The sequence below is a fragment of the Niallia circulans NBRC 13626 genome (assembly GCF_001591585.1).
Classification (GTDB): Bacteria; Bacillota; Bacilli; order Bacillales; family Cytobacillaceae; genus Niallia; species Niallia circulans.
Genome location: NZ_BCVE01000004.1, coordinates 288358 through 346028, shown reverse-complemented (window position 1 = coordinate 346028; position 57671 = coordinate 288358). Strand labels below are relative to the sequence as shown.

Sequence of the window (57671 nt, the reverse complement as noted above, 5' to 3'; positions counted from 1 at the left end):
AAGAGCAGCGCCATTTTGTACTAATGTATGTCCAAGAGGAAAAACGATAAAGCTAGGGACTATAGCAATTGATCCAATGATTGTTGAATAAAGGATACCAAGTAAACCGGAATTTTCCCCAATAATTGAAGAAATAAGAGACGGTGTCAATAAAGATAGTACCAGCCCAACGAAAAGCATAATGGCTAATAAATCCGGTAAAACATTGCGAAACATTTTCCATGAGCTTAATAAGGCTGCCTTTGTTTTATATTGGTCTTTTATAAAAGACAGGCTCAGATAAATAGCAGCTATCGCATATAAAACAATTCCATTAACCATTATTTTCACAATTCCATTTTTTGTATTTTTCAAGAAAAAATGATAAATTTTTAATTTTTTCTTGAATATCAATTTGAAATTCTTCTAATTTTCTTTTTCCAAGTGTAGTGATTTTATACATCCTTACCGGTTTATCTTGACCAGAAACATCTAAATAAGAATCAATGGCACCTTCTTCCTCTAATTTTTTTAGTGTGCGATATAGTATGGCGCTATCAATTGGATTGATGGGAAGCTCTTCCTTACATTTTTGCAACAGTTTTCCCCCATAGTTATCTCCCTCCAGTAAAAACAGCAAAAGAAATGCACCAGTATGTCTCCCTGTATGTTTCATAAAAGATAGAACCCCCTAATTTTAATGTAATGAACTTTTTATCAATATGTTACTGTTATAAACAGTATAGTGTTATTGTCAGTTATGTGTCAATCTTTTTATAATGAAAATTAAATGTGAGGCTTACATTTTAACTAGACTTATATTTAGGTACGGAAGGTGCTACGGCATCTCTTTTTATTGAATTAAAGAGTGGGTTTGCTAAAAAAGGAAAATAAACGAAATCGGTAGAATAAGTATACTGGATATAAATCTTAACGTTTAAATATTAATAAGAGGATAATAACTATGGGGAACTCACGAAGTAAAAAGTTTAAACTAAAATAATTGAGAGGGTTGAAAAAAATGAAAAAATTGGGGACTCTATACTTTTTCTGTGGAAAAATGGGAGCTGGAAAATCAACTAAATCAAAGCAATTGGCGATAGATAAACATGCGGTACTGTTGTCTGAGGATGAATGGCTTTCATCTCTTTATCCCAATCAAATTGCATCATTTGAGGACTATCTAAAATTCTCAGCGCAGCTCAAGCCATTGGTGAAAAAGCATGTCCAAAACATATTAAGTGTTGGTACAGATGTAGTGATGGATTTTCCAGCTAACACTCAAAAACTGCGAAAGTGGTTTTTGGATATGGCGTCAGAGGTCAATGCAAACCATCAACTAATTTTCCTTAATCTAAATAACGAGCAATGCTTACGTCAAATCGCACAAAGGCGTAATGAACAACCAGAAAGATCAGCTTTTGACACGGAAGCGGTGTTTATTCATGTTACTAAATTTTTTGAAGCACCAGAGGCATCTGAGAGTTTAAATATTTTAGAGTATAGCGGAAAAGAATAACAAGGAGTTCAATGATTCGTGTGTGTAGAGTGCCTTTTTTTGGGGAGGTGCTCTATTTGATATAAAATGATATGTGGGTAAGAATAGTTTCACTGTATATATGTTAAAATCGGTTAACTTTGTGAAGTGGTACACTTAAATTAACGGGTGCTTTAGCGCAATAAGGAGGTGGTCAGTTTTTTTGCGGACTTTCAACTCTAAGTAAAAAATGTTCCTAATCGTCGTTATGGGAAATTTACTCAACTTTATTCCCAATCTTTAAATATCTATTGTGAAATTCATTATGATAATCTGATTATATAGTATACTGGAAATCTTATTACAATAATATACATAAGGAGTTTTGCAATGGAAAAGTGGGATTTATTTGATAAGCATCGTTATAAAATAGAGAAACAAATAACTCGTGGAGATGAAATGAAACCAGAAGAGTTTCATTTAGTAGTACACATATGTATATTTAATTCAAAAGGTGAAATGCTCATTCAGCAACGTCAATCCTTTAAGCAAGGATGGCCGAACCTTTGGGATATCACTTGTGGTGGTAGTGCGGTTGCAGGTGATACAAGTCAGCAGGCTGCTTCAAGAGAGCTATTCGAGGAGTTGGGGATTCAATATAACTTTGAAAAGATTCGTCCACAATTTACTATTAACTTTGAACGTGGCTTTGATGATTTTTATTTAATTGAATATGACTTTGATTTGAATGAATTGACATTACAGATTGAAGAGGTACAAGCAGCCAAATGGGCTTCTAAAGAGGAAATCTTGGAGCTAATCGAACTGAAAAAATTTATACCTTATTATGAGAGTATCATTGCTTTTCTTTTTGAGGGGCGACATCATTATGGCTCTGTTCGTCTTTAAATGAAACGTGCAAAGTATAAAACATATAAAGATCTGGTGAGAACACAAAAAGATGATGTGAAGTATGGTCCTTAAAGTAATGGGGGCATTAGTATAAGATCGTTTGGCTGCTTTGGCAGCCTATTGTTGTTGTACGAACGGGCAGGATTGTTTAAGTACATTTATTTACCACACTCTCTTTTCCGAACACGCTCCTAATTTTGCATTTTAAAGCCGTTGTATGATATTCGTACTAATCGGATATAACATAATATGTACGATGTAGAATTAGGATTATGCAAAAGTATGAGAGATGGAAAATGACGATTTGAAAATTACGGTTTAATTAGGGGGAAATACTAATGTACAAAGACATAACAGTTGAATTGATTATTGGTTTCTTAACTTTATTAATAGTCCTTAAATTACTTGGGAAGATTCAATTTTCACAAATAACTCCTTTTGATTTTATCACGGCCATGGTAATGGGAAACCTAGTAGGAGACGCAATTTTTGAAAGAAGAACAGGAATTTTGGAGATAGTATTTAGCATTGTTATATGGGGGTTACTAATTTATCTAGTAGAGTTTTTGACGCAAAAATCTCTAAAATTCCGGAGTTTTTTTGAAGGCAATCCCACAATCTTAATTGAAAAAGGAGAGATTATTTATAAGCAGCTAAAAAAAAATAATATGGATCTAAACCAATTACAGCAGCTTATGAGACAGCAGGGGTATTTTTCTATCTATGAAGCAGAATATGTAATTTTGGAAAGAGACGGGAAAATAAGTGTTGCACCAAAACATGCATTTAGTGTACCAACAGCGAAGGATTTAGCCATACCTCCTAAACAAGTAGAGATATCCTTTGCAATTATTATGGATGGGAAATTACAATCTCAAAATCTTCAAATGGCTGGGTTAACAGAAGAGTGGTTACATAGACAATTAAAGCAAGAAAAAATTAAAAAGTATAAGGAAGTGTTTTATGCAGAATGGCAAAAAGACCGAGGGCTGCTGATTACTAAATATACTTAATCACCGCTTTATTTCAAGGGACTTTGAGCTAGCTAAGATAGCATTCGTTGTGCATCTACAATGCTAATATCTTTTTGGTATTAATGATGTGGTTTTATTTGTTCATGGTTTTTCCTAAGAAGTAGAATATAGGAAAAAGGTTATCAGGCTCCAAGAAATATGGAGCGTAGTTCATTAGGGATGGATGCTTAGTTTCTCATAAAACTACGTATATAAGAAATTAAGTACTGTGAGAGAATGTGTGAGTGCCATTAAATAGGTATACCATAGAAGATATAAATTTCGAAAAAACATAGGCTTGTTTTACTAAAAAAATTTATTTTTGTAACCTTTTGAATATTGAAGTAAAATAATAGAAAAATAGATGGATGAGGTGAAAATGCTTGAGTTTACCAACATTATCAGTATTTTTCGGAGCAGGTGCAGAAATAGGTTATGGTTTGCCGTCAGGAGGGAAATTTGCATTAGAAATATTTAGAGTTTCAAATGAAGTAGATAAGGAAATATTTAGAAGCCAGATTCAAAGCCTAGACTCTAGGTCACAGATTGCTACTCAATGGCTTCCAGATAATTATGCGAGTAAGAGATTAAATGTTTTTGGAAAAGGAGAGTTTGAAGGCCTTATTGCCTCTAGTTTAGAAAATAGAAGAAGCAACATTTTGGATTATCTGGATCATTTTGATGAAAACGTTTCCGAGTTGTTAAATAAATGGAAGTTTAATGAAACAATAATACGTGATAAGTTTACAAACGAAACAGGCGAACAAATTGGTGATATGAGATATAATCAAGCAATTCGGTTAAATGAGAAGCTTGCTTCCAGTGTATTGCTGTTTGAATCTGACTATTTTTCAGCATACTTAAGATTATTAGAAAAATATCCAACAGATCGTTATTTGAAAAGAATTGTAAGGGCTTTTTTGGAATTATTGGTTGGAGCAATTGGTCAAAGTCTTGTTTCGCAGCTAAACGAAGAATTGTTTACTGCAGCACCTGATGAATTAAACGTATTTGATGATTTATCGGGGGTTTTTTCTTTGAATTATCAAGGTGTTGGACAAACTGGAATGGAAATTGTAATTGAAGAAACCTCGATTGATTTAAAGGAAGATACAGACGGACTTACAGTGTTTAGAGAACTTGGTAGAAGCATATTAGAAGAAATTTATTGTCAAGCAATGGATTACCAAGCTTTAATAGATAGTCATTTTAGATATCTGTATAATCCTAAAGCGCAATGGGCTAAATTTAGTCGAATTGCTATATTCCTTCATACTGTTCAAAGATATATTACTAATAAAGTCCATGTTGATGAAACAAGAATTTCAGATGGTCCCGGATATTATCACGACTTAATAAATTTAAGAAATTATTTTCATATTAAAGCTGTGGGAACTACCAATTATAACAATTTTGTACAACAGGTATTAGCAGGGACGGAAATCGCAGAAACACCTGTGTATCATTTAAATGGAAGTGTAAATGAATACTATGATCCATACAAAAATGAAATTTTAACAGAACCTTCTTCCGAGGAGAGACAAGGAATAATTCTTGTACCATTTATGTTTACTCAAAGTGGTGTTAAACCTTTGACTTCTGTCAGTATGTCAAGAAAGTATGTTGATCTTTATGATCATTTTGTTGAATCAGACATAGTATGTGTGATTGGTTATGGTTTTAACGGAGATGATGGCCATATAAATGGAATGTTCAGAAGCTTGGTAGAGAAAGAAAATAAAAGTTTAGTCATTTTACACTATAAAAGCGATAATCGTACGGAGCAGCAACTTTTAAGGTATTATCAACAAAAATTACGTTTAAGTTCTTCTGGAAACTTAAGAGTTGTTTTGGTAGATAATAACCGTATATTTAATGGAGATATTTGGTACAACGCCCTACTATAGAGGGTTTCTTTTGACCGAAAAGCTATTGCAATGTGTGTAATAAAGAAGTTGAACTTAAACGTTATAAAATAATAAAATCAGGCAATTGTTTAAAACAAGCTGGAGGAGTTCAGGCGAAAAATGTAAATAACGGTTCTAGTGTTAAGGAAAAGTAGGGGAGAAAGCTTCAAGTTTTACAAGATAATTAAATTTGCGGCGAAAAGCTATTAATAGCCTTTACCGGATAGCACAAGTATAAATCCCCTACTAAACACGACAGTAACTATGATTACGCACTTACTAACACAGAATTTTGTTAGGTTAAAAGTCTTTCAAAAAGTTTAAAGCTGTTAATCACGAAAAAATCAACAATATCTCTTTAGAAAAGGAAATGGTATTTCGTGTTCTTACTATCGATACTCCCCAAGAGAAGCAGCCCATATTTAAACCAAGATTATATAATAAATTTATGTAATGATGGAAAAGATTATATCTTTTAATTCAGCAGCAATTTCTGATGGAGCTGTGTTCAATTCATCTTCAGCTAACCACCATTCAATAGTTCCTAGAATAGTTGATATGATAGCCCTTCTTTTCAAAATACTAACAACGCGGAGATCAAATAAGTCTGAAGTTTCAATAAAGGAAGATATAGATGACTTGAGTTCGTGTTGGAATAGTTGATACCCTTCATTCCTCAATAAGGGTTCAATAAAATTGTAATTTTCCTTTAAGTAATTAAAAGCTAAAGTAAGTGAGTTAATAGTCATTTCTTGATTATGAAGACAGTATTGGTCCATTTGATTTATATAGGTTTTAATGGTTTTTTCCAGTAATTCATATTTATCCTGATAATGAAGGTAAAAAGTGCCTCTGTTAATATCAGCTAATATTGTAATTTGATTTACTGTGATTTTATCAAACGGTTTCTCATTAAGTAATAAGAAAAAAGTGTCTATTATCAGCTTTTGCGTTCTCCTTTTTCTTCTTTCCATCTCCACACCTCAACAATTTTAGTATCATGTTCATTAATCAACATATCTTGCCTTTTGATGATTGTTTCCTGTAATACAAATGATACTATTAAATCAACAACTGTTCAATGAACGAACTGGAGGGGGATTTAATGAATATCTTAGTTATTGGGCGTGGGGTGATTTCTACTCAATATGCTTGGATCTTTAAAGAAAATGGAAATAATATTGATTTTTATATTAGATCAGAATCAATAGATAAGTATACGCGAATGCTGAATTTGCAGCTAGACGATTGGAGGAAACGGAAGTCTAAAAAGATTAATGTATCGTGGGAAACTAACTTAATATATGAAATTCCCCAAAACCATAACTATGACTTGATTTTTGTGAGCGTCAATATTGAACAAATTAGTTCTGTTGTAAAAACATTGAATAATAAGGTGAATAAGGCCACTGTACTGTTTTTTAATAATTTTTGGGATCCAATCAAGCAGACAGAAATATTACCACAATCTCAACTTATATTCGGGTTTCCTGTTGCTGGCGGGGGAACAGTAGGGATAAACACAATTAATGGTGCGTTTTCTTCTATTATAATAATAGGTGATATAGGGATGGCTTCGAAAGAACGAGTACAGCAAGTATACACATTATTTGAGCAAGCAGAATTCAGCGTTAAAAGGCAGACTAACTTTAAAAAGTTCTTATTGAACCACTTCCTCTTAAATGTAGCAGTTGAAATAGAAGTTTTAAAAGAAGGGAGTTTTATAGGATTGATGGATTCTATCGATGCTTTAGGAAACATTTCCATCAATCTTAGACAGCTAAAGCCTATAATGAAGGAGCGAGGAATGAGTTATGATGCTTTAAATACTTTACTTTTCAACGATATCACCAAAAATTATAGGGATTATAATGTCCAAGTTTATCTTTAAAAGTGGAAGTACAGCACGATCTTTAATGGAAGGAAATAATACTATAACTGGACGCAGCGCCAAATTAATTCTTGATGAAGCAAGAAGAAAAAATATACATGTAAATACACTCGAAAATATTAGTAAACTCCTACCCTAATAATATAGCTTTTTTTTACTTATAATAGGAAAATGTTATAGGGCTGCAGTATTCTAATAAATATTACAGAGAAGAAAAATTTGAATGTCTATAAAAAGGTAATATCCAAGAAAAATACGCAGTCAAAAATAAAGTGAATATTCGTGTGAATATAATAGAATTAGACTTTTACTGTCTTAAACCATAATTTAGGTTAAGAAGGATTAACGCTTCTTTTTGTTAAAAAAAGGTATTTCTAATATCGCTATCAGGGCAGGATAATTGAATAACAAGAGAAAATTTAAGCAATGAAAATAGCCGAGTTTATCTCGACTAATTTTTAATAGTATCATCTGAAATAGTTTTTAATATATTGTTTTTCTCTTTTTGTAATTTTAGAAAATATATCAGATACACCAAACTATAAAGTTAAAATAATAATAAGAATCATCTAATCTAAAGTAGCTCCGTGTTTTTAGGTAATGCGGTATTACATTATGTAATTATATCTTGATAGTACGTTCAAGTATTCCTAAACCTTATTCTGAAGGTATTGATTAAGATGACTAATCCCTTTAGATCTCTATGAAATTATATTATCTTGATATGAAACTTGTTCTGGTTGTACAATTTCATATTCACCTTCTGCATACTCTTGCTCCGCATAATGGCTTCCCCATTGACAGAGCTCCTGCAAGATAGGTTTAAGAGATTCTCCAAGTTCAGTGGATGAATATTCAACCTTTGGTGGTACTTGATTATACATCTTTCTGCTCACAAGTCCACTGGCTTCAAGCTCTCTAAGTGTTTGAATAAGCATTTTCTGAGTTATATTTGGGATAATGCGCTTTAATTCACTCGTTCTCTTTGGTCCATTCATTAAAAAGTATAATACAAGGCCTTTCCATTTTCCGCCAATAACTTCCTTTGTCACTTCAAACCCACAACTAAATTTTTTCATGTCTAAAGCTCTCCATTCCACATTTATTACTTTTTAGTTACTATATCACAAAAAAGTGGGTACTTCCGATAATGTGCTTACTGAAGGATACTATATCTTGTAAGTTGTTCTTCAAGTACTTAAGGTACTAGACATAAAATAAAATTAATTCTAAAGGAGTGTTAAGTATGGGTAAATTTGAAGGTAAAATAGCGCTTGTAACGGGTGGAACTAGTGGGATTGGTCTTGCTACAGCGCAAAAATTTGTAAACGAAGGTGCATATGTTTATATCACGGGACGTAGACAAAACGAACTTGATAAAGCTGTTAACCAAATTGGCAAGAACGTAACCGGTGTTCAAGGTGATATTTCTAAGCTTGAAGACTTAGACAAACTATATGACATTATAAAGCAGGAAAAAGGTAAGTTGGACATTCTTTTTGCTAATGCAGGCATCGGCAACTTCCTTCCATTAGGTGAAATTACTGAAGAGCAGGTTGATAGAACGTTCGACATTAACGTTAAAGGAACCATCTTTACTGTTCAAAAAGCGTTATCACTATTCCCGGACAAAGTAGGTTCAATTATTGTAACAGGCTCTACTGCTGGATCAATTGGCAACCCAGCGTTTAGTGTATATGGAGCATCTAAAGCAGCATTAAGAGCACTAGTTCGCAACTGGATTCTTGACCTAAAAGGTACTGAAATCCGTGTAAATGTGGTTAGTCCAGGAGCTATTCTTACACCTGCATACGATGAGCTTTTTGGTGATGCACTTGAAGAAGTAATGGAAAATAGCAAAAATACTGTTCCAGCTGGAAAAGTTGGGACACCTGAAGAAGTAGCAAACGCTGTATCTTTCCTTGCTTCAGACGAAAGCAGTTACTTGACGGGTGTTGAATTGTTCGTAGATGGCGGGCTAGCACAGGTATAATTTCACTGTGCAGAGATTACAAATAGTCCCTAAAAAAGGTTAATGGGGATTTACTTGTAACAGCTGCTTTTGGTATGAAGGACCAAGATGGTACATATTATGATGCAGCTGCTATCCATAATATATCTCTAGCTACATTGCACGAAGAATTTGCCACAATACTTACAACAGATAAATTGCTAAACGAGTTTTTTTAATACGCTTATGGCACTAAGCGGCTTTCCTGTATTAAATAAAGAAATTCTTTTATCATAAACGTAGGAGAATAATTCAGTAAGATCAGTTACAGAGTAAAACTATCTTTTACTATTACCTCTACATAAAAAGTAAATTATTGTATAATATATTTTGGAATGAAAAAACACAATTCGGTTGGTAGTCCGAATGCATTAAAAAATTTAATGTCAGTAGCCTTCCCCTCCTCGGGATGTCCATCGTTCTAGTATAACTGGAGGAGGGACCTATAATGAAACTAACCATTTATTATGATGGTCAATTTTATATAGGGCTTATAGAAATTGTGTCTGAAAATAAACTTAAAGCCTGCCGATATATTTTCGGTAAAGAACCAAAAGATCAGGAAGTATTAGATTTTGTGAACAGAAAATTATTAAGGGTAATTGAATCTAATCAACAAATAGGGATACATATTTGTCAGAAATCACAAAAGAAAATTAATCCTAAAAGAATTCAAAGAAAAGTCTCAAAAGAATTAAAGCAATGCTCTGTTTCTTCTAAAGCACAAGAAGCCATCAAGGCTGAATATGAACAACGGAAGAAAGTAAAATCAGCTAAAAATAAACAGCTAAGAGAAGAAAAAAAGACGTATATTAGAAATTGCATGGTTCAAAAGGCTAAAAATAAACATAAAGGCAGGTAACATAATTTCTATTTTTTGCAGACAACTAATGTTGTCTGTTTTTATTTATCATCATTCACTTAAATAGAATTAATTGCTTTATCTTACTAAAAAACAAGGATGTTTTATCAAACTATCAGGGCATGGAACAGAAGAAGGAATATACAAGACTATATAGAATAAGTAAGTTATTGGAAAAGGAAGAGATAGAACTATTATTCCAAAGCAGGGGTGAATAAGATTAACCAATTTATAATGGTAAAAGAGAAGAAAATAGAACTTTTACATATAGGCAGTAAAGGAATTCCTATTGTTATACTTACAGGAATGGGTTGTTCGTTTTATGAGTGGTATCAAGTAACAAAATCATTAGCGAAATCAAACAGAGTCATTATGTTTCATAGACCAGGACTCGGGCTTAGTCCATTAAGTGAAGAGATACGTAATACGAACGCAGTTATAGATGAATTAAGTCAATTGTTGATCGGATTAAATATTTTTGAGCCCGTTATTTTAGTTGGACATTCTTATGGTGGTTTATGTGCACAGCATTATGCCAAGGTTTTTCCAGAAAAAATTGCCGGAATCGTATTGATTGATTCCACTTCTGTTGACTTAAAAGAATTAGATGAATTAGAGTTACAAGTGCTAGATGAGACTGGTACGGATGAGGTCTGGTTAGAGAAATGCCATTCTTACTCGCTAATGAAACCAGCTGAACTAAAAGAAATAGTAAAACCTACTCTTACGGATAAACAAAAAAATCTATCACTTCATCTCCAAGAGCATGTCCTTGACTTTCAGACAAGTCCTGCCTTATATAAAACGATGTACCTGGAAATGTGTAATTGGAAGAAGGATGGAGAACGAATAAAGAGGTTGGGGGTTTTTCCTAATTTGCCTCTAATAGTTATTGGACGAGATAAAGAATATAACATTCAATTGGGAATTGCGGAGGGACTGCCCGAGTGGGAGATGAGAAAATTAGAAGATAAGTGGGAAGAGCTTATTATGAAACAGGCTAGACTTAGTAAAGATAGTGAATTAATTTTTGCTGAGAATTCTAGTCATTCTATTTATCTTGATCGTCCAGACGTAGTAATAAAAGCAATTAAAAGTTTGAATAAAATTAGAAATGGATTATAAGGGGTTAAACAATGCAACTGTTTAAAATCAATATCAAGAAACAATACTGGCTAGGATCAACTGATTCAGAAGAGGATCTATGCTCTCATGGAGAAATATATTTAAAGGTTAATGACACCGTTATTACTCAATCCGGAATAGATGAAGAATGGGGGATTAGTGAATCGGCATTAGCTTTGTTACGAACATTAGATAATAATTATCTTTGTGCTCCCGAGGAGGATGAAGGGTTAATTCTCCATGGATGTGGTTTACTATTGATGACGAGTTGTCCTATTTCCATTCATTGGACAGTAAAACATTGTGGGGATGACGTATTTCTTTCAGATTTTGTTAAGTTTACTAGTACCGACAATCAATCAGGCAGCATCTACTATCCCGATTTAAAGGTTAAGCTTAGTAGAAACGAATATAAATTTCAAGTTTGTCAATTTGCGATAGAGGCAAGGGAATTCTTTCGTTCTTCAAAAGAGAAACGAATTTCTGATGACTTTGATAAAAACATGTATGATGAGTTTTGGAGTGAATATAATCAATTGTTAAATAGCAATTTACCAGACTAAACGTAAAACGATATTATTAACATCTATTAATAGTGATTTTGAAAATGAGATGTATTGGAGGAACTAAAAATGAATGGGATTGCTAAAACTCCTAAACTACCTTACTATGCGGTTATCTTTTCTTCCCAGCGAACGGAAGGTGACAAAGGCTACGGAAAAATGGCGGATAAAATGGTAGAGTTAGCTTCACAGCAGGAAGGTTTCTTAGGTGTAGAAAGTGCACGTGATGAGGGACTGGGCATTACTGTTTCCTATTGGGATTCCTTAGAGGCAATAAAGAATTGGAAGGAAAATTCCGTCCATCTTGCTGCGCAGAAATTAGGAAAAAAAGAGTGGTACCAGAGCTTTGCGCTAAGAGTGTGCAAAGTAGAAAGAGATAACTTCTTCGAAATGTAATAAAGCTAGTCTCTTTAGGCTAACCATAAAAGAAGAAGAGCATCTTTGCAGAAAATGATTCTTTGATTATAGGAAAAAATTTTGAAGATAAGTTTGAACTAAGCTATGGAAAAAATGCGGCAATTTTTTTCTTAGCAGCGTCTATTACCAGGATAAATGGTTTTGACGCTTTTTTTATTTGATTAAAGCTTTTTTAGTCAATATCCTACAAGAACAACTAATAAAAGTATGCTAAGCTATTTAAACAGAAGACAAGGGGGAACAGTATCAGATGAGAAGGGAAGAAAGAAAAATTTGTTTTGATGAAGATTTGCAAATTGAAGCCTATCGATTTCACGGGATTATGCAAAAGTTTCCTAATCACTTTCATGAATACTACGTTATTGGCTTTATCGAGAGTGGTCAAAGAAAATTGACATGTAGAAACAAAGATTATGTTATTAATAGTGGAGATCTTATCTTTTTTAATCCATTTGATAATCATGCTTGTGAACAAATGGATGATGAGCCCTTAGATTATCGTTGTTTAAATATTACACCAGAAGTAATGCGAAAAGTGGTAGAAGAAATCACTGGTAAAGACTATCTGCCTTCCTTTAAAGATCCAGTCGTCTTCCGTAGTGAACATGCAGAATTATTACAGCGACTGCATCAAATGATCATGGCTGAGTTAGGAGATCTGGAGAAAGAAGAAACTTTTTATTTCTTAATGGAACAATTGATTGAAGAATATAGTGCCATAGAGAAAAACATTAAATTGGATAAGATGACCAAGGAAATATCAAAGGTTTGTGAATTTATTGAAAGGCACTATGTTGATCCGATTTCTCTTGATGATTTGGTGGCGGTATGCAATATGAATAAATACACCTTATTACGTTCATTTGCGCGAATTCGCGGTATTACTCCTTATCGATATTTACAGACAGTGCGTATCAACAAAGCAAAGAAGCTATTAGAACAAGGGATGAAACCAACCGATGTAGCTGCTCAGACTGGTTTTGTGGATCAAAGCCATTTCAGTCATTATTTTATGGATTTTATTGGATTAACGCCTGGACAATACCGAAATATTTATATAGATAGTGTAAATTAAATTGTTTCAACTAGAAGGAAAGAGTGGCGAATAAGATGAATTTTGGACATATTTCAGCAATTATCACGATAATGATTTGGGGGACAACATACATATCTACAAAAATATTATTAACTGATTTTACTCCCATTGAGGTATTATTCTTTCGTTTTGTCATTGGAATTGTAGCCTTGAGCATCATTTATCCATATCGGCTAAAAATGAAAGATAGAAAGCATCATTATTTATTTTTACTTGCGGGGTTATGTGGGGTAACACTTTATTACCTCTTAGAAAATATTGCTTTGACCTTTACTACTGCTTCTAATGTAGGAGTAATAAGTGCGATGGTGCCATTTTTCACTGCTATTCTCACTTATTATTATTTGAAAAGTGAACCCTTGCGATTAAATTTCTTCATTGGTTTTATTCTAGCTTTAATAGGAATTTTTCTCATTAGTTTTAATGGCACTGCTAATTTTAAAGTAAATCCATTAGGTGATCTACTAGCTGTCGCAGCAACTCTAATATGGGCAATCTATTCCGTTATTACGAAGAAAATTAGTAGTTGAAGAAAATTAGTAGTTATGGATATAATACGATTCAAGCTACAAGGCGGATTTTTTTATACGGTATTTTATTTATGATCCCTGTTTTATATTTATTTGACTTTAAACTAGGAATCGAACGTTTTGCCCAACCGATCTACTTATTTAATATCATTTTTCTAGGATTAGGCGCATCTGCACTTTGTTTTGTTTCTTGGAATTTAGCCATTAAAAAATTAGGGGCAATTAAAGCAAGTGTATATATCTATCTTGTTCCTGTAATTACCGTTATCACGGCTATGATAGTCTTAAAAGAGCCTTTAACTTGGATGGCAGCTCTTGGTACATTGTTGACCCTGACTGGCCTTTTCGTTTCCGAATCTAAAATAATTACTAAGAAAAAAAAGGATTTGGTAAGTAGTTATTAGATGGAGGGATACTTATAGCAATGAGGGAGATTGCTTTTTTATAAGAGTGGTTCTTTATAAAATGAGACTGTTAAAATGATCTAATTTTTTCATGGAATGTAAAGTGTTGGCTAAGTGAAGGATATAGATAATATGCTTTTTGACAGATTGCTAGTTTGTATCTCAAGCTAGGAATGGCACATTCAACATTAAGGAAATAGTTCATATTGCTGTTCATATACACAGATTAATTTCATAATCAGCTTAAATGGTTTTATCTCCTGCCATATTGAATAGCTAGATTTAGGGTTTTATAAAGGACTCTTCCTTTTTTTAAAGCAGGGTCCTTTATTATGATATTACAAATGTAGATGTTATAAACTAGAGAGAACTGTAGATTATGGACGAATTCATTATAATGCAAATTATCTCTTTGTAACTTTTTAAGGTTATAATAAACATAAACATATTTTATTTTGTTAAATGATAACTAGTATCTAGTAAATTATAGATGTCAGCTTTAGGGTATGGGCTATCAAGTATGATAGAAATCCAGTGTTCCTTATTCATATGGTATGCTGTTAAGATTCCCTCTTCTTTCTGAAGTAGATTTTTTAATTCTGGTTCACATTTTACATTTAAGACATCTACTACTTCTTCTCCTGATAATCCTAATTTGTTTTTAGGAACATTCATCATTAAACCATACCATTTGCCCTGATTAACATGTCTTAACACAGCATAGTTTTGGAATTTTTTCCAAGGATACTCTGGATTTGTACCATACTTTTCTTTTGCATAAGAAAAAATTTCTTTTCTCGTTGTCATAAAGTTTCGTTCCTTTCTTTATCCTCTTTTATTAGTATGAACTGATTATGTCCTTGATTATATCACTATTATTTATTTATGTTTTTTTCCATGTTATTTGCCTATATTTAATAGAAGCTTTATTGTTAACTATATAGTATTTCTATGTACATAGGATTACTATATAATAGAAATAGGATTAATTATTAGGTAATTAAAATGGGGGAGAATTATGAAGGGATTAGCTTTATTTTTGATGCTTTTTTATTTCCTTGTTACCGGATTATGGATAGCAAATTCACCGTATTTATTTTCCGTTCAAGGAATGATTGTATGGCTGATATCGATTGTGCTAGGGTTTGTAACGTATAAGCAAATAATAGAAATAAACATTATAAAGTGACTTATGCTGTACTTCACCTTCTTTATGGCGTTTTTGCTTATAATGACAGGTTTGATACATTGGGCTGTCAATTCTATGTGATAATGTCGTTGTATGGCTGTTACAAAATTCAATCTTTATAACCGGTATGACACTGCCGATTGATGGAGGTTTCTCTTCGTATTCTGGAGTTTGATAGTCGTAAATATAATAAAAGCAGAGTCTAATTAGATTCTGCTTTTAGTTATTAGCTTAGTATCGTTTTGTGATTTGGAACTTTTACACAAGATTTCCGTTTCACTAATTCTGTATCTATAAATATTTTCATTTTATCTTCTTCGTTTTCATCTATTTCTCGAATAAGCTTCTCAACAGCTAGTGATGCAATCTTGTCTTTCTTGACATGAATAGTTGTGAGTTCTGGGCTGACAATTTGAGATTCAACAATATTATCAAATCCAATGATGGATATGTCTTCCGGTACATGGATATTTAATTCATGGAGTGATTTAATGATACTAATCGCCATGTAATCACATTCACAAAATATAGCGGATGGTAGGTTATCCTTTAACTCCATTATATTTTGTTTGAAATCCTCTTGCACAGAAAGATCGGTTGGAGACATTTTGAAAATATGTTCAGGTTTAATGGTTAATCCATTTTCACTCATTATTTTTTGAAATCCTTTTCTCCTCGAATCAAAATTATACATGCGTGAAACCGATTCTGCATATCCAATTACCTTATGACCTAACTCAATCAAATATTCCCCCGCTTGGTAAGCGCCAATGATATTATTCATCACAATGAAGTTAATATCCAAAGTTTCAAAACAAGTATCTAAAACAACTAAATTTGGCTGCAGCTTAGAAACGGTTTTAATCTGTTCTTCAGTCAGGTTGGTCCCTAACAGCAATATACCAGAAGACTGTTGCTGCATTTCAAGATTCGTTATTTCTTGCTCGAGCGAATCTATATTTATAGAGGAGATGATCAAGGAATATCCTTTTGATGAGATAGACTGGTCAATATTATTGATTAATTCCATAAAAAAAGACTGCGACTGATATTGTTCGGTAACGATACCGGTATGGGTACATGCTACAAAACGAAATATTTTAGTTGGAGAAGTATTTTTCCCTTTTGAAAAAGTTCTTGGGTTATAGCCATTTTCCTTTGCGATTTTTAATATTTTTTCTCTCGTTTCTTGACTAACACCGGGTTTTCCATTTAACGCCAAAGAAACAGCTGATTTGGATACCTCCGCTATTTGTGCAATATCATCTATCTTCATTTAAATCCTCCACCCTATATAAGTAAATAAAAATTTTCCAATGAGTACATATATTAGTTTAGTTAAAAAGTTTAGTTGTGTCAAACTAGCAAACTACTAAATGATTACTATAATGCTTATTTTATTAGGGTTTTTTACTCGATTTAACTAAACTTAACTAAAAATAACGTTTACAAAATGATAAAAAATAAATAAAGTTTATATAAAATTATTGACTTTAATTTAGTTTAGGTGTTAATCTAATACCGAGAAATAAATCAAAACTTATTATGTAATTGTATAGTTTATAACGGTTTAGAAAAGTTTAGGATAGTTTAGAAAGTTTAGTAGTGAATGTCAATTGGGGGAATATCATGGAAAAGTTTAAATTAGGTTTTGCTCCAACACGGAGATTCGTGTTTAGTAAAGAGGATGCTTACAAATATAAAGAACTAATAAAAGAGAAGATAAGAAGTTTCGGCTTGGATATGGAGATTGTGGATTTAGAAGGAATCAATGAAGAAGGATTACTATATAATCGTGCAGATGAACAGGCAATCATTCAACGATTTAAAAGGGAAGATGTTGATGCATTATTCTTTCCCCATTGTAATTTCGGTACCGAAGATCTTGTTGCTAAAATTGCTAAGGCTATCGATAAGCCTGTATTAATCTGGGGACCTAGAGATGAAGCTCCTTTGGAAAATGGAATGAGACTGCGGGATACGCAATGTGGAATTTTTGCGACAGGAAAAGTATTGCGCAGGTTTAAGGTCCAATTTACTTACATAACAAACAGTAGTGTTGACTCTGAAGTTTTTGAGAGGGGTTTTAAAAACTTTATAGGGGCTGCAAATGTTGTTAAGCATTTTAGGAAACTTCGAATCCTTCAAATCTCCACAAGACCTTCTGATTTTTGGTCGGTCATTTGTAATGAAGGAGAATTGTTAGAGAAATTCGGAATTCAAATATATCCGATTACCTTAGATCAAATTAAACAGAAAACACTTAAGATTGAAAAAGAGGGCGGCGCTGAACTTGAGCAAGCAGTAGCTTATATTAAAAAAACACTTGATTGGAGTACGGTTAAGGAAGAAGATGTTCGTCGGATTGCTGCACTAAAAGTTGGTATGAAGCAATACGCGGAAGAAACAGGCAGTTCTGCTATTGCTATTCAATGCTGGTCCACTTTGCAAGACATTATAGGAATTATGCCCTGCCTTGCAAATGCGATTTTGACAGATGAGCAAATACCTGTTACTTGTGAAACCGATATTCATGGCGCGATTACTTCAATCATGGTGCAAGCAGCAACACTAAATACATTGCCAACCTTTTTTGCGGACATTACGATTAGGCATCCCGAAAATCCAAATGGAGAACTGTTATTCCATTGTGGTAATTTCCCGGTTTCTTTAAGTGTCGAAGAAAAACCGCAATTGAATAAACACTTTTTATTTGATGACCATTCACCTGGTACACATGAAGGAGAGATAAAAGGCGGCGAAATGACCATTGCTCGTTTTGATGGTGATAATGGGGAATATTCCATCTTTTTAGGAAAGGCAAGAGGGATAGAAGGACCTTATTCAAGAGGCTCCTACGTGTGGGTTGAAGTAAATGATTGGCCGCTTTGGGAAGAAAAATTAGTGAAGGGACCATATATTCACCATTCTACAGGCATTCATGCCAATGTAATACCAATAATCTATGAAGCATGTCAGTATATTCCTGGATTGACTCCCGACCCAGTTGATCCAACTGAAGAGGAAATTCGCGCATGGCTGCGAGGCAGTGACATAAATTATTGATGCAATGGAGGAGATAATTATGATAGATATAAAAAAATTAGAACGAAAAGCCGCAGAAATTAGAATGGCAGTGATTGATATGGTTTATGAGGCTGGCACTGGCCACACCGGTTCATCCTTATCCAATACAGATATCTTAACCGTTCTTTTCTATGAGGTAATGAAGAATGATCCAGCTAATCCAAACTGGGAAGAACGAGATCGGTATATTCAGAGTAAAGGTCATGCTGTTGAATCCTATTGGGCTGTTTTAGCGGATAAAGGCTACTTTCCGAAAGAAGAATTAAAGACATTTTCTAAATTCAATACAAGACTTATCGGGCATCCAAACAATAAAGTTCCTGGCGTAGAAATGAATACCGGTGCATTAGGACATGGTTTATCCATATCAGTAGGAATGGCATTAGCGGCCAAAATGGATCATAAGGATTATCGAGTTTTTACATTAATGGGTGATGGAGAGCTCGCGGAAGGCTCTGTGTGGGAAGCCGCTATGGCAGCATCGCAATATAAGCTTGATAATTTAGTAGGAATAGTGGATCGAAATCGATTGCAGATTACGGGCAGTACAGATGATGTAATGAGCAATGAACCTCTTGATAAAAAGTGGGAGAGCTTTGGCTGGGACGTTATCGAAGTGGATGGCAATGATATAGCTGAATTAGTGCAAGTCTTTCATTCAATCCCGAAGACCGAAGGGAAGCCTACTATTATACTCGCAAATACAATTAAGGGAAAAGGAATTTCTTTCGCTGAAAATGAGGCTGGCTGGCATCATCATGTTCCATCTCAAGAAGAATATGAACTGGCAATAAAGGAACTTTCTAAGCGTTTGGAGGTATTAGCATGAATAACGTCATACTGAAAAAAAATACTGGCAATAAAATTGCAAACCGGACAGTGGTAAGCGATACTTTATTAGATTTAGCAATGGACAATAAGGACATTCTCGTTTTAACAAGTGATTCTAGAGGTTCGGCTTCGATGGTTCCTTTTGCAGATGCATTACCAGAACAGTTAGTGGAAGTAGGAATTGCTGAACAAAACTTGGTAGGGATTTCAGCGGGATTGGCTGCTTCTGGAAAAATACCATTTGTTGCTTCTCCAGCTTGTTTTCTCAGTATGCGTAGTATAGAGCAGGTTAAAGTGGACATCGCTTACTCAAGAACAAATGTGAAACTAATTGGAATCAGCGGTGGTATCAGCTATGGAGCGCTTGGAATGTCTCACCACTCTGTCCAAGATTTAGCGGTGACAAGAGCGATACCAGGCTTACATGTTATGATGCCGGCTGATCGTCATGAAACGAAAAAAATGATTGAAGCATTAGTGGATTATGATACACCTGTTTATATGAGAATTGGTAGAAATCCAGTAGAAGACTCTTATCAAAGTGATGAGTACGACTTTCAAATTGGCAAATCTGTTACGATGCATGAGGGCGGTGATTTAACGATTATTGCTTCTGGTGAGACGGTACGTGTTGCGCTTGATACTGCCTTTTTGCTAAAGGAAGCAGGGATTAGCTGCAGGGTCCTAAATATGCATACGATAAAACCACTAGATGAAGAAGCGATTATCAAGGCAGCTAAAGAAACGGGATACATCATTACAATCGAGGAACACAGCATATATGGCGGGCTTGGTTCTGCGGTTTCAGAAGTGACTTCCAATAAATGTCCTGTTCCCGTGAAAATAATAGGAATTCCAGATGAACCAGCAGTAGCTGGAACCACGAAAGAAGTATTTCAACATTATGGAATTAGTCCTGAGAATATTTCAAGTATCGCTAGAAAATTACTTGGTCAATAGGAGGAGACAGCGATGAGCGATAGTTACATCCTAGCAATAGATCAAAGTACTTCTGGCACAAAAGCATTACTTGTTGATGAAAAGGGTTCTATCATTGCAAAAGAAACGACAAGTCATAAGCAGCTATATCCTCAGTCGGGTTGGGTGGAACATGACCCGATTGAGATATATGATAATGTGAAGAAAGTAATAAATAGTATTGTTGATTCAAATCAATCTTTAATGAGAAAAATGAAGACCCTTACAATAACGAATCAGCGTGAGACTCTTGTTATTTGGGATAAATATACGAGTGAGCCGGTATATAACGCGATTGTGTGGCAGTGCAGAAGAACGACGTCTATGTGCTCTTCTTTGAAAGCAAAGGGCTGTGAAGAAAAGGTTCATGCGAAGACAGGACTTAAGATAGATCCATATTTCTCGGCAACGAAAGCAAAATGGATCTTAGAAAATGTCCCAGGTCTCAAAAAAAGAGCAGAAAAGGGAGAGATTCTACTTGGGACAATTGATAGCTGGTTAATTTGGAAATTGACAAATGGAAGGGTTCACGCCACAGATGTAACGAATGCAAGTAGAACACTTTTATTTAATATTCACTCTTTATGTTGGGATGATGAATTACTGAGGATTTTTGAAATACCAAAGGAAATGCTCCCTGAAGTAAATTTTTCTGATCGTATATTTGGAATGGTCGAGGACAGTGAACTATTAATACATAAGGTGCCGATAGCGGGAGTAATAGGCGATTCACAAGCAGCTTTATTTGCGCAGCGGTGTTTTAATAAGGGGATGGCAAAAGCTACTTTTGGCACAGGTACTTCTGTAATGGTGTATACAAATGAATATGTTCAAGCAAAAGAAGGGTTAGTTACTTCAATAGCTTGGGGATTCAATGGCAATGTTCACTATGCTTTAGAGGGGATTATTAATACAACAGGTGATATTATCCGCTGGATGAAAGAGGATCTTACTCTTTTCACAACTTTTGAAGAAGCCGAGATATTGGCAGAAACACTAGATAATAATGAAGGAGTATACTTAGTTCCTGCTTTTGTAGGACTAGGTGCACCGTATTGGAGTCCCAATACAAAGGCAGGAATTACTGGGATGAGCAGAAACACAAACAAGTCACATCTAGTAAGAGCAGGGTTAGAAAGTATCGTTTACCAAGTAAAAGATATTATTCAATTAATATATAAGGAAACAAACGTAGTGGTAAAAGAGTTAAGGGTGGATGGCGGTGCAACAGCTAACGAATTTCTAATGCAGTTTCTTTCTGACTTATTAGGAGTCAAAGTCATTGTTTCACATGTTTCTGAGCTGTCAGCACTAGGTTCTGTTTATCTTGGTGGTCTTGGAATGAATATGTGGAAATCAGTTGAAGAAATATCTCAGTTAAATAATGAAAAACGTATTTATAGCCCAAAAATGGATAGAGAAACGAGCGAGCGGTATTATGCGGAATGGATGAAAGCAGTGCACACTCTCTTAATCTAAGAAGATTGTAAATGAATGCGCTTTTAATTTATGTAAGGGAGGTGAATGCTCTTACAATCTATTTGAGGTTCTTGTTGTATCCCCAATTTTTAAATGCATGTTATTTAATTAACTAGTTAGGATAATGTTGATTGGAGGCCAAAAAATGAATTATGGAGCACTTGCTAAGAAGATTGTTCAAGAGGTGGGCGGGAAAGAAAATATCAATAGTGTTATACACTGTGTAACACGGTTAAGATTTAATCTGAAGGATCAATCACTTGCAAATACTGAAGTCATCAAAGATATGGATGGTGTTATGACCGTGGTTATTAGCGGAGGGCAATACCAGGTAGTGATTGGTGATCAAGTTCCTATTGTATATGCAGAAGTGGTCAATTTAATTGGGGGAGGAACTTCTCAAAATGTAGAGGCTGCGGAAGAATCGGATGAAAAAAAAGGTTTGTTTAGCAAATTTGTGTCCCTTATTTCTGGTATATTTATGCCTGTAATGGGAGCGATGGCAGCTGCTGGGATTCTAAAAGGATTTTTGGTAGCGCTGACGGTGGTTGGATGGATAGATGAAGAAATGGGAGTATATAAGATCTTATTCGCCGCATCTGATGCATTCTTCTATTTTATGCCTATCCTGTTAGGATTTTCAGCTGGTAAGGTGTTTAAAACGAATTCTTATATTACAGCAACTATTGGTGCGGCTCTTGTTTATCCGACAATGATTGAAATCTATAATGCGGGGGAAGCATTAAGTTTTCTTCAGATTCCCGTTATCCTTATGAATTATACGCAATCGGTTATTCCGATCATACTAGCTTCGTTTTTAACAGCTAAATTAGAAAAAGTGCTGCTGAAAGTAATTCCTAAATCATTGCAATTGATTTTTGTTCCTTTATTTATTACTGTCATAATTGTTCCATTATCTTTTATTATAATTGGACCAGTTTCTGTATATGCAAGTGAATTATTAGCTAAGGGAGCGATGGCTGTATACTCATTAAGCCCTGTTATTGCGGGATTACTATTAGCGGGAATTTGGCAAATTGCAGTAATGTTTGGACTGCATTGGGCCTTTATCGCAATATTTATCAATAATATCACTACATTAGGATTTGATCCTATAAATGCATTACTGTATTGTACTGTATTTGCTCAAACTGGAGCGGCTTTAGCTGTTTCCTTAAAAACAAAAGAAACAAAAATGAAATCGTTATCAACCACTGCCACCATCTCAGGATTTTTAGGAATTACAGAGCCTGCCATCTATGGAGTTAACTTACCACTGAAGAAGCCGTTTATTATGGCGTGTATCGGCGGTGGCGTTGGTGGTGCAATTGCCGGCTTCTTTAGTGCGAAAATGTATGGGGGATTTGCATCAGGGGGAGTTTTTGGGATACCGATGTTTATTGATCCAGACGGAATCAGTTCTGAATTTTATGGCTTTGCTGTTTCGTTGCTTGCAGCTCTAGTAACTGCTTTTGTACTTACTTTCTTATTTGGCTATTCCAAAAAAGTGAGTACTAAACCAGCGAAAGAGAAGTCTGCAGTAACCAGTGACAGTAATCTATAATCATATAAAATGGATTTAGTAGGGTAATAGAATTGCGATTTAACAGAGTCGAGAGAGAAAATAGTAATGAAACTATTTTCTCTTTACTATTTAATTTGGAGGGGAATCAATTGATTAAATTAAGAGTTGCGGAGAATAAAAAATGCTTGGAAACAACCAATGGAGAAAAGTTTTTTTACCTGGCAGATACGGTTTGGAGTGCCTTTACTAATGCAGCTTTAGAAGAGTGGAATGATTATCTTGAGCTTAGAAAGACTCAAGGATTTAATGTACTTCAAATTAATATTCTTCAACAGTGGGATGCGAGTGAAACTGAGTTAAATATGAAGCCATTTGAATATAAAGAGGATGGATCATTCGATTTTTCCAAGAGAAATGAAGCATACTTTGAACGAGCAGAAAAAATGGTGCAAATGGCAGTTGAGAAAGGATTTGTTCCTGCATTGGTTTTATTATGGTGCAACTATGTACCAGAAACTTGGGGGTCAGAAATTAGTAGTGTGAATAATATGCCTTTAGATGTAGTTGAGGATTATGTAACATACGTCGATGGAAAATTTTCTAAGTATAATCCTATTTATTTAGTAAGTGGGGATACTGATTTTCCAACTGAACTTACTATTACCTATTATTCTTTAGCCTTAAATACCATTAAAAAGTTAAGTCCTCAATGTTTAACTACTTTACATGTTAGAGGGAGGCTAATGGAAATACCTGATGAGCTACTATATAGTGATAATTTGGATTTTTATATGTTTCAATCTGGTCATAATATTCAGTTTCAAAGTATGTCTTACCAGCTCGCAGAAGAGTTTAGTAATAAGCCGGTAAAAAGACCTTCTATTAATTCAGAACCATGTTACGAGCAAATGGGTTATAGCAGAAATTTATACGGAAGATTTACTAGATTTGATGTGAGAAAAGCAGCGTGGCAAAGTTTATTATCAGGAGCAGAAGCAGGGATTACATACGGAGCCCATGGTATATGGAGCTGGCACAAGAAAGGGAAAGGATTTGGCTTAGTTGGTGAGGCATTTGATAAGCCTTTTGATTGGAGAGACGCAGTGAAATTTGAAGGTGCGTGGGATTATGCTTTTGCAAAAAGTTTATTTAAATTATTTAGTCTCCATGATCTGCAGCCATTGGATATTGTGTTAAAAAATACAGAAGAAATTAGGGTTGCGAGTACTGCAGGGTTAAATAAGATAGCTATTTATATGCCAGTTAACACTACCTTGAAATTAAATAAGCTATTAGAAAACTATGAATTCACCATAATAGATTTAGAGCAAAGAAGATTTGCGGAAGCGGATGTTTCCTTTAAAGATAATATAACCGTTATTGGAATGCATAATTTTGAAGCAGATGTTGTAATTATTGGGGAGAAAAAGCTGGGAAGCTAATGGGATAGTTTTGAGAGTTAGGAATAAAACGGCGTATAAAAAATGCTAAACAAAACTCTATTGTTTGGAAAAGCCCTTGTCTACGTTTGGGAATGAGAAGGTCAGTACTAAAAGAAGTGTCTAAATCCATGTAGTATATGAGATTCGCACTTTTATTTACGTCTTTTGTTTTAAAGGTATTTCCTGGAAAATAGTTATGAGATAAGTTGAAATATTTGACAAAAAAATCAATTTGTGCTATAATTCACAATAATAAACATTGCTGATATAATAAGATTCTCCTGGCCAGGGGGGAATCTTTTTTTTGGGGTGTTAGCGATGAAGAATAATGAATCAAGTTTAACTTCTTTAATTTCAGCATTTAGTCGAGCATATCATGTGAAAGAGGACTGCCCGATTATATTCAATGATTATATAGCGCAAGATTTCTTATCACCAGAAGAATATCAAGCCATTGCAGTAAATATGTCTAATGGCATTACTTTTTTTAGTTCTGAAATGGCTGAAAAATTAAAAGGTGATCAGGACGCAATATTAAAGTGGGTTACACAAATTCAACTATCACCAACACCACTTGCTAGAGCGGCCTACGCAGAAAATGTTGTTCGGAACGAATGTCAGCTTGGGGCTGAACAATATGTCATTATGGGTGCAGGTTTAGATACTTTTGCTTGGCGTTACGATACATTACCAAATGTTACTGTATATGAAGTTGACCACCCATCTACACAGAAATTTAAGATAGAACGGTTAGAGCAAGCGGGCTATGAAATTCCTGCTCATTTAAAGTTTGTAGCAATGGATTTCACGAAAGAGCTTTCGTTAGAAAAACTAGCTGCGGCAGGATTGGACCTATCTAAGAAAACAGTGTTTAGTTTACTTGGGGTATCTTATTATTTAACAAAAGATGTGCTTCAGCAGTTGCTGCATGGCTTCTTTAAAGACCTTTCAAAAGGAAGTTCGATTATTTTTGATTTTGCCGATGAGGGTTTGTTTACAGAACCTGGTATTTTTAATCGTGTGCAAAATATGGTCCAGATGGCACAAGCTGCCGGAGAACCAATGAAGTTTGCTGCTTCTCTTGCAGAATTAGAAGATTTACTTGCTAATGAGGAATTATTAATCTATGAACATCTATCACCACAAAAAATTCAACAGCAGTTTTTTTCTAATCGGGATGATAACCTGCAAGCATTTGAAACCATTCACTATATACATGCTGTGAAAAAATAATTATATTCTAATCTTACCAATCCTTACCTGTTCCTATTTATGATAGGCGGGTAAGGATTTTTGCTTTTCTTTATAAAAGTAATCTTTTTAATTGAGAATAATTATCATTTGTTGTATAGTAGATAGTACAATATTGTTACCGTAGAGGAGAATATAGCATGCAAATATACTGGACGAAAATAAATAAGATTATTGAGGAAAACCCTGAGGTTAAAACTTACTTGCTTGACCGTCCGCAAGACTTTACATGGGAAGAAGGTTCCCACACCCATTTCGCTTTGAGAGGTTTCAATGCCGGAGACAAACCAAACCGCAGTTTGATTCGCCATATGTCTATCTCTTCTTTACCACACGAAAATGTAATCGCAATTACAACGCGTATCAGAGAGCAGTGCTCAGAATTTAAATCGATTTTAAGAAATCTTGAAGTCGGAAATGAAGTCGCTATCTTTAAAACACATTCAAACTTACCGCTTAAAAGAGAAAACAAAAATGTTTATCTACTGTCATCAGGGGTTGGACTGGCAACTTTTCGACCGATTGTACTGGATTATTTCGACCGCGCTGACAACGTCACTCGCATTCATTCTTTGAATATTGATTCATCAAAAGCCTTTTTATTTACAGATATTTTTACATCTGTACCTGACAAAAAGTTTGAAGCCCAGTTTGTTGATAACCGTAATGATTATTATGAAGAAGTGAAAAATTTAGCTGCAGACAAGGATGGTCTATTCTATGTTGTTGGCAGTGATGACTTCTTGATACAGAACATTGAAGTACTGCGTGAACAGGGCATCAAGCCGGAACAGATTATGCTCGATAAACGTGAAGGTCAACTGCCTGAGTTTTTTGCTCAGTAAATTGGCTATGGTTAGAAATCTACTTTAAATAGAAAAGGACTGGGAATCCAGTCCTTTTTCTATTTAAACCATCCTTTTTCCTTAAATCTAGTGATGGCTTCTATGCGGTTTTTTACTTCGAGTTTATCGAGGATCATGCTGATATAGTTTCGCACAGTGCCTGTTTTAATGGAGAGCTCTTGGGCTATTTCTTTTGTGTTTTTGCCGTTCGCAACAAGCATCAGAACTTCTTTTTCCCGTTCAGTAAGAGGATTTTCTTCTTTGTAAACATCATCAACCAATTCTGGTGCGTAAATTCTTCTTCCTTCCATTACACTGCGGATGCTATTGGCTAAATCGTCGCTAGGACTGTCCTTGAGCAAATAGGCAGATACGCCAGCCTTCAATGCGCGCTGGAAATAACCAGATCTTGCAAAAGTAGTTAAGATAATGACTTTGCAAGGGTGGCTCATAAGTTCTTCCGCTGCTTCTAAGCCTGTTTTTGCAGGCATTTCAATATCCATTATACAAATATCTGGATTCTTTTCCTTGACTAGCTGAATGGCTTCTTCTCCATTGTTTGCTTTGCCCACAACCGTGATATCGTCTTCTAAATCAAGCAATGAACCTAAAGCACCTAAAAGCAGGCGCTGGTCTTCGGCAATGACAATGCGGATCATATTAATTCCTCCTTTTCTATTATTTTTCCATCACGTGGAACCGCAATTTTTACGATGGTTCCCTCCTCGGCACTAATTTCTAAAGTACCATTGATAAAATCTAATCTTTCTCTCATGCCCGCTAGTCCGTTTCCTTTGTGCATATTTTCTTCTTGAAAAGGAGTGCTTCCATTATCTTTAATTTCCATGATTGTTTCTTTTTTGTTCTGGCTGATGCTTATAGAGCAAGCGGTGGCATTACTATGTCGAACCACATTGGTAACCGCCTCTTTTAGACACATGCTGATAATGTTTTCTGCAATCGATGAAATTCTTAGATTGGAAGCTATATTGCATGTCAGGCTTATCTCTGCCGCACCTAATATTTTTTGGACAAGAAGGAGTTCGTCTTTTAATCGTATGCCGCGCATTTCAGAGACCATTTTTCGGACTTCGTTCAGCGCAGATCGAGAAGTATGCTGAATATCTTTCAATTCTATGCGGGCTTGTTCTGGGTCCTTATAGATAAGTTTTCTTGCTAAATCACTTTTTAAACCAATAAGAGATAGCTTTTGGCCGAGAGTATCATGAAGATCTCTGGCAATTCGCTGTCTTTCTTCGAGTTTCACTAAATGTGAAATACGCTTATTCGCATCTTCTAGTTGTTCCTGCAGCTGATCTTTCTCTTTGCGGTTCTGGATATTCAATGGCAATAGAATTACGCCAAACCAGATGATCAGTACAAAAGGCAGCTGCTTTATCAGCAAGGCATCGCCTATTATAATTTTGAAGTAAATGGCAAATGTAGTAACTGCCAAGTGGATAAAATAAAGGATAAAAAAAGGAATCCGCTTTTTAATATTGCCAATAAAATAGGAAAGAAAAAAGGAAAAATACACATAGCTGTATGTATAAATAGCAAAGGTGGAGATTCCGATTAATAAGGACGGCCATAAATAGATTGTCCAGCCTTTTGACAGATAAGCAATTCTATAAAAAATAAAAAATAAAATGGTAAGGATGATGCCTGATATTACATCAACTGCAGAAGAGGCATGGAATATGAAATAAAATGGCAGAATGGTCAGCAATGTCCAAATATAAGGAGAGATCCCCGTGCTTTTTTTTAAAACCTCTAATCTTTTCATCATCAGTTTCTAACCTCGTTTTATTGACTGTTATTTATTCATTTTAACATAATGGAGCAGCAATTAATGGCCTAATTGCTGCTCAGATAGTTGCTTAAAGCAAACGGAATCTTTTTGCTTTAAAGATAGTGGACCTGACTGATAGAAGCTTTTATTTATTGCATTTCTGATCTTGCAGATATGGAAAGGGATTTCTTTTGCTTCTTCCATTCATAGAAGCTGATAAATTTTTTGTCCTTTTCGTCCCATAAACGAAACTTTAAAGAGCGAAGACTGCTTGCAAGTGTTATTGTTGGAACATTTTGCAGGGGCTCTGTCTGTTTATGGACTAGTTCTAAGTTGTAATTAGGAACCCTCGGACTTAAATGATGGACATGGTGATAGCCAATATTGCCAGTCAGCCACTGCATCCATTTGGGAAGGTGATAGAAGGAGCTTCCTTCTACAGCAGCCTTTACATAATCCCAATTTTTATCTTCTTCAAAGTACGTGTCTTCAAAAGTATGCTGTACATAAAATAACCATACGCCAACAGAGCCGGATATAAGAAAAATCGGCAGCTGTACAAGCAAGAAAGATGACCAGCCAAGCGTACTGCCAAGAAGCACAGCCAATAATACAATCGCCATATTCGTTATATAAGTATTTAGTCTTTCCTTCAATCTAGCTCCTTTACGGTTGAAGCGGTTGGCTAAAAGAAATTCATAAATTGGTCCTAGTATAAACATGATGAACGGATTACGGTATAAACGATATTGGATTTTTACCATTAAAGAGGCATTCTCGTACTCTTCTATCGTCATCATCCATAAATCGCCGACTCCTCGTTTATCCAGGTTGCTGCTTGTTGCGTGATGAATAGAATGGCTATGCTGCCATTTGCTATAGGGGAATAAGGTTAAGATTCCAGTAATTGTTCCTAAAACCTTATTAGCTTTACGGTTTTTAAAGAAAGAAAAGTGGCAGCAATCGTGAAAAATGATAAAAATCCTTACTAAAAATCCTGCGGCGGCTATGGCGAACACAAGGGTTAACAGATAAGAAATACTTAAGCTTTTAAATGCAGCAAACCAAAGTAAAACAAAGGGTAAAATGGTGTTGGCAAGCTGCCAGACACTAATTCTTACAGTGGATTTCTCAAATGGCGCTACAGCAGTTCTTAATTGTTTTAAGTTTTTTATATTCATTTTTAATTTCCCTTCTCTTAATGGATATCTATAGTATAATTATGTATCAATTAAATTGGCAGACATACATGTCATGCTTGCTATATGACATTTGTCATATAGCGATTTTTCTCGCTTCAAAAAGTCTTGTAATTGAAAGAAGAAAGCATAAAGAGATAAATAAAATAAAAAATAAGGTTGCATAATTTTTTACTTTGTAATAGAATATTAAAAAAATTGATTATAAAAAGCTTTGATAAGGACATGAGCTACTATTTCGGTTTCCAGAGAGGGAAGAATTGCTGAAAACTTCCTAACGCAGAATAAGTATCTTACCACCTTTGAGCCGTATTGGGGAATTGATAGTATCCAATACCGTAGATGCAAACGTTATTGTACCAAGCCATGAACAACACTGTGTATTTTTCATGGGAATTTGGGTGGAACCACGGGTAAACGCACTCGTCCCTTTCATTAGGGATGAGTGCGTTTTTTGTTTTTACAATTTCATAATATGCGATGAAAAGGACATGAATTATTTTTACTGTTATCAGAGAGGGAAGGATAGGTGTGAGCTTCCTAGCAAAGGAAAATAATTTACCACCTTTGAGCTATATTGGTGAACGAGAAGTAGTCAATATCGTGTATGCAGCGTTACTGCACCAAGCCATAAGAAAATCACTGTGTTTTTTTATGGGAATTTGGGTGGAACCACGGGTGAAAACACTCGTCCCTTTCAATAGGGACGAGTGTTTTTTTTGTACCAAAAAATGATAAGGAGTGAACAAAATGATTAAGGTAGTATTAGCAGATGGGAGTAAGAAGGAATATCCAAAAGGAAGCACAGTCGCAGAAATTGCGGAGTCTATTAGTGTTAGCTTAAAGAAGAAAGCAGTTGGAGCAAAGATCAATGACGAATGGTTTGTAGATATGAGCCATCAAATAGAAGAGGATGTACATTTAGCTATCATTACAATAGATTCGGAAGAAGGTGTATCCATTATGCGCCATTCCAGTGCCCACGTCATGGCACAAGCGATAAAACGATTGTATCCCAATGTACAGTTAGCAATTGGACCAGTGGTAGAGGATGGTTTTTATTATGATATGAAACTCGCTCACAGTTTAACTTCCCATGATTTGCAAGCCATTGAAAAAGAGATGAAGAAAATTATCAAGGAAAACCTTCCTTTTACTCGCAAAGAAGTATCGTTCGAGGAAGCGCAACAGCTTTTTGAAGAGAAAGAAGAGATATTTAAATTGGAGCTCTTAGAGACTATACCAAGCAATGAATCGATTTCCCTTTATCAGCAAGGAGAGTTTATTGATTTATGTCGTGGAACTCATCTCCCTTCGACTGGTTTTATTAAAGCTTTTAAATTAATGCGTGTATCTGGTGCTTACTGGCGAGGGGATAGTGATAGGGAAGTATTGCAGCGTGTGTACGGTGTTGCCTTTTCCAGTCAACAGCAATTAGCAGAGTACTTAGAAATGATTGAAGAAGCAGCAAAACGAGATCATCGGAAGCTAGGAAAGCAATTGGAGCTGTTTATGTTCTCAGAAGAAGCACCTGGCATGCCGTTTTATTTACCAAAAGGACAAATCATCCGCAATGAATTAGAACAATTTTCAAGAGAGCTTCAAGGCGGGGCGGATTACGAAGAAGTAAGAACTCCTTTGATGATGAATGAGCGAATGTGGAAGCAGTCTGGCCACTGGGATCATTATCATGAAAACATGTACTTTTCCGAAGTGGATGAACAAAAATTTGCGTTAAAGCCAATGAATTGTCCAGGACATATGCTTATCTTCAAAAATAGTCTCTATTCCTATCGCGATTTGCCGATTCGCTTATCAGAATTTGGGCAGGTACATCGTCATGAATATAGTGGTGCACTAAACGGAATGTTACGTGTTCGTACGTTTTGCCAGGATGATGCCCATTTATTTGTAAGAGAAGACCAAATAGAAGCAGAGATTAAAAGCATTTTTCAATTGGTCGATAAAGTTTACCGTACTTTTGGATTTGCATACACTGTAGAGCTCTCTACTAGACCGGATGATTCGCTCGATGGGGATGACATTTGGGAATTAGCAGAGGGAGCATTAAGAAATGTTTTAGAACAGCTAGAAATAGATTATATTCTTAATGAAGGCGATGGTGCATTTTATGGTCCGAAAATTGATTTTCATATAAAGGATGCTTTAAAAAGAAGCCATCAATGTGCAACAATTCAGCTTGACTTTCAAATGCCGAAGCTCTTTAACTTAGCTTATATTAACGAAAACAATGAAAAAGTCTGTCCAGTTGTTATTCACCGTGCTATATATGGGTCGCTTGATCGATTCTTTGGCATACTAATTGAACATTTTGCAGGCGCCTTTCCTGTTTGGCTTGCTCCAATACAGGTGGAAATTATTCCGGTATCCAATGTTCATCTAAATTATTGTCTAGAAGTTCAATCAGTTTTAAAAGAAGCAGGAGTAAGAGTAAAGATAGACGACAGCAATGAAAAATTAGGATATAAAATCCGTGCAGGACAAATGCAAAAGATTCCCTATTTGCTTGTATTAGGGGATAAAGAAAAAGAACAAAATGCTGTAAATGTGAGAAAATATGGAGAAGAGCAGTCAAAAGGAGTTTCTTTAGAAGCATTTAAACAAATGATCGGAAAGCAGATAAAAGAAAGAAGCTTATAAAAAACGGGGATTCAATCGATTTTGATTGAATCCCTTTCGTGTTATAAGCTCCGATTATACTGATATTTTTTCCATTGAAACCGGATAAAGCAGCCAATACAAAAACCAAGTATGGCAATAATCGAAGAAAGTCCGACCATAATAGAAAAGATATAGCCAAGAACATTCCAATCTAAGAAAAAGGAAAGGGAACCTATTGCCAAGCATATTACAGCAATTATTTGGTTAAATTGCTGCTGCTCCCAATCCTCTTGATGATATTCTCTCATGGGTTTTTTAAGAAATATACTCGCTGTTTTCATAATAGGATTCCATTGGAATAATAATCCACAGAGCCCTGCGAGAAGTGGAATTAGCATGATCCAGTATTGCTGAAAAACTAAGCTAAGTAATACAGATAGAAAAATAGTCCATTGATTTGTTCGGACTAATGGTACTGGAATTGTTTTGAGCAGATTAGTCATCAAAACCAACCTTTCTTATAAGAATTATGTATATTATACGCTCTTATAAGAAATTTGTTAAGTTAAGAAGCTCTTATTTATTTTTCTTTTCGTCCTCCAAGAAACGCCAGAGCCTATATAACTGTGAAACTGTCTTTTCAGGGTTGTTAATAAGATGGTTATATAGGGTCGGGTATTTCTGCAATTGAGTTAGCAGCTCTGCTTCTTCGCTCGTCATACTATTATCCGATACTTTACTATGATAGCTAGCTCTAGTTTCCTTTGCTTCTGATCGTCCTAGGAGGTAATCAGTGCTTACATCAAAATAATCTGCTAATTTTTGTAAGGTGTCTGTATCAGGTTTGCGATTACCTGTTTCGTATCCTGAGATAGATACTTTTGTTACATTCATTGCATTCCCAAGCGTTTGTTGAGAAATGTTGGCAGATTTCCGCAATTGTCTCAATCTTTCTGGAAAATTCATCTAAACCAGCTCCTAATTTCGTTACTTCTATTATAAGTTAACGTTTAGCTAACAGTAAATAATGAATTTTTGTTAACAAATTCGGAATTATATATTGAAGTAAACCACTTGTTTACCGTATAATTTTAATAAGGAAAAAAATGAGAATGGGGAAGATGAGGTGTAAAAAATGCATCGGAATAAGCTGCGTATCATAAGAAAGCAATATGGCTATACCTATCAGATGATGGCTGATAAGTTAGGAATTACAAAGTCTTATTATTGGCAAATAGAAAATGGCAAACGAGGATTATCTTATGAGCAAGCAGTACAGATATCTAGTATTTTTTCCAAAACACCAGATGAGATTTTTCTTCCAGATTATATAGAGGTTAAAGGATGTTCGAGATAAGGATAGAATTTCAAGTGAATTAGGAGGCTTAAAGTGAAGGAGCAAATATACGTAACCGAGGAAAATCTTTTATTAATAAAAGAAGCATTGGATTTTAGTATACGAAATGCATCCAGAGGAATTCTATTCATTTTAGAAATGGTAAAGGAAAAAGTCACAACCAGTAATGACAGTATTTTGAGACTGGATGGAATGGAAATGGAGATTATTCTTGTTTCCTTAATCGAATATGGTATTAGTTTATTGTCTTTTCATTCAGATAAAGGGAATTTATGTATGGAAGAAGCAATCAGAATTGATCAAATTAAGCAGTATTATCAAAGAAAAAATGGTCCGAAAATGATGTGCTAATATTCTAAACACTAAACAGCTTAGATAGATTTGTTGATTTTCTTCTCATACTATGTAAGAGTAAAAGGACAAACATGAGAGGAAGATCAGAGTGGAAAAAAGAAAAGTTGGTTTCATTGGCTGTGGAAAAATGGCTCAAGCAATGGTAAATGGAATGCTGCAGTCTTCTTTTTTGAGTAGAGAGGATATTTTGGCTAGTACGAAATCTGCGGAAAGCGCGCAAATGGTAAGGGAAACCTTTCAAATAGAAACGACATTAGATAATAAAAAAGTAGCAAGCTTTGCAGATGTACTTATTGTTGCAGTAAAGCCACATTTATATGGAGAGGTCTTACAAGAAATTCTCTCCTATGTGAAGAATGAAACAATCATTGTTACAATCGCAGCTGGAATTGAGATGGCATACATAGAATCACAGTTATCAAAAAATGCAAAGGTTATCCGCTCCATGCCAAATACTCCTTCTCTTGTAGGAGAAGGGATGACTGTATTTTGTGCAAATGAAAGAGTTACAGAGCCGGAAATTGCTTTTATAATAGAAATGTTTACAGCATTTGGGCAAGTGGAAGTCGTGGAAGAAAGCTTAATGGATTATATTCCTGCGATTAGCGGTTCTTCCCCAGCCTATGTCTATATGTTTATTGAAGCATTGGCAGATGGTGGCGTTCGCAGTGGAATACCGAGAGAGAAAGCTTACAAGTTAGCTGCTCAATCTGTTTTAGGAGCAGCAAAAATGGTCTTAGAAACAGGTAAGCATCCAGGAATATTGAAAGATGAAGTATGCACACCTGGTGGAGCGACAATTGAAGCAATTACTGCATTGGAACAAAATCAATTTAGAGGGACAATTTTGGCAGCAATGGAAAGCTGTGATCGTAAAAATCGCAGAATGAAGAAGGAAAATTAACAAGTAATAAAAGTAGAAATTAGGAAATGTTTCTCTATTATATTTTGTTTTCTTTTTATATAATATAAAAGAAAAAATTAATAATGAAGAAAAATGTAATTTAATTATACACATCTATCGAAATGTTATATTTATTGTAGTAATCAGACCAGTTTTTTGGTCTGTTTTTTTGTGCGCAGTCTTTTGGTTTTCCTAATATTTAGGATGAAATGTTTATGATTAATTTTTATATGTCGGGAAAAATATCAAAACAGTCTTAATGATTTGGTTAAAGTAGTCGGGATGATTTATAGTGTTGGATAAATATAAGGCAATATTTATTACAAGAATGACACAGCAGTTAAATGAATTGTTAAATAAACAAGCAGCAGAGATCATTAAAAATGAGGAAGTTTATAGGTTATTGCATGCGATTAAAGGCACTTCTGGTACATTAGATTTGGATTTGTTATTTCATTTAGTTTCGGGATTAATGACAAAGGTGGAAGAAAGAGAAGGAGACTGGGCACAATCCGAGCTAAAGAATTTTTTAAGTGAATTACTTGATATTTGTGAAGAGTACGAGCATTTTCACGAAGATATTAATAAAATTCCTGACTTTAGAGATATTGAAGTACCGCTTATTCAGCTAATTGATGACGATGTTTCTTTATTGATTTTCTTAAAGGAAATGATGGAGCGTAAAGGCTGGATGGTAATAGCAAATTCTAATGCGGAGAATGCGATTGAGCAATTTTACAGTATGCAGCCAGATTGTATCATTATTGATATGAACCTGCCATTTAAAACCGGTTTAGATATCCTAGATGATATTCAGATGCATACGAAGCACTCATTTGTTCCAAAGGTTATATGTAGTATTGATAATTCAAGAGAAAAGAGAATAGCTGCATATAAGAAGGGCGCAGATGATTATATGGAAAAGCCGCTTGATATAGAAGAATTTCTGATTCGAATTGAGAGACATATCGAGCGAAAGAAAATCTTTGACCAGTCTGTATTAATTGATGAATTAACAGAAGTATATAATCGCAAGTTTTTAAAGGATTCTTATACTCGTTTTATTAGTGATACAGCTCGGACCAAAACTTCTGGTACCATTGCTATTGTAGATATTGATTATTTTAAACGAGTCAATGATACATATGGTCACGTTGTAGGCGATAAGGTATTAAAAGCTTTTGCCCAATTCTTGAAAACAAATATTCGAACCACAGATACACTTTTTCGTTTTGGTGGCGAAGAGTTTGTCATTCTTTTTCAACGAGCGGGAGAATCTGAAGTTATCGATGTATTAAACAGGATGCTTAAGCGTTTTTCAGGAATAGAATTCGAAGAAAATGGTGGCAAATTTTCTTTGAGCTTTTCTGCTGGTGTATTTGAAGTCACTTCAAATGACATACCATTAAATAAAGCAATTGAGAAGGCAGATGAGGCGCTTTATTTAGCCAAGGAAGATGGACGTGCTTGTATTCGAAGCGCTAATAAAAGGAAGGAAGCATCAAATAAAAAATTATTAAATATTTCGATTGTTGATGATGATTCCTTCATTCGTTCTATTTTAAAAAATATATTGGATTCCATCGAAATAAATAACCTTACCATAAATGTCGCAGAATATGAAGATGGGATGCAATTTTTAGAATCCAAGCGATTACAAGAGAATGGGATGCATTTTCTTATCTTGGATGGAATGATGCCTGTAATGGATGGACTCGAGCTCCTGCAAATTGTTAAAAAGACGTCTTATCAGCATAATGCTCATATTTTAATGTTGACTGGCAGAAAAAGTGAACATGATATTGCTGAAGCATTACGGTTAGGTGCAGATGATTATGTTACAAAACCATTCAGTATTAAAGAGTTACAGGCAAGAATAACAAGGTTAATTATGAGGATGATTTAATTTGGAACAAGAGATAAGAGTATTACAAATAATTAGTATTATCCTTTTTGCTACGCTATTATGCTTATTAACTTATTTAGTCATTAGGAAAATAATAGAGAATAGACAAGATAACCAAATTAATGAGCGAAAAAAACAGCTGATTGGACCAATCTTTTCCTATCTTCGGGAGGGGAAGGAAAGATTGAAGGATATAAAGCAAACAAGAATAGACAAGCAGGCAATAGAACAGGTTTTCACTGATTTTTCTGAGAGAATAGAGGGAGAACAGGAGGAAGAACGGCTGCTTGAACTTGCTGAGTTTTACTTGATAGATAAATATAGGAAAGAAATAAAGTCTAGATATTGGAGTAAACGGATGAATGTCCTATATAAAATAGAAGATTTTCATATGAAGGAAATCGAACACCAGGTGATTAGTCGATTATCTAAAAGAAATTGTCATAAAGAAGAGAAAATCCAGATTTATCGGATTTTAGCTGCCTTTCAATCTGAAAACATTTGGAGCCTCATAAATAAGGATGAAGAACTTACGGAAAAGAATTACCGAAGTATACTGCTGCGATTAAAGCCTGAGAGTTTTAGGAAGTTTATTCAGCCTTTTTATTATTGTCGAGAAGCGTTACAATTAGCAATCTTAGACGTAATAAGCATGAAAAAGAAGGTAGAGTACGTCCAATTTATAGAGAGTGTTTTCGCGAAGTATGAGGAAGAGATCAGATTAAGAGCTTTGAAGGCAATAGCTTCAATTGGCTATGTGAGAAATATAGAAGATTACGTTTTCTTGGCAGATTCTGAAGTTTGGCAGGAGAGAATGATGGTTGCCAAACTATTAGGAACGAGTAGTAGCCTCGATAAATATATTCCTTTGTTAGTAAAGCTTCTTCATGATTCTTCTTGGTGGGTGCGATCTCAAGCAGCTGAATCCATCATAAGCTTTAAAAAAGGCAGAGAAGTTTTATTTGAAGTCGTTAACCAATCAGAGGATAAGTTTGCCAAGGATATGGCCAGAGAATGGTTAAATAAAGGAGTTTATTAGCATGGTTTATCAATGGTGGTCAATTGCTGTACAAATCTTTGCCACGTTTATTGCTGTTTATATGATAATTATTATATTGTTTTATTCTGTTATTCTTTTCATTTCCATGCTTCAGCTACGAAAGGAATATAAATTAAATAGAGAAGATACATTTGATGATGTTTCAAATGAATGGTATACGAAACCAGTATCTATCATTGTTCCAGCTTATAATGAAGAAGCTGGAATCATTCCAAGTGTACGGTCCTTGTTGAGCATTAATTATCCTCAATTTGAAATCATTGTTGTCAATGATGGATCAAAGGACCATACGCTGCAGAAAATGATAGAACAATATGAGATGGTTCATATAGAAAAGGTTGTCAGGAAACAACTTACGACAAAGCCTATTAAAGGGATTTATCAATCGAAGCTGCTCCCTAAATTATATTTAATCGATAAAGAAAATGGCGGAAAAGCAGATGCTTTAAATGCAGGACTGAACTTTTCTCATTTTCCTTATATTTGTTCATTAGATGGTGATTCGGTCTTAGAAAGAGATGCCTTTTTAAAGGTAATGAAGCCTATTATGGATAGTGATGAAGAAGTGATAGCCTCAAGTGGAAGTATTCGTATTGCTAATGGATGTAAGATAAAAAACGGACAAGTTCTCGAGATAGGATTGTCTCGCAATCCCTTGGTTATTATGCAAATAATCGAATATTTGAGAGCTTTTTTGATGGGGAGAATTGGATTAAGCAGACATAATTTATTATTAATTATTTCTGGGGCTTTTGGTGTTTTTTCAAAAAAATGGGTCCTAAAGGCTGGGGGCTATCAAACGAATACAGTCGGCGAAGATATGGAGCTCGTAGTGCGAATCCATCGATTATTAAAAGAGACAAAGGAAAAAAAGAAAATCGTTTATGTTCCAGACCCAGTTTGCTGGACAGAAGTTCCGGAAGAAATAACGTTTTTAAGAAGACAGCGAAGAAGGTGGCATCGGGGATTATATGAAAGTCTATGGAATCATAGAAAGCTAACCTTTAACCCGAAATATGGAAATATCGGACTAATATCTTTTCCATACTTCTGGCTAATTGAATTTTTGGGCCCTATTGTCGAATTTTTAGGATATGTTTATACGATTATTGCCTTGTTTTTTGGTGGAGTATATTTAGAATTTGCCATCTTAATTTTATTACTGTCCTGTATTTATGGCTCTATTTTTTCAATGGCAGCAGTGTTATTAGAAGAATGGAGTTTGCGCAAATATCCGAAAGTTTCCCACATCATTTCTTTGTTCTTCTATTCGCTGACAGAATCTTTTTGGTACCGCCCGTTAACTGTTTTTTGGCGATGTGAAGGCATTTGGCAATTAATAAGAAGCGATAAAAGTTGGGGAGAAATGAGCCGTAAAGGAGTATCCGAATGAAATGGAATAAATCGATTATTTTCTTTTTACTTATTCTCTTTGGTGTAGGACTTTTAACAAGTCCTTTTTGGCTTTGGCAGTTAAAGCATTCAAAGGAATTAAATGTCTTAATTATGGATAAAACAGTGCCGGATTCTTCCTATCAGGAACATGCGGGATTAATATGGGTGTTGAATAATCAGAAATATGTAAAAAGCAATCAAGCTCCTTATAGCAAAGAACGTGATTATGTAGGAGTTAATCCTTTGAAAGAAAAACACAAGCAATTAACTCATCTGCCAAAAGATTTATCCTCCTATGATGTGATCTATATGACAGATCAATATGGAGTAGATAAGGAAGAAACTTCCAGAATGAATAGCGTTGAGAAAGTTTCGAAGCAGATGGAAGGCGGATTAGCGTTAGAAGATGTTGAAAGGGTAGAGTCAGCTTTGTTTCAAAACACCAATAAAACATTAATTGCTGAATTTAATACCTTTGCAGCTCCAACTAGTGATCAAGCCCGCGAAAAAATAACAAATCTTCTCCATCTTTCATGGAGTGGATGGATAGGAAGATATTTTTCTGACATGGAAAGCAATGAAGTTCCTATATGGGTCAAAGAAAGATATGAACAAATCTATGATCACAAGTGGTCATTTAAAGGATCAGGGTTAATCTTGATTAATAGCGATGATCATCTAATTGTATTGTCAGATCAAGAGCTTGTTAGCGGAGCCCTTCAATTTTCGACTACTGATAAAGGAAAGGATTTGTTCAATCAGCCTATTAAATCGAATTATGGTTATTGGTTTGATATAGTTGCTGCAAAGGATGAGACCGATATTCTTGCTACGTATACACTTCCAGTAAATGAAAAAGGGAAAGCAGTCTTAACCGAATATGGCTTACCTAGTCAGTTTCCAGCAGTCATTCAATACAAGAATAAACAATACACGTCTTATTATTTTGCAGGTGACTATGCAGATGAAGCAGAGGTACCAGCACTTTATAAAACAGTCGGGTTTGATACGTGGAAAAGATCTATAACTTATCGCCATTCCTTTTATTGGAACAGTTATGTACCTATTATGAAAGGGATTCTAAAGAATGGTTTACATTCCGCTGATCATGCAAGTACTAATGTGGAAACAACAACTGTGAATCATTTGAAGATAAACACGAAAACAGATGATACGTATATTCAGGTGTTGAAAGACAATAAGTGGACAAATCTCCTTGTTAAAGGAGTTAATATGGGGATAGCAAAGCCAGGAACTTTTCCAGGAGAAACGGCCATAACGAAGGATGAATATTTACGCTGGTTTAAAGATATTGGCGCTATGCATGCAAATGCGATTAGAGTGTATACCTTGCATCCGCCCGCTTTCTATCAAGCATTGTATGAGTATAATCAGTTGGCAGAGGAACCTTTATATCTTTTTCATGGTGCATGGATCAATGAAGAGACTCTCCTAGAAAAACAGGATGCTTACGCGAATGAAGTGGATAATGATTTTAATCGAGAATTGAAGAATATGATAGATATCATTCATGGGAATGCATCTATAGCTGCTGCCCCTGGCCATGCTTCCGGCGAGTATACATATGATATATCAAAATATGTATTGGGCATTATGATCGGAATCGAATGGGATCCAGAGGTAGTACAGAACACAAATGAGAAACATAAAAGCATAGCTTCATATGATGGCACTTACTTTGAAACAAAAGATGCTTCTCCTTTTGAAAGTTGGCTTGCACAGAAGATGGATGAAACAGTGAAATATGAGGTTGATAAATATGACTGGCAGCATACAATGAGCTTTACCAATTGGGTAACAACGGACTTGCTTAAACATCGTTATGAGCCGGATCCAAAAGAAGATATGGCCATCGTAAATCCCAATCATATAAAGACGACAGAGAATTTTCATGCGGGATTCCTTGCTTCCTATCATGTCTATCCGTATTATCCAGATTTCTTAAACTATGAGCCTGCATATAAAGGCTATATAAATAAACAAGGGAAGCAGAGTAATTATGGAGCTTATTTACAGGAGTTAAGAGAAGCACATGATATGCCAGTTCTAATTGCTGAATTTGGTGTACCCGCATCGAGAGGAAAAACGCATGAGAATGTAAATGGAATGACACAAGGGTTTCTTTCCGAACAAGAACAAGGAAATTTCGATAAAGAAATGTTTCAAATGATTGTCGATGAAAATTATGCAGGTGGGCTACTATTTGCTTGGCAGGATGAATGGTTCAAGCGAACATGGAATACGATGGATTATGATAATCCTGATAGAAGACCATATTGGTCCAATCTACAAACAAATGAACAGCATTTTGGCTTACTCAGCTTTGATCCTGGAAAATATGAGTCGCCCATTTATATAGATGGAAAGAAAAAGGACTGGGAAAAACTCGGCATTTCTCCTTTGTATGAAGATAGAAGGGAACAAAAAGGAATAGAGTCTATATATGTAACAAGTGATGAACAGCAGGTCAACTTGAGAATTGATTATCACCAGCCAATAGACTTACAAACAGATACAACCTATCTATTGTTTAATACCATTGAGAAGCAAGGCCAAAAAACAATTGCACTTAAAAACAAAACAATTAAATCAACGTTTGGCGTTGACTTTCTTGTTAAAATAGCGAATGAACACAATTCGCAAATATTAGTTGATAGTTATTATGATTCCTTCCATTATCATTATGGATCCATTTTGCATATGATCAAAGAAGAAGCTTATGCAAAGAAAAAGGATAATGGAGTATTTCATCCTATTCGACTGACCTTAAATAAGGAATTAGAGCTCCCAGATACTAAAATTCCATTTCAATCTTATGTAACTGGACATCTTCTATTTGGCAATGGAAATCCTGCTAGTAAAGAATTTAATAGCTTAACCGATATAAGCGTGAGCAAAGATAAAAAAACAATTGAAGTCCGGATACCTTGGGCCTTGTTGAATATGAAAGATCCGAGCCAGAAAGAGATAATGGCTGATTTATGGCAAAAGGGATTAGAGGAAAGTGTACAGGCTAAGGGAATCCAAATAGCAGCGGTAATGGAAAAAGAGGAGGAAATAATCTCTTCCTTCCCTAAGCTTAATAGATATAATGAAATCCTAGCTGCTGATGCTAAATGGTACATGTGGGACGAATGGGAGATGCCAGCTTACCATGAACGGCTAAGGGCATCGTATTACCTCTTAAAGGATGCCTTTTCAGAAATAAATTTGGGGGATTAAATGGTGAAAAGAATTTTATTAGCAGAAGATGAAGAAGTATTAAGAATGTTAATAGTTGATACATTGGAAGATGAATACATCGTGGATGAAGCACAAGATGGAGAAGAAGCATTTCAGTTAGTTCAAGAGAACCAATATGATTTACTAATCCTTGATTATATGATGCCAATTATGACCGGCTTAGAAGTCATTGAAAAAGTAAGAGCAGATAAAGAGAGAGAGCATCTTAAAATTATGATGCTCTCTGCCAAAAGCCAAGCGAGTGAGCAACATGAAATTATGGGAGCAGGAGCAGATTATTTTATGGCAAAGCCATTTAGCCCGCTTGCTTTATTAGACAAAGTAGGAGAAATATTGAATGAAAATTAAAGATTATTTTGGTAAAAGCATATCAAGACAGTTTGTAGCTTTACTGTTTTTTTTTAGTTTGCTTTTCCTTATGGGCTGTGCCTTCCTTGCACTCAGTCAAAAGCAATTGAATGATCGCTATGCAGAAGAAAGGGAAGTGATCCTTGAAAAAATATCAATCACTAGAGAATTACAAGATATGCTAGAAAATGCTTTATCAGAAGCAAGAGGATACTTCGCGTTTAATAATCCCGATATGCGTTCATCCGCTTTAAAAATGGATGCCAAGACAAATGAATTGATTCAACAGCTAAAAGCTGTTGCTACAACAGATGAAGATGCAGTGTTAGTAGAAGAGATAGCAAATTTTCATTCTTATTATTTTCAGGATATCCTCCCCAAAGCATTAAACTACTTTGATGAAGGAGAAATCGACAAAGTGGTGAAACTCTCAGATGATGGGGGAGCAGATCGAATTAGTCATATAAAGGGTTCGTTACATAACTATTTACAATCGATGACGAATGAACTGAATAGTTTGGTAAATGAACTAGATAAAAATATCATCATTTTTCAAATCAGCTTTCTTGTCTATATTATTTTCATTATGATGGTTATTTATTTTATAGGGCGGGCTGGATTAAAAAAAATTGGCAAACCGTTAGCCGATTTATCAGTTGCGGCAAATGAAATTGCGAAAGGAAATGATGCACAGATAAAGATAGACACCAAGCGAGCTGATGAGATAGGGAAACTCTCTGCTGCTTTTTATCAAATGTATCAAAGTGTTCAAGATAAAGAACAAAACTTATTGGCGCAAAATGAGGAATTACTTGCACAGCAGGATGAACTGCATGCACAACAAATAGAATTAGAAGAGGTCTTAGAGACAGTTAGAGCAAATAGGGAATCATTAAGGCGAAGAAATGAATTAATTAATAGCATTTCGAATTCATTAGATAAAAATGAAGTATTAGAGAGTATTATTACCCATCTAGCAGCAATTCTACAGGCAGACAGAGGAATTATCTTACTATTAAAGGATCAAGCATATGCAACCTACGGAATTGTCGAAGAAGGAGCAGAGCAATTTAAAAATTATGTATGGCAAGGAATGCTCGATCGACTAAAAAAAGAGAAAGACCCATTTATTATTTCAAGAGAAATGGTATTGGCCGAAAAAGGCTATCACCTTGAAAAAGGATTTACACATGATTTGTATATTCCTGTCTATAATTCGGATGATGAAATAACAGCAGTGATGATGCTGAGTCGTTTTAGCGATCCTTACTCGGTGTTTGATAAGGAAGAATTTATTGCGTTGGCAAAACAAATAAGTATTTCTTTAGATAAAATTGAATTATTTGAGCAAACAGAAAATGATCGTGTATTAAACTACGATATCTTAAATACCATTCAAGAGGGTATTCAGGTAGTATGTGGAATAGGTGAAATAATATTCGTGAATGAAAAGCTTGAAGAAATGATTGGGGACACAAAGGAAACAATATTTTATCCTGGCTGTAGATGGGATGAATGGAAGCAGCCATTAACAGCTCATTTTATGGATGAAGAAGGGTTGCTTCAATATATAGAAGCATCCATTAAGGAAAAACAGACGGATTCCTATAGTGCCTTTATGAAAGATGGACGAGTAATTAATATCTATGCGGAGGAACTTTACAGAGGAAACACTAAGTTCGGCACCATCCTTGTTTATAGGGATATAACAAAAGAATATGAAGTGGATAGAATGAAGTCTGAGTTCGTAAGCACAGTGAGTCATGAGCTGCGAACACCGTTAGCAAGCATACTTGGATTTACAGAATTAATGATAAATCGAGAATTAAAAGTGGAAAAGCAGAAAAAGTACTTACAAACAATATATGGTGAAGCAAAGAGGCTGACCTCCTTAATAAATGATTTCCTAGATATTCAACGAATGGAAGCAGGAAAGCAAACCTATGAGAAGAAGTACATTGATTTAATGCCAATAGTAGAGAGAGTCAAGGAAAAACTATCCATTAATACTAGTTCTCATCGAATCGAAATAAATCAGTTGATAGAGGAAACCATGATTATTGGTGATAAAGCGAAGATTGAACAAGTGCTGGCGAATCTTCTAAGTAATGCTATTAAGTATTCCCCCGATGGAGGGACAATAGAGATTAATATTTATAAAGAGAACGGGCAGCTGCGAGTATCGTTTAAAGATGAAGGCCTAGGAATCCCAAAAGCGGAGATCAGTAAATTATTTACTAAGTTTTATCGAGTAGATAATACGGACCGAAGAAAGATTGGTGGTACGGGCCTTGGACTGTCTATTGTTCAAGAAATCATGATTGCCCATGATGGCCAAGTGGCAGTAGAATCAGATTATGGGAAGGGAAGTACGTTTACGCTTATTTTTCCCCTTGTCCATAAAATGGAGGCTTCTGATGAAGTATCTATAGAAAATAAGCAAACTTACTCGATCATGGTGATAGAAGATGATATTAGCCTGGGAGAATTAATTGTTCATGAATTGCAAGATAACGGCTTCCAAGTTGTGTATTATAAAAATGGTCAAGAGGCAATGCAAATGTTAGAAAAGCTCCCGACAGATGCAGTGGTGCTTGATATCATGCTCGAAGATGAAAATTTTGATGGTTGGAAAATCTTGAATCATATCAAAGAATCAGAAAAACTCAGAAATATTCCTGTTATCGTATCATCTGCATTAGATGAAAAAGAAAAGGGATTATCACGAGGAGCGATGGATTATCTCGTAAAACCATACCAAACTAGCCAACTTTCTAAAACGATTATGCAAACCTTATTAAAGATGGGGAAAGTGGGCCAAGTATTGATACCAGAACAAGATAAAGAGTGAAAAGTCGCATTTAAAGTCAAGTGGAAGGAGAGGTAATAGCTACCTCTCCTTCCTTATAGGGGAGTTTTTGGATAATAAAGTCGTAAACACAGCCACACAGAAAATAGTTAAGAAAGAAGCTGAAAATGTTGTCAGCCCAATTATTTTATAGCCGCTGGCTAAAACGATTCCATCTATTAGAAAAATGATGAGACCTACCTGAATAGAAAGTATCTTTGACAGGACTTGGGCAAGGAGATCCTTCCCTCCAGTGCTGGTCTCAAATCGAAGCATGAGGCCAATCCCTACGCCGATAATCACTCCACCCAAAATCGCACTTAATACAAGTTTCAATGAAAATAAATCACGTAAAAAAGATAGGAAATCAATTGAGATGGAAGAAGCAAGGAAGCCAATTATGCCATAAAAAAAGTACTCCCTATTATAAAACCACACCAGTATATATAAGGGAATGCTTAAAAGAATCATAGACAGACCTGTCGGAACCTCGTAGTGATAGTGCAAAATAAGGCCGATTCCAATTATGCCCCCATCTAACAGATGATGTGGGACTAAAAATCCATTTACCCCCATGCCTATTAATAAGCTCCCGACAAATATCGCCGCTATTTTTTCTATCATTAAACATCATCCTATCTATTCCTTGTCCATTCTTCTTATACATATGTGTAAGAGTATAAACATAGAAGAACATAATTGAACTTAGGAGGATGAAAATTGATCGAGCAAGTGGGCTATTGAAGTTAGAAGTAAGATAGGTAAAAGTACTACTTTTGCTATTAAATTCTATAAACTGGTGATTTAGCGAAATTAAGTAACAGAAGATTGCGAGCATTTATTTGCTGCAAGGAAAAGCGGTGTTCATATTCATATAGGGAAGGAAAGCCAGAATGCGCTCGGCTGTAAGAAAAAGTGGTGTTCAACCAAAGAATGTGCACAAGCTCTTCATAAAATACACACAAAAAGCTACGAAGCAATGAAACAAGACTTATTCCCTGAAGAACGAGAAGATATTGCGAAGATGCTAAAAGATATTCGTGAAACTCGTTTTTCTGGCGGTTTGGCTTGCCTCCATTGTGGAAGCGTATCGGTCAAGAAGAATGGCAAATATCGTGCGAGGCAACGATATTTGTGCAAGGACTGTGGGAAGACCTTTAACGATATGACCAATACTCCGTTGGCAGGTTCTCGATACCCTCATAAATGGGTTAAATATTTTGAAATGATGGTAGAAGGCTATACGCTACCTAAAATCTCTGATACTTTAGAAATCCATATTTCTACGGCTTTTTACTGGCGACATAAAATCTTGAATGCTCTCCGTTCATTAGGCAATCAAACTTTAAAAGGGATTGTTGAAAGCGATGAAACCTTTTTCTTGGAAAGTGACAAAGGGAAGAAGTCTATTACTCATAGAAACCCTCGTAAGCGTGGCGGTGTCGCAACAAAACGAGGTATCTCAAAGGAACAGGTCTGTGTTCTTGTAGCACAAGATCGAAATGGACAAGTCATCTCTCAAATGGCTGGAAAAGGGTGTATTAAATCAACAGATATAGATAAGGTATTAGGTGCCTTTATCGACACCTCTGCTTTGTTATGTTCAGATGCAGCTACGAATTATAAAAAGTTTGCCGAAGATAAGGGATTACAGCACGAAATGGTGAATTTGCGGAAAGGGATTTATGTGAAAAAATCTATCTTCCATATTCAACACGTTAATGCTTATCACAAACGACTAAAACAATTTATGGACCGTTTTCAAGGTGTGGCAACCAAATATCTTGATAACTACCTGTTTTGGTTCAGATACCTTGAACAAAGCACAAAGGTGGCTCGCAAAGAACGAGTGAAGCAACTTTTATTTAGTGCTGTCCATAAATCAAACTATACGACAGTTGAGATGTTTAGAAGAAGTGCATAATAAAAGACCTCTAATTCGAGGTCAATAAATTACTTTTCTACTGTGATATATTCATCATCCTTTAATCTCGTAACTTCGCATCCTTCAAGGATTTCAAATTCTTTTAGTCTATCTTCAATTGTCTTGCTTGTACTATCCTTGAACAAATCTTCTCGGTCATAGTGAGGAAAAACAAGTTTGTCCGTTAGGTCTAATGCAGAAAAATCCTTAGTATTTAGTGCATTCATTTGCGGTGTGAAGAAATGAACGACTTTAATGTTTGGACCAAGTATAACAGCACCAGCACTTACACCTACAATAACAACATTTTTGGTAACTAACTCTTGTAGGATACTATCTGCCCCACTCTGTTTAGTATGGAATAATAAGTTAAATGGATTTCCACCATTGATGTATATGACATCTTTATGTGCAAGACTTTTTGGGTTATCAAACTCTATATCAATGAAATCTATGTTTTGAAACCCCATATCCTTAAAGTCCTCTTTCGCCTTCTGAGCAAATCTATTTTTATCCTTTTGCGGCGATGCAGTTGTGATAATAGCAACGTCCAGTTCGTTTGGTTCGCCGTTAATGAGTTTTAAAAATTGCTCTTTAATAGCATCATTGTAAAAACCGTTAGAGGTTAATAGCAATTTCAATATAATCAACCCCATTCTATTCTCTATTTCGTATTAGATATATCCTTATTTTAACAGAAAAATAGGAAATCAGGAATTTTCACCTAAAAACAACACTCTTAACGAAAACAGCGTTAAAAAAAGATTGGCTACCCTTTAAAATAAGAAAAACATCTTTACCCAATTGGGTGAAGATGTTTTTCTTATGGCCTTATTTATAAAGCCGTATATGATAATCCTTCTACTTAAAAAAAGAAATGCAGGATATAGTAACAAATTGCAGCGATACTTGCTGAAATTGGCAATGTAATAACCCAGGTAATAATCATTCGTTGTGCTGTTCCCCATTTAACTCCTTTTAAACGATGTGCAGAACCAACACCGAGAATAGAAGAAGAGATAACATGGGTTGTACTAACTGGAAGGTGAATTAAGGTGGATCCGAAAATGATCATAGCTCCTGATAAATCAGCAGCTACCCCATTTACTGGTCGAATTTTCATAATATTTCCACCAACGGTTTTGATAATTCTCCAACCACCTACAGAAGTCCCTAGTCCCATTGCAGTAGCACAGGCAAATTGTACCCAAAATGGCACCTCGCTTGTTGAAACATAATTATTAGCTAATAAAGCCATCGTAATAATCCCCATGGCTTTTTGAGCATCATTTGTACCATGCGTATAAGACTGCAATGCTGCAGTGAATATTTGGAAATAGCGGAAACGTCTATTTGTTTTTGTTAAATTTAAATCCCTAAAAAAGAATTTAAAAATGGAGTAAATGGTAAATCCAACAATAAAAGCGATGATAGGCGAAAGAATCAATGCCTCAATGATTTTAATAAACCCAGTGTAATTAAGAGAGGAGAAACCAGAAGAAGCAATTGCTGCTCCAGCGATTGATCCAATAATTGCATGGGAAGAACTACTTGGAATTCCAAAATACCAAGTGACTAAATTCCAGATGATAGCAGAAATCAATGCTGCAAGGATAACGAGAGAACCATTTGTTAATTGAAAAGGATCTACGATTCCTTTTGTAATTGTCTTTGCCACACCAGTAAAGGTCATCGCACCAATAAAGTTCATACATGCTGCCATAATAATGGCATGCTTCGGTTTTAGTGCTTTTGTTGATACTGCAGTAGCAATGGAATTGGCTGTGTCATGAAAGCCATTAATAAAATCAAATGCTAGGGCAAAGACAACGATTAAAATTGTAAGTATTAATAATGTATTCATTGGAAAAAGACTCCTTATGCGTTCTTCATAATGATACTTTCAAGTGTGTTGGCAACACTTTGACAGTAATCAGCGATATCCTCAAGATTTTCATACACTTCTTTATATTGGATAATACGAATCGGATCTTTTTCTACAGAGAAAAGGTTTTTAATCGATTGACGTAAAATGCCATCACATTTTGATTCGTGATCTTTAATTCTAATTGCATACTCTCTAATTTTAGGTAATTTTTTAGTTGTAAGCAGATCTACTGCTTTATCAATTTCTACTGCACAGTTTTTGATTTCTTCCACAAAACGAAGCATATATTCATCTGCACTAATGATATTGTACATTTCGAAAAGTGCAGAAGTACTCTCAAGACCGTCTAAAACATCATCCATACTCATTGTAAGAGCTAGAATGTCTTCTCTTTCAATCGGCGTAATAAAGGCTTTATTTAATTCTGTGATAACTTCATGAACATATGTATCACCTTTTGTTTCAATTTCCTTCATTGTTTCAGAAAAAGTTTTTAAATCGCTAACATTTGTTAGTTTATAGTCAGCAAAAAAGTCTGCTCCTTCTTTTAAATTTGAAGCAATATTTTTTAACATAACAGCAAACTTATCTTGTTTTTTAAAAACCATTATGGTTACCTCCATTAATATATAACAAATTATGACTAAGCCTTACATATTTTATAGGAAAGTTGTCGAATAGCATAGTATTTTGAAACGAAATTTACAAAAACTTAATATTTGCTTTACAAAGTTTTAAGAAAACTACATTACTTTTTTACAATATTTGCACGGATTTAATATTTTTCTCCAGAGAATGGAGTGTTTTTCCATATCTCCATCCTATATTGTGTCCAATTCTATTTATGATAATAAAGTAAGAGTAGAATGTCCAAAAAAGAAGGGAGAGCCACTGTTAATGGATGAAATTTTTATTGGAGAAAGTTGGCTTATGGGAAGAGAACAGGATCCCATAAACTAGTTCTATATATTACAATGGACTTATGATTATCGAGAAGAAAGCAGATTTCTTATTAGGTGGGGGAGATTATGCCCAATCCACTCTATGCAATCAAAAGGCTTTAAGAATAGAAGAATTACAACGAGAAGTGTTAACACGAACAACAATCAATATAATGTCATGTTAAGAAGGGAATATGAATAATATGTGGCAGGAAAAGGGGAAAAAGTGGAAAAAAAAGTAGTACTAATTACTGGAGCGAATAGTGGATTTGGGAAATGGATGACACTAGAATTTGCAAAAGCGAACTATACAGTTATAGCATCGATGAGAGATACGAATAAAAGTGGGCAATTAGTAGAGGAAGCAACAAGAATGGGGATAATTTCTAATATAGACATAGTTTCTTTAGATATTACTTCAGACCAATCTGTAGAAAACTTAAGTTTATATGTACAGAAAATAGGCCAAGTTGACTTACTGATAAATAACGCTGGCTATGCGGGAGCGGGTTTTTCAGAGGAGATATCGATCGGTGAATATCAACGACAGATGGATACAAATTTTTTTGGAGCCATTCGTGTAACGCAATGTATTCTTCCGCTTATGAGGATGCAGCGGAGAGGAATGATTATTAATATAAGCAGCATAAGTGGCGAAATTGGATTTCCAGGCCTATCTCCATATGTTTCCTCTAAATTTGCATTAGAAGGATGGAGTGAGGCCCTAAGATTAGAGTTAGCTCCTTTTTCTATTCCAGTCGTTCTGGTAGAGCCTGGTTCTTTTCAAACAAATATTTGGACAACAGGGAAGCAAATTGCTGAAAAATCTACCTTGCCTTCTTCTCCTTATTCTTCTTATATGAAACAGCTCGATACATATTTACATAATAGCAGTAAAAAAAATGGAGATCCAAGGGTAGTGGCTGAAAAGATAGTTTCCATCGCAAAGAAAAAGCATCCAAGACTGCGTTATATAGTCGGAAAAGGAACAAAAGGTACAATTCTTTTTAAGCATATGGTGCCATGGAAATGGTGGGAGAAAATCGTTCTATTTATTTTAAAATAAAAATATATTAGGAAGCAGGCGATTTTTTAAAAGGATTAATTCATATTTATAGAGAAGTATTCCAATAAGTGTTATTATATGGATAATTCTGATTTTTGGAGGTGTTTTGTTTGGTCAATAGCATCGAACAGAAAGTGAAGCTGCATAATGGAGTAGAAATACCACAATTAGGAATTGGTGTTTTTAAAGTAGAAGAGGGAGACACCGTTTTCCATACAGTAAAAACTGCTTTGGATCTTGGTTATCGTTCTATTGATACTGCTGCCATTTATAAGAATGAAGAAGGAGTAGGCAGAGCGATAAAAGAAAGCGCTATCCAAAGACAGGAGTTATTTGTTACTACTAAAGTATGGAATGATGATCAAGGATATGATTCCACTTTAAGAGCATTTGAAACGAGTTTGAAAAAATTAGATTTAGACTACCTAGATTTATATTTAATTCATTGGCCGGGAAAAGATAAATATGTGGAAACATGGAAAGCACTTGAGAAATTATATGAAGAAGGATTAGTTAGAGCAATTGGTGTAAGTAATTTTCATGAACATCATTTAGATCATTTACTTGCTAATGCAAATGAGAAGCCAACTGTTAACCAGATCGAATTACATCCAAGACTTTCCCAAGAGAGCGTAAGAGAATATTGTAAGAAGAAAGATATAAAAGTGGAAGCATGGTCGCCAATTGCCAAAGGTCGGTTAGTAAATGAACCGACACTTAATTATATTGCAAAAAAACATGAAAAAACTCCTGTTCAAGTTATTTTACGCTGGCATCTGCAACATGGAAATATTATTATTCCAAAGTCTGTTCATCCAGAAAGAATCAAAGAAAATGCAGAGATATTTGATTTTCAACTAAGCTTAGTGGAAATGGATCAAATCGATCGCTTAAATATGAATGAAAGACTTGGCAGTAATCCAGATGAATTATTATTTTAATAAATTTAAGGACTATAAAACGGAACAAACAAAAGGTCTGCGCCTAATTAATTAGGCGCAGATTTTTTGTTAGGAAGCACTTGAATGAATCTTTTTAAAACAATGAATGTAATAGATATGTTTAAAAGACTCAAAGGGTGGTAAATATAAGTACAAGCAGATAGTGAAAATAAACCGTACGGGAAAATCATAGCTGCAGCATGTTTTTCACTATCTCATTGAAAACTATCAACACTATAAGAAAAGGAGTGTTAAATATGGGATTTTTATGGTCATTAATAATAGGTGGTATTATAGGATGGTTAGCAGGATTAATTACTGGTAAGGATATTCCTGGCGGAGTTATTGGTAATATTATTGCCGGTTTTGTTGGAGCTTGGTTAGGATCATTAATTTTAGGAGATTGGGGTCCATCCATTGCTGATTTCGCCATTATTCCGAGCATTATCGGCGCTGTCGTGCTAGTATTTATTCTAAGCTTGATTATGCGTGGAATGCGTAAAACAACATAAAGAAAGAGAAAAAAGGAAATGAGCTTTTTTAAGCCATTTCCTTTTTTTGTTGAAAACATATCCTTCAACTTAATAACGATTCCCAATCTTCATCAGGGAAAATCGGCGGGGTGTCTAATGGTGGAGCAAAGACTGTAATTTGTTCCTGAGAGATAGGATGGGTGAATTGGATTTTCGCCGCATGAAGTGCTTGTCGATGGAACATAGGTTTTCCGCCATAAAGTTTGTCTCCAGCAAGAGGATGATTTATGGAGCTTAAATGGACTCTAATCTGATGTGTTCTGCCAGTGTCTAAAGTACATGAGATAAGCGTTAAATCATCGAAGGGCAGCCGCTTGATTCGTTTAAAATGGGTGATTGCCTGCTGTCCTGTCTCTGAAATTCTTCTACGGCTGCCATGATGTCGATCCTTCCCAATCGGCTTATTAATCGTTCCTTTTTTCTGTGCTAAAAATCCCTCAATAAGAGCGATATACGTTCTTTTAATTTTTCTTTCTCTTAAAAGATAATCAAGCATGTTAGCAACTAAATCGTGTTTAGCAAAAAGTATACACCCGGTAGTATCCCGATCCAATCGGTGGATATGCTTTAATTGTCTTTCTTCTCCACTTAATAATAAATAATAGGCCACACCATTTAATAAGGAAGAAGTATCTTCAGAAGAATGAGGGTGGGTATCGATGGAATCAGGTTTATTTACGACTAAAAGGAAATCATCTTCATAAAGAATAGTGAGATCCATATAGGTTGGAATAATGTCATTTGGCTGCTGCTGAAAGAGCTTAATTTTTAAAATATCTTCCTGCTTAAGTAGGGAATTCCATGGTACATTTTGGTTATTTAATTGAACTTTTTTCTCCATTTTAAACAAATGAATCTGCTTTTTCGAAGCTAGTAATACTCGCGAAAAGAACTCCTCAATTGATAATCCTTCCCATTGTAAAGGGATTTTAAGGAAAAGCCAGTCACCCTTTCTTTCAAATAACATACATAAAATCTCCTTTATTTTTTATAAGAATGAATAATAAAAGTGTCTTAAATATAACTTAGTTATCATATCATGGTTTTAATTACCACAGAAATGGTTTTTAGGAATATGTTAGACTATGGGTAACAGATAGGTTGTGTAAATATATAGAAATAAAGAGGGTGTTTCGTTTTATGAAAGTCGTTTTTGCATCAACCCAAACCCAAGAGGAAAGAATTGATGAGTTGATTCAAACCTTTTATTCAAAGGTTTTTCCTTTCTATTTTTCAGATGAGGAAATTAATCAATTCGAGCGCTTAAAGGTTCTAGCTATTACTCCGGAAAAAGCACAGTTATTAAGCACATTAAAAACAGCTTATCAAGTAATTGCCAGTCTTCAAACCCTTGTGAATATATTGGAAGATCCAGAGAATAAGCATAAATATAAACATCTTTTTGCAAAAAATGTCCACATTCTCGAGGAATTGGATATATTCTTTCCCTTCCATTTAGATAATTTTAAATCCAGCAGCAACGGGGATTCCTGCGATCAAGCGAATTTTAGTATGTATGCAGAGGCGAACAATTCATACTTACTATAATTTTTTCTAATTTTCCTATTCCTTATTCTTAGGAAAGACAAAAGGCCATCACAGTCAATTGAAAGACGATGGCCTTTTTGGATACAATTTTTTAGCGACTTTATTTTTTTACACTATATTTTTCGAGCCATTGTTTAAAGACTGCAGGTTCGTTGTAGCCGATAGTTCTGCTTACTTCTTTTCCATTTTTGTATTGAACAATGGTTGGAGTTGATTCGATATTGTATTTATCCCAGCCTTCTTGAAATTCCAATAAATTATATTGATCAATAGATACATTTAATTCTTTTGCAAGCGGCATTAATTCAGGAGTAGTTTTTAAGCAATATTGACATTCAGAGCTAAAGAAATAAACTGTCACGTCTTCCTCTGTTTTTAATTTTTCCTCGAGTTCATCAGGAAGGATGATATTTTGGTAATTCGGATTATCTAATAATTCGACTGTAGCTGGCCTCAAATCTGCTTTCTTATAGAGATTGCCTTCCACAGCTTTTTCCTTTTTCATATGAGATAGAAAAGCTACCCCAGCAAATAAAATAATAATAAAGACCAGAAAAAACAGAATTTTTTTCATTGATTCATCCCCTTTGTTTTTTTCCAAATAATAATGCTGCAAGTAAAGATAATAATAAATCCAATTAGTGCCATAAAAGGGATCGTGATAAATCCTAACCAATTTATGTATTCACCTGTGCAAGAAACTGGTCCGCAGGCTGATGATGTTTCAAAGATGCTAGCTAACTTTTGGATGGAGTAGTGATAAATGGAAATACATGCGCCAATCCCAGAAAGAATCATGGTATAAAAGCTGATTTTATAATCTTTTCGGATTACCGCAATTCCTAAAATAATCACAAACGGGTACATTAAGATCCGCTGATACCAACACAAAGTACATGGAATAAAGTCTCTAATTTCAGAAAAGTAGAGACTGCCAAACATACTGAGGACAGCTGCAATCCATGCTAAATATAAAATGTTTTCCCGGGAGTCCTTTTGCTTTGTTTCTTCTTTCATACGATTCTCCTTTATTGTGTTTATTGAATTCTAAAAATTGATAGGAATATTTTCACTATAGAAAAAGTATAAAGGTAAACGGAATTGATGTAAACAAACTAGAATTCCAAAAGGAGAGAGATTATATCTAAAAAAAATGGGGAAATGTAGAAATAGTAAATAAAATGTAAGAGTATGGGTTAAGAAGATCATACATAAAGGGAGTAAAATAATATGCCAAAATTGGATTTATCGAAATTTGAAAAAAAACTCATTATCCGAAACACAGAATACCAGGATATTGATAAAATCATGAAGCTTCAAGCGGAGTGCTTTCCAGGCATGGATCCTTGGACAAAGGATCAATTAAGAAGCCATATTGAGATTTTTCAAGAGGGACAATTTGTTGCAGAATATGATGGGGAAATTATTGGATCATGCTCTAGCTTAATTATAAATTTTGACGAATATGATGCCCGCCATACGTGGGATGAAGTGACAGATGGCGGATATATCACAAATCATAACCCCCATGGCTATAATCTTTATGGAATTGAAGTAATGGTAGATCCAGAATACCGAAGAATGAAAATAGGACATCGTCTTTATGAAGCAAGAAAAGAGTTAGTGCGTCAGTTAAATTTACAAAGTATAATCATTGGCGGCAGAATTCCAAATTATTATAAATATGAAGATCAAATGACAGCAAGAGAATATGTTCAAGAAGTTTTGCATCATAAAATATATGATCCAGTACTGTCCTTTCAATTACTAAATGGTTTCACGTTAATGCGGATTAACCCTAATTACTTACCAGATGATGCACAGTCGAAAAGCTATGCAACGATTATGGAATGGAACAATGTGGAATACATGCCAAAATCCAAACGTTTTTTCAAAAGCAGCTATCCTGTGCGAATTTGCGTTGTTCAATATAAGATGAGACAAATAAAGAGCTTTGAGGATTTTGCCAATCAAGTAGAGTATTATACAGATGTAGCTTCCAATGCGGAATCGGATTTTGTTGTGTTCCCTGAATTGCTTACATCGCAATTAATGTCATTTTTGGATGAACATGTTCCAAGTACGGCTATTAGAAAGGTTACAGAATACACAGAGCAGTATATTGAGCTTTTTACTAATTTAGCGATTCGATATAATATTAATATTATCGGTGGTTCTCATTTTGTAAAAGAAGATGATGAAGAAATTTATAATATTGCTTATCTTTTTAGACGTGATGGTACGATTGAAAAACAATATAAATTACATATAACGCCGAATGAGCGGAAATGGTGGGGAATAAGACGAGGAGATGCCATTAGGGTTTTTGATACAGATTGTGGGAAAATTGCGATTCAAATTTGCTATGATATTGAATTTCCAGAACTAGCCCGGATTGCAACAGATATGGGGGCAAAAATTATTTTTACCCCGTTTTGTACAGAAGATCGTCAAGGCTATTTACGTGTACGCTATTGTGCACAAGCTCGAGCTGTAGAAAACCAGGTTTACACGGTGATTGCTGGGACTGTCGGGAATTTACCGCAAACAGAAAATATGGATATTCAATATGCCCAATCGGCTATCTTTGCGCCATCTGATTTTGAATTTGCCCGAGATGGGATTGTTGGGGAAACAAACCCTAATATAGAAATGGTTATGATCGGGGATGTAGATTTAGAAATACTAAGAAGACAGCGACAAAGAGGAACAGTCCGCCAATTAAAAGATAGACGCTTTGATGTATACCGAATTGAATATAAAAAGTAATCAATCATAGATGTAATATGAATGAAAAGGTAAAAACCACGACAGAAGAGTCGTGGTTTTTTGGTGGGATTCTATCTATTACATGGTAGTTGTGTGAATCCATTCTTCTTCGGCTAAATCGTTGGCGTGATCGATGTAGCGTAATAAGGAATATAAATGTTTTTCTATGACAGAATAATCATGTTCAAAGTTGTAGGC

General features: G+C 35.0%; 55 protein-coding genes, 2 pseudogenes and 2 other annotated features (2 of these 59 only partly in view). Of the genes and pseudogenes, 38 read left to right on the top strand and 19 right to left on the bottom strand.

Annotated elements, in window-relative coordinates:
- Positions 1-321, bottom strand: partial view of a hypothetical protein gene (locus BCI01S_RS07650; RefSeq protein WP_061797826.1) — the 5' portion only. The gene continues 162 nt to the left of window position 1, outside the view; the window shows 321 of its 483 coding nt (coding positions 1-321); its start codon is at positions 319-321; the stop codon falls past the left edge of the window.
- A complete protein-coding gene (locus BCI01S_RS07645; protein ID WP_061797825.1) occupies positions 314-655 on the bottom strand; it encodes a PadR family transcriptional regulator in 342 nt (113 codons plus the stop codon). The genes BCI01S_RS07650 and BCI01S_RS07645 overlap by 8 nt, the downstream gene beginning before the upstream one ends.
- Positions 656-1000: 345 nt before the next feature.
- On the opposite strand from BCI01S_RS07645, the gene BCI01S_RS07640 reads away from it, so the two are divergent.
- The 4 genes from BCI01S_RS07640 to BCI01S_RS07625 all read left to right on the top strand — a co-directional run bounded on the left by BCI01S_RS07640 (position 1001) and on the right by BCI01S_RS07625 (position 5288).
- Positions 1001-1498: a P-loop nucleotide/nucleoside kinase family protein gene (locus BCI01S_RS07640; protein WP_047942806.1), complete on the top strand. Its 498-nt coding sequence runs from the start codon at positions 1001-1003 to the stop codon at positions 1496-1498.
- Between the two features lie 348 nt (positions 1499-1846).
- Positions 1847-2365 carry an NUDIX hydrolase gene (locus tag BCI01S_RS07635; protein ID WP_061797824.1) on the top strand — a complete coding sequence of 173 codons (519 nt, stop codon included), beginning with the start codon at positions 1847-1849 and terminating at the stop codon, positions 2363-2365.
- Positions 2366-2706: 341 nt separating this feature from the next.
- Positions 2707-3381, top strand: a complete 675-nt coding sequence (locus BCI01S_RS07630) for a DUF421 domain-containing protein (RefSeq protein WP_061797822.1) — start codon at positions 2707-2709, stop codon at positions 3379-3381.
- Between the two features lie 383 nt (positions 3382-3764).
- Positions 3765-5288: an SIR2 family protein gene (locus BCI01S_RS07625; protein WP_061797820.1), complete on the top strand. Its 1524-nt coding sequence runs from the start codon at positions 3765-3767 to the stop codon at positions 5286-5288.
- Between the two features lie 446 nt (positions 5289-5734).
- Here the strand turns inward: BCI01S_RS07625 and BCI01S_RS07620 are convergent, their stop codons facing one another.
- Positions 5735-6262 carry a TetR/AcrR family transcriptional regulator gene (locus BCI01S_RS07620; RefSeq protein ID WP_047942802.1) on the bottom strand — a complete coding sequence of 176 codons (528 nt, stop codon included), beginning with the start codon at positions 6260-6262 and terminating at the stop codon, positions 5735-5737.
- Positions 6263-6393: 131 nt separating this feature from the next.
- On the opposite strand from BCI01S_RS07620, the gene BCI01S_RS07615 reads away from it, so the two are divergent.
- The gene (locus BCI01S_RS07615) at positions 6394-7179 is read left to right on the top strand and encodes a ketopantoate reductase family protein (protein ID WP_047942801.1); all 786 of its coding nucleotides are present in this window, start codon (positions 6394-6396) and stop codon (positions 7177-7179) included.
- Between the two features lie 701 nt (positions 7180-7880).
- Here the strand turns inward: BCI01S_RS07615 and BCI01S_RS07610 are convergent.
- Positions 7881-8258 carry a winged helix-turn-helix transcriptional regulator gene (locus BCI01S_RS07610; RefSeq protein WP_047942800.1) on the bottom strand — a complete coding sequence of 126 codons (378 nt, stop codon included), beginning with the start codon at positions 8256-8258 and terminating at the stop codon, positions 7881-7883.
- A 167-nt stretch (positions 8259-8425) separates the two neighbouring features.
- On the opposite strand from BCI01S_RS07610, the gene BCI01S_RS07605 reads away from it, so the two are divergent.
- From BCI01S_RS07605 to BCI01S_RS07575, 8 genes and pseudogenes are all read left to right on the top strand, one after another.
- The gene (locus BCI01S_RS07605; protein WP_047942799.1) at positions 8426-9172 is read left to right on the top strand and encodes an SDR family NAD(P)-dependent oxidoreductase; all 747 of its coding nucleotides are present in this window, start codon (positions 8426-8428) and stop codon (positions 9170-9172) included.
- Between the two features lie 59 nt (positions 9173-9231).
- Positions 9232-9369: pseudogene (locus BCI01S_RS25905) on the top strand (cysteine hydrolase); the annotation flags it as partial.
- 269 nt (positions 9370-9638) lie between these two features.
- Positions 9639-10052 carry a YjdF family protein gene (locus tag BCI01S_RS07600; RefSeq protein ID WP_047942797.1) on the top strand — a complete coding sequence of 138 codons (414 nt, stop codon included), beginning with the start codon at positions 9639-9641 and terminating at the stop codon, positions 10050-10052.
- A gap of 210 nt (positions 10053-10262) precedes the next feature.
- Entirely contained in the window at positions 10263-11177 is a 915-nt protein-coding gene (locus BCI01S_RS07595; protein ID WP_235844460.1) for an alpha/beta fold hydrolase, read from the top strand.
- Between the two features lie 11 nt (positions 11178-11188).
- Positions 11189-11740: a hypothetical protein gene (locus BCI01S_RS07590; RefSeq protein WP_061797813.1), complete on the top strand. Its 552-nt coding sequence runs from the start codon at positions 11189-11191 to the stop codon at positions 11738-11740.
- A gap of 69 nt (positions 11741-11809) precedes the next feature.
- Entirely contained in the window at positions 11810-12136 is a 327-nt protein-coding gene (locus BCI01S_RS07585; protein WP_047942793.1) for an antibiotic biosynthesis monooxygenase family protein, read from the top strand.
- Between the two features lie 271 nt (positions 12137-12407).
- The gene (locus BCI01S_RS07580) at positions 12408-13232 is read left to right on the top strand and encodes an AraC family ligand binding domain-containing protein (RefSeq protein ID WP_061797809.1); all 825 of its coding nucleotides are present in this window, start codon (positions 12408-12410) and stop codon (positions 13230-13232) included.
- A gap of 35 nt (positions 13233-13267) precedes the next feature.
- Positions 13268-14187 (top strand): annotated as a pseudogene (locus BCI01S_RS07575) (DMT family transporter).
- A 450-nt stretch (positions 14188-14637) separates the two neighbouring features.
- On the opposite strand, the gene BCI01S_RS07570 reads toward BCI01S_RS07575, so the two are convergent.
- Positions 14638-14994 carry an MmcQ/YjbR family DNA-binding protein gene (locus BCI01S_RS07570; RefSeq protein ID WP_047942789.1) on the bottom strand — a complete coding sequence of 119 codons (357 nt, stop codon included), beginning with the start codon at positions 14992-14994 and terminating at the stop codon, positions 14638-14640.
- A gap of 211 nt (positions 14995-15205) precedes the next feature.
- Between BCI01S_RS07570 and BCI01S_RS25195 the strand changes: the two genes are divergently transcribed.
- Positions 15206-15376, top strand: a complete 171-nt coding sequence (locus tag BCI01S_RS25195; protein WP_156485398.1) for a hypothetical protein — start codon at positions 15206-15208, stop codon at positions 15374-15376.
- 226 nt (positions 15377-15602) lie between these two features.
- Here the strand turns inward: BCI01S_RS25195 and BCI01S_RS07565 are convergent, their stop codons facing one another.
- Entirely contained in the window at positions 15603-16652 is a 1050-nt protein-coding gene (locus tag BCI01S_RS07565; RefSeq protein WP_047942788.1) for a LacI family DNA-binding transcriptional regulator, read from the bottom strand.
- 353 nt (positions 16653-17005) lie between these two features.
- Between BCI01S_RS07565 and BCI01S_RS07560 the strand changes: the two genes are divergently transcribed.
- The 8 genes from BCI01S_RS07560 to BCI01S_RS07525 all read left to right on the top strand — a co-directional run bounded on the left by BCI01S_RS07560 (position 17006) and on the right by BCI01S_RS07525 (position 26814).
- Entirely contained in the window at positions 17006-18442 is a 1437-nt protein-coding gene (locus tag BCI01S_RS07560; protein ID WP_061797805.1) for an L-fucose/L-arabinose isomerase family protein, read from the top strand.
- A 19-nt stretch (positions 18443-18461) separates the two neighbouring features.
- Entirely contained in the window at positions 18462-19292 is an 831-nt protein-coding gene (locus tag BCI01S_RS07555; RefSeq protein WP_373694323.1) for a transketolase, read from the top strand.
- On the top strand, positions 19289-20254 hold the full coding sequence (locus BCI01S_RS07550) for a transketolase family protein (RefSeq protein ID WP_047942785.1): 966 nt from the start codon (positions 19289-19291) through the stop codon (positions 20252-20254). Before BCI01S_RS07555 ends, BCI01S_RS07550 begins: the two co-directional genes overlap by 4 nt.
- Positions 20255-20266: 12 nt before the next feature.
- A complete protein-coding gene (gene glpK / locus BCI01S_RS07545; RefSeq protein WP_061797800.1) occupies positions 20267-21751 on the top strand; it encodes a glycerol kinase GlpK in 1485 nt (494 codons plus the stop codon).
- A gap of 145 nt (positions 21752-21896) precedes the next feature.
- Positions 21897-23315 carry a PTS transporter subunit EIIC gene (locus BCI01S_RS07540; protein ID WP_061797793.1) on the top strand — a complete coding sequence of 473 codons (1419 nt, stop codon included), beginning with the start codon at positions 21897-21899 and terminating at the stop codon, positions 23313-23315.
- Between the two features lie 110 nt (positions 23316-23425).
- Positions 23426-24718, top strand: a complete 1293-nt coding sequence (locus tag BCI01S_RS07535; protein WP_061797788.1) for a glycoside hydrolase family 140 protein — start codon at positions 23426-23428, stop codon at positions 24716-24718.
- Positions 24719-25036: 318 nt separating this feature from the next.
- Positions 25037-25951, top strand: coding sequence for a class I SAM-dependent methyltransferase (locus BCI01S_RS07530; RefSeq protein WP_061797782.1), 915 nt, complete (start codon positions 25037-25039; stop codon positions 25949-25951).
- Positions 25952-26109: 158 nt separating this feature from the next.
- Complete coding sequence (locus BCI01S_RS07525; RefSeq protein WP_061797777.1) at positions 26110-26814, top strand: hypothetical protein; 705 nt, start codon at positions 26110-26112, stop codon at positions 26812-26814.
- A 59-nt stretch (positions 26815-26873) separates the two neighbouring features.
- Here BCI01S_RS07525 and BCI01S_RS07520 read toward each other — a convergent pair whose 3' ends face one another.
- From BCI01S_RS07520 to desA, 3 genes are all read right to left on the bottom strand, one after another.
- Complete coding sequence (locus BCI01S_RS07520; protein WP_047942777.1) at positions 26874-27473, bottom strand: response regulator transcription factor; 600 nt, start codon at positions 27471-27473, stop codon at positions 26874-26876.
- Entirely contained in the window at positions 27470-28603 is a 1134-nt protein-coding gene (locus BCI01S_RS07515) for a sensor histidine kinase (RefSeq protein WP_061797773.1), read from the bottom strand. The genes BCI01S_RS07520 and BCI01S_RS07515 overlap by 4 nt, the downstream gene beginning before the upstream one ends.
- A gap of 152 nt (positions 28604-28755) precedes the next feature.
- Complete coding sequence (desA, locus tag BCI01S_RS07510) at positions 28756-29787, bottom strand: Delta(5) desaturase DesA (RefSeq protein WP_061797771.1); 1032 nt, start codon at positions 29785-29787, stop codon at positions 28756-28758.
- A gap of 223 nt (positions 29788-30010) precedes the next feature.
- Positions 30011-30239: a binding site (T-box leader), on the top strand.
- Between the two features lie 37 nt (positions 30240-30276).
- Positions 30277-30504, top strand: a binding site (T-box leader).
- A 42-nt stretch (positions 30505-30546) separates the two neighbouring features.
- On the opposite strand from desA, the gene thrS reads away from it, so the two are divergent.
- Positions 30547-32466, top strand: coding sequence for a threonine--tRNA ligase (gene thrS, locus BCI01S_RS07500; RefSeq protein WP_061797767.1), 1920 nt, complete (start codon positions 30547-30549; stop codon positions 32464-32466).
- Between the two features lie 41 nt (positions 32467-32507).
- Here the strand turns inward: thrS and BCI01S_RS07495 are convergent, their stop codons facing one another.
- Complete coding sequence (locus tag BCI01S_RS07495; protein ID WP_047942769.1) at positions 32508-32930, bottom strand: DUF4395 domain-containing protein; 423 nt, start codon at positions 32928-32930, stop codon at positions 32508-32510.
- Positions 32931-33003: 73 nt separating this feature from the next.
- Positions 33004-33393, bottom strand: coding sequence for a helix-turn-helix domain-containing protein (locus BCI01S_RS07490; RefSeq protein WP_061797765.1), 390 nt, complete (start codon positions 33391-33393; stop codon positions 33004-33006).
- Between the two features lie 169 nt (positions 33394-33562).
- Between BCI01S_RS07490 and BCI01S_RS07485 the strand changes: the two genes are divergently transcribed.
- The 9 genes from BCI01S_RS07485 to BCI01S_RS07445 all read left to right on the top strand — a co-directional run bounded on the left by BCI01S_RS07485 (position 33563) and on the right by BCI01S_RS07445 (position 45866).
- A complete protein-coding gene (locus BCI01S_RS07485; RefSeq protein WP_047942767.1) occupies positions 33563-33784 on the top strand; it encodes a helix-turn-helix transcriptional regulator in 222 nt (73 codons plus the stop codon).
- 33 nt (positions 33785-33817) lie between these two features.
- Positions 33818-34135, top strand: a complete 318-nt coding sequence (locus tag BCI01S_RS07480) for a hypothetical protein (RefSeq protein ID WP_047942765.1) — start codon at positions 33818-33820, stop codon at positions 34133-34135.
- A 91-nt stretch (positions 34136-34226) separates the two neighbouring features.
- Complete coding sequence (proC, locus tag BCI01S_RS07475) at positions 34227-35042, top strand: pyrroline-5-carboxylate reductase (protein ID WP_082138350.1); 816 nt, start codon at positions 34227-34229, stop codon at positions 35040-35042.
- A 292-nt stretch (positions 35043-35334) separates the two neighbouring features.
- Complete coding sequence (locus tag BCI01S_RS07470) at positions 35335-36948, top strand: response regulator (protein ID WP_235844459.1); 1614 nt, start codon at positions 35335-35337, stop codon at positions 36946-36948.
- A gap of 1 nt (position 36949) precedes the next feature.
- Positions 36950-37987 (top strand): HEAT repeat domain-containing protein, encoded by a 1038-nt coding sequence (locus BCI01S_RS07465; protein WP_061797760.1) that lies wholly within the window; start codon positions 36950-36952, stop codon positions 37985-37987.
- A 1-nt stretch (position 37988) separates the two neighbouring features.
- Positions 37989-39401: a glycosyltransferase family 2 protein gene (locus tag BCI01S_RS07460; RefSeq protein WP_047942761.1), complete on the top strand. Its 1413-nt coding sequence runs from the start codon at positions 37989-37991 to the stop codon at positions 39399-39401.
- Positions 39398-42646 (top strand): hypothetical protein, encoded by a 3249-nt coding sequence (locus BCI01S_RS07455; RefSeq protein WP_061797754.1) that lies wholly within the window; start codon positions 39398-39400, stop codon positions 42644-42646. Before BCI01S_RS07460 ends, BCI01S_RS07455 begins: the two co-directional genes overlap by 4 nt.
- Before the next feature lie 3 nt (positions 42647-42649).
- Positions 42650-43015, top strand: a complete 366-nt coding sequence (locus BCI01S_RS07450) for a response regulator transcription factor (RefSeq protein WP_047942884.1) — start codon at positions 42650-42652, stop codon at positions 43013-43015.
- Positions 43005-45866: an ATP-binding protein gene (locus BCI01S_RS07445; protein ID WP_061797749.1), complete on the top strand. Its 2862-nt coding sequence runs from the start codon at positions 43005-43007 to the stop codon at positions 45864-45866. The genes BCI01S_RS07450 and BCI01S_RS07445 overlap by 11 nt, the downstream gene beginning before the upstream one ends.
- Before the next feature lie 39 nt (positions 45867-45905).
- On the opposite strand, the gene BCI01S_RS07440 is transcribed toward BCI01S_RS07445, so the two are convergent.
- A complete protein-coding gene (locus BCI01S_RS07440; RefSeq protein WP_061797744.1) occupies positions 45906-46487 on the bottom strand; it encodes a YitT family protein in 582 nt (193 codons plus the stop codon).
- A gap of 331 nt (positions 46488-46818) precedes the next feature.
- On the opposite strand from BCI01S_RS07440, the gene BCI01S_RS07435 reads away from it, so the two are divergent.
- Complete coding sequence (locus BCI01S_RS07435) at positions 46819-47787, top strand: IS1595 family transposase (RefSeq protein ID WP_061797742.1); 969 nt, start codon at positions 46819-46821, stop codon at positions 47785-47787.
- 29 nt (positions 47788-47816) lie between these two features.
- Here the strand turns inward: BCI01S_RS07435 and BCI01S_RS07430 are convergent, their stop codons facing one another.
- From BCI01S_RS07430 to BCI01S_RS07420, 3 genes are all read right to left on the bottom strand, one after another.
- Positions 47817-48428, bottom strand: coding sequence for a Type 1 glutamine amidotransferase-like domain-containing protein (locus BCI01S_RS07430; protein WP_235844458.1), 612 nt, complete (start codon positions 48426-48428; stop codon positions 47817-47819).
- Between the two features lie 224 nt (positions 48429-48652).
- On the bottom strand, positions 48653-49651 hold the full coding sequence (locus BCI01S_RS07425; protein WP_047942755.1) for an inorganic phosphate transporter: 999 nt from the start codon (positions 49649-49651) through the stop codon (positions 48653-48655).
- 14 nt (positions 49652-49665) lie between these two features.
- A complete protein-coding gene (locus BCI01S_RS07420; RefSeq protein WP_047942753.1) occupies positions 49666-50283 on the bottom strand; it encodes a DUF47 domain-containing protein in 618 nt (205 codons plus the stop codon).
- A 559-nt stretch (positions 50284-50842) separates the two neighbouring features.
- Here BCI01S_RS07420 and BCI01S_RS07415 point away from each other — a divergent pair.
- From BCI01S_RS07415 to BCI01S_RS07405, 3 genes are all read left to right on the top strand, one after another.
- Complete coding sequence (locus BCI01S_RS07415) at positions 50843-51682, top strand: SDR family oxidoreductase (RefSeq protein ID WP_061797913.1); 840 nt, start codon at positions 50843-50845, stop codon at positions 51680-51682.
- Positions 51683-51792: 110 nt separating this feature from the next.
- On the top strand, positions 51793-52623 hold the full coding sequence (locus BCI01S_RS07410; RefSeq protein WP_082810012.1) for an aldo/keto reductase: 831 nt from the start codon (positions 51793-51795) through the stop codon (positions 52621-52623).
- 257 nt (positions 52624-52880) lie between these two features.
- On the top strand, positions 52881-53135 hold the full coding sequence (locus BCI01S_RS07405) for a GlsB/YeaQ/YmgE family stress response membrane protein (RefSeq protein ID WP_061797736.1): 255 nt from the start codon (positions 52881-52883) through the stop codon (positions 53133-53135).
- A gap of 64 nt (positions 53136-53199) precedes the next feature.
- On the opposite strand, the gene BCI01S_RS07400 is transcribed toward BCI01S_RS07405, so the two are convergent.
- Positions 53200-54123 (bottom strand): RluA family pseudouridine synthase, encoded by a 924-nt coding sequence (locus BCI01S_RS07400; protein ID WP_061797734.1) that lies wholly within the window; start codon positions 54121-54123, stop codon positions 53200-53202.
- Between the two features lie 173 nt (positions 54124-54296).
- Between BCI01S_RS07400 and BCI01S_RS07395 the strand changes: the two genes are divergently transcribed.
- The gene (locus BCI01S_RS07395; RefSeq protein ID WP_061797732.1) at positions 54297-54704 is read left to right on the top strand and encodes a DUF5365 family protein; all 408 of its coding nucleotides are present in this window, start codon (positions 54297-54299) and stop codon (positions 54702-54704) included.
- A 100-nt stretch (positions 54705-54804) separates the two neighbouring features.
- On the opposite strand, the gene BCI01S_RS07390 is transcribed toward BCI01S_RS07395, so the two are convergent.
- Positions 54805-55278: a thioredoxin family protein gene (locus BCI01S_RS07390; RefSeq protein WP_061797731.1), complete on the bottom strand. Its 474-nt coding sequence runs from the start codon at positions 55276-55278 to the stop codon at positions 54805-54807.
- Positions 55275-55721, bottom strand: coding sequence for a disulfide oxidoreductase (locus BCI01S_RS07385; RefSeq protein WP_061797729.1), 447 nt, complete (start codon positions 55719-55721; stop codon positions 55275-55277). The genes BCI01S_RS07390 and BCI01S_RS07385 overlap by 4 nt, the downstream gene beginning before the upstream one ends.
- A 213-nt stretch (positions 55722-55934) precedes the next feature.
- Here BCI01S_RS07385 and BCI01S_RS07380 point away from each other — a divergent pair, with 213 nt between their 5' ends.
- Complete coding sequence (locus BCI01S_RS07380) at positions 55935-57473, top strand: bifunctional GNAT family N-acetyltransferase/carbon-nitrogen hydrolase family protein (protein ID WP_061797727.1); 1539 nt, start codon at positions 55935-55937, stop codon at positions 57471-57473.
- A 78-nt stretch (positions 57474-57551) separates the two neighbouring features.
- Here BCI01S_RS07380 and BCI01S_RS07375 read toward each other — a convergent pair whose 3' ends face one another.
- A protein-coding gene (locus BCI01S_RS07375; RefSeq protein WP_061797721.1) for a YhdB family protein crosses the window boundary here: on the bottom strand, positions 57552-57671 show its 3' end. The gene runs 126 nt beyond the window's last position; 120 of the gene's 246 nt are visible here — the last part of the coding sequence; its start codon lies beyond the right edge, outside the window; it ends in the stop codon at positions 57552-57554.

What these genes read in the sequence shown, in the direction of transcription:
- BCI01S_RS07445 (WP_061797749.1), top strand. Translation starts at nt 43,005, where the DNA reads ATGAAAATTAAAGATTATTTTGGTAAAAGCATATCAAGACAGTTTGTA.
- BCI01S_RS07515 (WP_061797773.1), bottom strand. Translation starts at nt 28,603, where the DNA reads ATGATGAAAAGATTAGAGGTTTTAAAAAAAAGCACGGGGATCTCTCCT.
- BCI01S_RS07640 (WP_047942806.1), top strand. Translation starts at nt 1,001, where the DNA reads ATGAAAAAATTGGGGACTCTATACTTTTTCTGTGGAAAAATGGGAGCT.
- BCI01S_RS07565 (WP_047942788.1), bottom strand. Translation starts at nt 16,652, where the DNA reads ATGAAGATAGATGATATTGCACAAATAGCGGAGGTATCCAAATCAGCT.
- BCI01S_RS07460 (WP_047942761.1), top strand. Translation starts at nt 37,989, where the DNA reads ATGGTTTATCAATGGTGGTCAATTGCTGTACAAATCTTTGCCACGTTT.
- BCI01S_RS07425 (WP_047942755.1), bottom strand. Translation starts at nt 49,651, where the DNA reads ATGAATACATTATTAATACTTACAATTTTAATCGTTGTCTTTGCCCTA.
- BCI01S_RS07525 (WP_061797777.1), top strand. Translation starts at nt 26,110, where the DNA reads ATGCAAATATACTGGACGAAAATAAATAAGATTATTGAGGAAAACCCT.
- BCI01S_RS07605 (WP_047942799.1), top strand. Translation starts at nt 8,426, where the DNA reads ATGGGTAAATTTGAAGGTAAAATAGCGCTTGTAACGGGTGGAACTAGT.
- BCI01S_RS07520 (WP_047942777.1), bottom strand. Translation starts at nt 27,473, where the DNA reads ATGATCCGCATTGTCATTGCCGAAGACCAGCGCCTGCTTTTAGGTGCT.
- BCI01S_RS07590 (WP_061797813.1), top strand. Translation starts at nt 11,189, where the DNA reads ATGCAACTGTTTAAAATCAATATCAAGAAACAATACTGGCTAGGATCA.
- BCI01S_RS07635 (WP_061797824.1), top strand. Translation starts at nt 1,847, where the DNA reads ATGGAAAAGTGGGATTTATTTGATAAGCATCGTTATAAAATAGAGAAA.
- BCI01S_RS07380 (WP_061797727.1), top strand. Translation starts at nt 55,935, where the DNA reads ATGCCAAAATTGGATTTATCGAAATTTGAAAAAAAACTCATTATCCGA.
- BCI01S_RS07560 (WP_061797805.1), top strand. Translation starts at nt 17,006, where the DNA reads ATGGAAAAGTTTAAATTAGGTTTTGCTCCAACACGGAGATTCGTGTTT.
- BCI01S_RS07570 (WP_047942789.1), bottom strand. Translation starts at nt 14,994, where the DNA reads ATGACAACGAGAAAAGAAATTTTTTCTTATGCAAAAGAAAAGTATGGT.
- BCI01S_RS07390 (WP_061797731.1), bottom strand. Translation starts at nt 55,278, where the DNA reads ATGAAAAAAATTCTGTTTTTTCTGGTCTTTATTATTATTTTATTTGCT.
- BCI01S_RS07395 (WP_061797732.1), top strand. Translation starts at nt 54,297, where the DNA reads ATGAAAGTCGTTTTTGCATCAACCCAAACCCAAGAGGAAAGAATTGAT.
- BCI01S_RS07385 (WP_061797729.1), bottom strand. Translation starts at nt 55,721, where the DNA reads ATGAAAGAAGAAACAAAGCAAAAGGACTCCCGGGAAAACATTTTATAT.
- BCI01S_RS07600 (WP_047942797.1), top strand. Translation starts at nt 9,639, where the DNA reads ATGAAACTAACCATTTATTATGATGGTCAATTTTATATAGGGCTTATA.
- BCI01S_RS25195 (WP_156485398.1), top strand. Translation starts at nt 15,206, where the DNA reads ATGAAGGGATTAGCTTTATTTTTGATGCTTTTTTATTTCCTTGTTACC.
- BCI01S_RS07645 (WP_061797825.1), bottom strand. Translation starts at nt 655, where the DNA reads ATGAAACATACAGGGAGACATACTGGTGCATTTCTTTTGCTGTTTTTA.
- BCI01S_RS07615 (WP_047942801.1), top strand. Translation starts at nt 6,394, where the DNA reads ATGAATATCTTAGTTATTGGGCGTGGGGTGATTTCTACTCAATATGCT.
- BCI01S_RS07540 (WP_061797793.1), top strand. Translation starts at nt 21,897, where the DNA reads ATGAATTATGGAGCACTTGCTAAGAAGATTGTTCAAGAGGTGGGCGGG.
- BCI01S_RS07485 (WP_047942767.1), top strand. Translation starts at nt 33,563, where the DNA reads ATGCATCGGAATAAGCTGCGTATCATAAGAAAGCAATATGGCTATACC.
- BCI01S_RS07440 (WP_061797744.1), bottom strand. Translation starts at nt 46,487, where the DNA reads ATGATAGAAAAAATAGCGGCGATATTTGTCGGGAGCTTATTAATAGGC.
- BCI01S_RS07455 (WP_061797754.1), top strand. Translation starts at nt 39,398, where the DNA reads ATGAAATGGAATAAATCGATTATTTTCTTTTTACTTATTCTCTTTGGT.
- desA (WP_061797771.1), bottom strand. Translation starts at nt 29,787, where the DNA reads ATGAATATAAAAAACTTAAAACAATTAAGAACTGCTGTAGCGCCATTT.
- BCI01S_RS07580 (WP_061797809.1), top strand. Translation starts at nt 12,408, where the DNA reads ATGAGAAGGGAAGAAAGAAAAATTTGTTTTGATGAAGATTTGCAAATT.
- BCI01S_RS07530 (WP_061797782.1), top strand. Translation starts at nt 25,037, where the DNA reads ATGAAGAATAATGAATCAAGTTTAACTTCTTTAATTTCAGCATTTAGT.
- BCI01S_RS07620 (WP_047942802.1), bottom strand. Translation starts at nt 6,262, where the DNA reads ATGGAAAGAAGAAAAAGGAGAACGCAAAAGCTGATAATAGACACTTTT.
- BCI01S_RS07405 (WP_061797736.1), top strand. Translation starts at nt 52,881, where the DNA reads ATGGGATTTTTATGGTCATTAATAATAGGTGGTATTATAGGATGGTTA.
- BCI01S_RS07420 (WP_047942753.1), bottom strand. Translation starts at nt 50,283, where the DNA reads ATGGTTTTTAAAAAACAAGATAAGTTTGCTGTTATGTTAAAAAATATT.
- BCI01S_RS07630 (WP_061797822.1), top strand. Translation starts at nt 2,707, where the DNA reads ATGTACAAAGACATAACAGTTGAATTGATTATTGGTTTCTTAACTTTA.
- BCI01S_RS07610 (WP_047942800.1), bottom strand. Translation starts at nt 8,258, where the DNA reads ATGAAAAAATTTAGTTGTGGGTTTGAAGTGACAAAGGAAGTTATTGGC.
- BCI01S_RS07550 (WP_047942785.1), top strand. Translation starts at nt 19,289, where the DNA reads ATGAATAACGTCATACTGAAAAAAAATACTGGCAATAAAATTGCAAAC.
- BCI01S_RS07585 (WP_047942793.1), top strand. Translation starts at nt 11,810, where the DNA reads ATGAATGGGATTGCTAAAACTCCTAAACTACCTTACTATGCGGTTATC.
- BCI01S_RS07555 (WP_373694323.1), top strand. Translation starts at nt 18,462, where the DNA reads ATGATAGATATAAAAAAATTAGAACGAAAAGCCGCAGAAATTAGAATG.
- glpK (WP_061797800.1), top strand. Translation starts at nt 20,267, where the DNA reads ATGAGCGATAGTTACATCCTAGCAATAGATCAAAGTACTTCTGGCACA.
- BCI01S_RS07400 (WP_061797734.1), bottom strand. Translation starts at nt 54,123, where the DNA reads ATGTTATTTGAAAGAAAGGGTGACTGGCTTTTCCTTAAAATCCCTTTA.
- BCI01S_RS07495 (WP_047942769.1), bottom strand. Translation starts at nt 32,930, where the DNA reads ATGACTAATCTGCTCAAAACAATTCCAGTACCATTAGTCCGAACAAAT.
- BCI01S_RS07490 (WP_061797765.1), bottom strand. Translation starts at nt 33,393, where the DNA reads ATGAATTTTCCAGAAAGATTGAGACAATTGCGGAAATCTGCCAACATT.